We start from the raw sequence: 49,072 nt of genomic DNA, 5'->3' as shown, positions 1-49,072 counted from the left end.
CACTTCAAAGTAATAAAAAAACCGAAGAAAAAGCACTACCCACTCTTGAGTACCCGGTCCAATGGCCAGTAGTTCCAATCCACTCAGTCGTACCACTTCAAAGTAATGATAAAACCTAAAAACCCAAAGAAAAAGCACTAGCCACTCTTGATCACCCAGTCCAAAGATCAGCAGTTCGAATCCACACAATTGTTAAGCATATCAGGTAGCCTTATAAATTGTGGGTGTTCGTTTTATCAAAACTTTTAGGATTTAAGTTCTCCAGTTTACTATCAGTCAACAAACACTTCGCCTTAAAATTACTAGCACTAAGACGAAGCGAACCCCCTAATGTAAAATTAGATTAGAGATAGATATAATCATTGTGTTATTACGTTATAAGGGTAAATGTTTTCGCGGTTTTGGAATGCCAAAATAGCCGTATTTTTAATTATTCCTTGCTCAATGTTTATTGCACGTCGAATGGTTTCATCTTTTTGCCACTGTAAAGCACCTTTAAGTATCGTTTGTAAATAAACTATGAGCGCCGCAGAGATTGAACGCGTCGCGCTTTCCCATAAATAACTCGGTGTATGATCAACGCCATAATAATCCGTGTTGTTATATCGAAATAAAGGTTTTTTAAACGTTGTCGGCTTTGCGAAAAAGAATCCCATCCCCTCATCACAGCTAACATCAATAATTAAGCTGTTTGGTTTTAAGCAGTCGGCCTCTGATTCAATTACAAAGTTAACCGGATGAGCTGTTTCTTGATAAGTCCCGTTCACGATAATATCGGCTTCGCTAATAAGATCGCTAAGTGGTCGATTAGTCCCATCATGTTCAACAACCATCATGCGAGCTTCCCCTTCAACACCTTCTCGTACCTTAACATAGTGACAATCTAATATTTCTTCACGCACTTCGTGATCAGGGCGCTGAATACAAATTGTAATATCTCTAAAGCCATGCGCTTTAAGAGCGTAAATAGCGCCTCTACTCACTGCACCAAAACTAAATATAATCGTTTTACGTTGATCGCCATAATGACCATCAATACCCTTAAGTTGCAATGCATGTATTACAGCGCAATACCCTGCCATTTCATTGTTTTTATAAAAAGTATGGCGCCCTACATTTCCGTTTGGTGACCACACATACATATCTTCAAAAGCAATTAAGGTAAGTTTACGCTCTATCGCCGCTTGTGTTATTTCATGCTGTTGAACGCAGTGGGCATAGCCCCAAATAGTGCCTCCTTCGCGCATTTCTTCTAAGTCAGCAAGTACAGGCTTTGCAATAATGGCAGTGCTAATATGGGTAAGTATTTCGCTGCGCGATGCAATGCCACCCGTTAACGTTGCAATATATTCATCGCTAACATTAAAAGCGGTGCCATAGCCTTGTTCAAACACCATTTGTTTTCTAAGATTTTCGGGAATTCGTAATAAATGCTCTGGGTGAATAGGATACCGTCTTTCATCTGTCTTGCGGGATGTTCCGATAACGCCGATAGTTAATTCACTCATGCTAAGTCCTGTTTATAAAGTAAGTACGCTTGAGTTCACCAACGAATCATCATACTTCGCCAATAAACTTAGGCGGTGTTTTTTCTGTACGTTTTTGGCTCGGATGAACCAACTCTATTTTACAAAGGTGTAATTTTGACAATAAATAATGAAGAGCAGTGAGTTAACTTGCATTGAGTTGCAAGCTGAAGACTATTACCTTTTGAGTAAAAGTGCTGACTGAGTATATCAGAAATAAGTATTACTAACTTGGGTATCTCAAACTGAAATAAAGGGAGTACTCGATAATTACTGAAGTTTTACCTTAGTGATTTACTTTTTAGAGCAGATTTAATGAGCTTTGTATTGGGTTAGCTGAACGTTTGGCTTTTATATTAGCGTCGGGTATGTGCCATGAAGGGGCATTCATAACCCTTAATGTATGAAGTCAAGATTGGACCCCTTTGATTGATGCAAAGTTAAAGTTGTATATCAGTGAGCTATAACGATTGTAAAATACTCAAATAAATCTCACCGGCTAACAAACGCTCCCAGCACATATACAAGCGGCGCATTCCAATTAATTGCCACTTCGTTCGTTGAGTAACTACACCAGCTATCGCTGTATGATTTTGCAGGTTCGTTGGAATCATAGTTACACTCATCCTGCTGCCCAGCTTGGGGACCGCCAACTAACATACCTGGTACTGGAGCTGTAATGCCATCACTTTGTGAAATTCGATGATGCGGGTGTTGTGGTGTTTTATCACCAAAACCAGTAACAAACGAATACCCTGTTGGGTTGCGTCCTAAAATGTAATCAACAAGCCCTTGCGCAGCCTTTAAGTACTGCGAATTATTATTTAACTCAGCGGCTTGTAGCAAAACTATCGCTTTATTTAACGCTGCTGAATTACTTCCCCACACAAAGTCAGACTTTTCCATCGCAACAATATATGGGCTATTTTTATGTTGTTTTAAATACACATCAGCTAAGTGTTTTTGCTTTATTTTAAGATCTTCGTATTCTTGTTCACTCAATAAATCTTTTGCCTTAAACAGTAAACTGCTTAAAGAAAGATACGATACATTTCTCCATGAAGGAGCTGAATAATGAATATTTATCTCTTTGTAAGTATTATAAAAACCTTTATCTCTAGTTGTTATAAATAACTCTGCAGCGGCCCAAGCAAACTCATCTTTTAGCTGATTATCACCATACTCTCCACTTTTAATATCATCAGGTTGCTCATAATATTGGGTTTGATTTTCAAGCGAGTACTTCCATGCGTTAATTGCAGCCGCTAAATATTGCTTACTTTTATTGGGATAATAGGGAGCAATTACTCTACTGGCCACCGATAACGTCGCGGCAAAATCAAGGCTAGCCGCTGTGCTTTTTCCTATCATGTAGCGCGCTCTTTTATCTTCATGCGGCATTTCATAGCCTGGCCATTCACACGTTGTGAGTTTATGATAAACACCCCCATCATCGCTTTGCATAGTGATCAGCCATTCAAGGTTCCATAGTGCTTCGTTTATAATATCGGGGACGTCATCTGACGATTCAGGGATGTTTAATATTTGCTTTTGATACACTTCAGGGTAGTGCTCAAACGCCGCAAGTAATGTGTACGTGGTAATACCAGAATTAACAACATACTTGCCATAATCGCCCGCATCGTACCAGCCTTTTTGAGATTGCACCTCTTTCGCTTTAAAGTCATTGCCTTGCTCTGCTGATGAGTGATAAAGCACGTCGTCGTCTTTATGCCCTAAAGGCCGCGCATAAATACCTGCATACTTTTTCTCTATTACAATACTTGAACGATTTAAGTAATAGTATTTTAACGCCGCTGTATGAATCGAGTCATATACATGATTATTAATTGAGAATACGGCAGAATCTCTCACTCCTTTTACACGTAAAAGGTAATCTCCTGGTGTTACAATATCTTTAAATTCAGCGCGTTTAAAGGTGTCATTTCCTGAGTTGTCCCACATTTTAGCGTGTGATAACTGGCCGCTACGTATTATTTTATTAGTATTTACATCCACTAAATCATAAGTAGTCGCGGTTACATTTGGCACTATTGCTATTTTTTCGCTATTAACTAAATAACCAAGCTGATTAACTGCTATTTTTTGATTAGATGACTCTGTGCTCAGTTTACTAAAATCATCTTTTACTACCGCCGTGCATGCACTCAAGAAAAGCACAGCGATTAACGTTAATTTTAAAACAACATTTTTCATAATGCCCTTTCCGTATGCGCATAAATTCAAGCGAAAATACAACAAGGGTGCACTAATATGCACCCTTTGCCATTTATTCCCCGCATTTTATATTAGCTGTTTCCTTTGCTTTAGGTTCAAATTGAACATTAGCAACGCGTACTTTAGCTGCGCCTTCACTTGATAAAACAAATGGCGCACTAGAGCGTTCAAATTCAACCCCCTTATTAGCAAAACACAATAGGTCTATCGATACTTTGTGCCATGTACTTAATTTAAATTCTTTAATAATAGGCGCTATGTCAAACGAACCACACTTGCTTTTACCACAGCCCATTTGAACATTTAACGCTTTTTCTGGGTAAGCCTCTATACGTATATCAAATGTTAAAGCACTTTTATTGATTAAGTACTGCGATAAATCCTCTCTGTACCATGTTGAGCTAATTAATGCAGATGCATAATTACTGCCAGTCCAAGTGAATTCTTTTGCGTCTCCTTGAATTTCCTTGTCAGCTTCAATCATGCTTAAGCCTTGAATTTTACCAACCGGAGTTTGGATATCTTTTGTTTCTTGCTCAGTTTGCAATTGATAGTTCCAATCACCTTTTGCCCTACCTTGCATAATTACATAGGGTGTATTAGTGGGTACTTCAAATACAAAATCATTGTGAGTATTTAACTTACCAAGATTTATATTATCCTTGTAAGTTAAGCCAAATCCATAAGCAAATAATGGATCGTACGGTTTATCGAATCTATTTAATACAACTTGAGACGCGTATTTAGGCCATGAAAAAGAAAGCTTACCTTTGAAGTCATACTCGATATTTCCTTTTTTATTGGTAAATAACACGTCAGCTACACCTACGCCTTCACTACCTGGAAGCCAAGCAGCAACAAACGAATCAGATGCGTTTATTTCTCTATTAACCCAAAGTGGCCGGCCAGATAAAAATACAGATACCACTTTTATGCCCTTTGATTTTAATGACTCGATTAATTTAGCGTCACGATGAGAGTGAGCCTGGTACGCTATTGATTTCAAGTCACCAATCCACTCTGCGTATGGGTTTTCACCAAATACAACAATAGCTACATCGGGTTTTTCATCAAAGCTTCCATCAGGGCTCAATACCGCCTTACCACCTGCTTTGTTTACCGCCTGCTCAATACCATCAAAAATTGACGTTCCCCCAGGAAAATCAGACTTTACATTACCCTCACCAGTCCAATTAATTGTCCAACCACCCGTTTGCTTACTCATATTATCAGCGCCGTCGCCAGCAACTAAAACTTTACTATCTGGGCTAAGCGGTAACAAATTATTATTGTTTTTCAACAGCACTAAAGACTCTCGTACAGCTTGCCTTGCAATCGCTTTGTGTTCAGGAGCACCTAATAATTGTTTTTGGTTTGCGTATTTACGCTTTGATGGAAGTCCTTTATTGAATAGCCCCGAACGTATTTTTACTCGTAAAATACGCCTAACTGCATCGTCAATACGTTCAATGGGAATAATGCCATTTTCAACTTGCTCTATTGTATTACCTATAAAAGCTTTCCAGTCTTCGACTACCATAAACATATCAAGTCCAGCATTTACAGCCTGTGGGCAGCTGTCATTAGTACAACCAGGTATTTTACTATGCGAATTCCAATCACCTACTATAAAGCCATCAAAACCGAGTCGAGTTTTTAACACATCAGTAAGCAGATATTTACTGCCATGTAAACGCAGTCCATTCCACATATTATGCGAGGCCATAATACTTTGTACACCCGCTTTTAAAGCTGGAAAATAAGCTGCAGCATGATTTTTAATTAAATCTTTTTCTGTTTCTCGATTATCGCCTTGATCAATCCCTTGATAAGTACCACCATCGCCCACCCAATGCTTAGCGGTAGAATAGATATGGTCGTCATCTAAAAAGTTAGATGTATTTACTTGACCTTGTAGCCCTTCAATCATTTCTTTTGAATACAAAGCAACTATCTCTGAATCTTCAGAGTAGCTTTCATAGGTTCGCCCCCACCGATCATCTCTGGCAACTGCCAATGTAGGTGCAAAGGTCCAATCGATTCCTGCAAGGAGGACTTCTTTTGCTGTTGCTTCACCAATTTTATAAATTAACGCTGGGTTATGCGCTGCACCCAAACCAATATTATGAGGATATAAAGTAGCGCCAATAAATTTATTATTACCATGTACGGCATCAATACCATACGTAACAGGAATAGCTACACCACCAGCGGATGTATCCATTGAGGCTAAGTACAACTCATCCATAAACGACACCCAATCAGACACACTTGCATTGCGGTCATTATGCAAAAATGTACCTCCTCCATTTAAAACCGATCCTAAATGGTATTTTTTAACATCTTGTGGGGTGACCCATGTTATTTCTGCTTGAACCATTTGACCGACTTTTTGTTCAAGCGACATTTTATTTATTAAGCGTGTAATGTCAGCTTCTAGCGCTGCATTTTTTTCTATTGCGGGTTTTTGTTTTGGCCATAGCGTTATATCATTTTTAGCAAATGCAGCTGAGCATGAAATGCTCAAAAATGAGCCTAAAACAAATGAAGAATAAATATTTTTCATTAAATTGATAACCTGATACTTTGTTAGTGTGGCGAATAGTTTTATTACAAATACACTATAATGTCGTTCAAATAGAGGTTTTAGGCGTTCTAATACGTGTAATACACTTTATTTGAACGCTAAAACTGTTTTAAATATTTAAACTTGTTCGATAATACATACCCACACGAATGACATAGATGTGCCAAATAACAATTTTAATAAAAGGTGTATTAAATTGTGAAAGAAGTACTTTTTAACACTCACGATCTCGCTTTAATTTTTACCATGTTTATATGCTTATCGTTTAGCGTATTTTTAATCACATTAAAAAAAGGGAATAAATTAAGTAACTGCCTACTTGCCTGCTTTTTATTAGCTCAAGCTGCTATTCCTATGGATAATCTTATAAACTTTGGTGAAGCATTTAGACCTTTTGCATTAAATTTATCGCCAAATTTGTTTTATACATTCGGCTTAGCATTTTGGTTAGAAGTCCCGCTACTTTTGCTCTATATAAAATCGTTAGTTAATAAAAATTATGAAGTTAAAAAAGTTGACGCACTGTATTTTATTCCTTTTATACTTTATTCCATCTATTTCACACTAGATTGGCTTATGCTCGACAACAGCGTTAAATTAAATGCACTCCAAAACGGTACTATTGAAACTACACCTATCGTTGATCGTATAATTTATTTTTCTCGAGAATGTTTCCGGTTTTCTATCAGTGTTTTGTGCTTTTTAGAATTACAAAAATATCAAAAAAATATCAAAAATGAATTTGCAGAACTAGAAAGTGTCGATCTGACTTGGTTAAAAGTCTTAGTTATTGGCTTTTTAGTTGTTCATTTAAACGCGATATTTGTCTCGCTTGGTATTATTATGTCTTATGACATTGGAATAATTGTCGATCACGAACTATTGGGGCTTACCTCTAACTACGCGGTACTTTTATTAATAACAAGCCTAATATTTTTTAGTGCAGGTCATTCAAGAATATTCCAAGGTATTGACGACACACTCACTACCGAACAAAGTAAATTGCCAGAGGTCTTTGAACCCGAAAAAATACAAAAAATTGAAAGCTACTTGCTACAAAACAAGCCTTATTTAAACCATTTACTCACACTAGATAACCTAGCAAGCCAATTAGGAATGGGGTCAAGAAGCCTTTCATCAATAATTAATAGGCACTTTGGTAAAAACTTTTTTGAGTTTATAAATCACTACAGAATTGAAGAAAGTAAACGGCTGCTACTTTTAGAAGAAAATAAAACAGTGACCATGTTGGACATTATGGATAAAGCAGGGTTTAACAGCAAAGCGACTTTTAATACATTTTTTAAAAAACTAGTGGGTATAACACCCACTCAATTTAGAAAAGAGCATTGGGAACGCCAAGCAAAAGCTTAGATTGTCCACTTACAACTCTCTACAACAATGTATTATGGCGTATAATTTTTTAAAATATACGCCTGATGATCGGGCATTATATTTGCTGAGCGACTAATTACTGATTCAATATTTTTTAGTCTGCGTTTTATCTCATCACGGCTTAGCCTGTCAACTAATGGGTGGTAGCTTTTAGGTTTAATGCCTTGTCCGTGCATAACAGCAAGCCAAGATGTTTCGTTAAATAACTCGTTGTCATGTCTAAATATACGACCGTTTTCACTAAACATATCTATTTTTTGTTTTAATGAATCTGGCATTTCTATGTTTTTACAATAACGCCAAAACTCACTATCATCGCGATTTGTTAACTTATAATGCAAAATAATAAAATCTCGAATACGATGATACTCTGTTTCAGTTTGCTGATTAAACAAATCAATATCGCACTGCGTAAAAGCTTTACTTGGGAACAACGTCATCAGTTTTGCAATAGCCGACTGAATTAAATGTAACCCTGTAGATTCAAGTGGTTCAACAAAGCCTGCCGATAAACCAATAGCAATACAGTTTTTATTCCAACTTTTTTTACGCATACCTGTAACCCACTGTAAGCTATTTATATCATTTAAAGGGCTTGATTCCAGTGTGTTTAATAATAAACTCTGCGCTTTATCGTCATCCATAAACTCGCTTGAATACACAAACCCATTACCTACTCTGTTTTGTAGCGGTATTCGCCAAGTCCAGCCAACACTCTGCGCCGTAGACTGTGTATAAGGGTTTAGTGATTTTGTAGATAAACAAGGCGCTGCAACCGCTTTATTACAAGGAAGTAGATGTGTCCAATCTTCGTAGCCCGTTTTAAGTGCTTGCTCAATTAGCAGTCCTTTAAAACCTGAACAATCAATAAATAAATCACCGCTGAGTACCGTGTTATCGTTTAACACTAACGACTCTATCATTCCTGTTACAGGGTTGGTTTTTACTTCATCAACCTGACCTTCAATACGCTTAACACCTTTATTTATAGCGTATTTACTTAAAAATTTAGCATAAAGGGTTGCATCAAAGTGGTAGGCATAATTAATACCTGCTAGCGGTGTATTTTGCTGGGTAGACGGGTGCATAAATTTGTTGGCGTAAGCACCTACCGATGCCAGTGAGTAGTTAGATAAGTTGGAAGTTTTTTCAAATTTTGGTTCATCTTGCATTTTCAACCAAAAATGATGAAAAGGCAGCGCCTCCATATTAGTACCGTAGTTTCCAAAAGGATGAAAATAGCGATGCCCTTTTTCCTTCCAATCTATAAACTCAATACCTAGTTTAAACGTTGCATTTGTAGAGCGAATAAACTCAGATTCATCGATATCGAGTATTGTATTGAATAGCTGAATTTGCGGAATAGTAGCCTCACCTACCGACACAGTGCCTATCTCGCTAGATTCAACAAGTGTAATGCTACAATTATCACAGCCAATAACTTTAGCCAACGCCGAGGCACTCATCCAGCCTGCTGACCCCCCACCGACTATAACAATAGACTTAATTCTTGAATCACTCATTTTTCATTACCTTATATAACAAAACGCTATGACTGCTTAATAAGCAGTCATAGCGTTTATTTATGTACTAATGGTATTTATTAAAAGTTACCTTTTAAAATAATACTAAATCGACGTTCGCTGGCAAACCAAGAGCGTGATATACGATTATTATCGTTGTCTATTTGCATAGAAGTACGCGCCACTTCGTTTGTTAAATTGGTACCTTGTAAGCCAATTTGAAATGAGTCCGTTAGATTATAAAATACAGAACCATCAAGCTGGCCACCCGCCTCGTTATAGATAGGTAATTGAGTTATTACATCTTTACTGGTTAGCAAATATTCAGAGCGCCAGTTATAAGCTAAGCGTGCATTTATGCCATACTTCTCGTACATAGCTACAATGTTTATGTTGTCTTTAGAAAGCCCTTCAAGAGGCAATCCATCAAATGCAACATCGGCGCCTTCTGTTGAATCAGGCTTATCTGGTGATAATCCTGCATTTGGTGATCCTTCTTCTTCAATATAGGTATAGTTAAACTGCATCCCGATACCACTAAAGGCACCAGGTAAAAAGTCATAAAACTGCTGGTAAGCCAGCTCAAAACCTTGCACAGAACCTTCATCACCATTTGTAGCACCGTTTACTTGTACTACCTGAGTAGCACCATTATTAGCAAGCTCTCTATCTACTGAGCCATTAATAAAATAATTACTCATATCTTTATAAAAGAATGAACTCGTAAGCGAGCCAACACCTTCAGAAAAATACCACTCTAGTGCTAAATCGTAGTTGTATGACTCCATTGGTTTTAAAAATGGATTTCCCGAGTTAGCTGTATAGCGCGAATAGCGTGCGTCTTGAATTTGTCTTTCATCTGAGCTTTCATCGTAGGTGATCACTAAGTCTTCAGGCGTGATTTTTACAAAGTTTCTTAGGTTTCCTAGAGCCGGTAGTGCTATAGCTTCTGAAAAACCAAAGCGTAAAATTAAATCATCTTTTAAATTTAATTTTACATTTAAGCTAGGCAGTATATTTGTGTATTCGCTGTTTGCAGTTTGCTCTGTAAATCCTGCATTGCCAAAGGCCGCTTGATCCGAGGGTAAAAAATTATCGGGATCGGATGCATCGTTAATATCGCCAACGGTATCTGGGAATGTTAAAAAGCCATCTGTTTCATTTTTTATTTTTACATAGCGAAGACCCACATTGCCGCTATAAAACATGTCACCTAATTCACCTTCAAAATTACCTTTAATATAAAACGCATTATTTACTTCAGACGTTTCATTAATTTCATTATTTAAAAAATCTCCAACCGCGCCGTCTCTGCTCGACAAACGTTGCCAATTTGGTGATAAAGACGCAAAGGCAGATTCTGCATTATTGTAGTCTTTTACAAACGACTCTTTAGGAAACAAAAATGCTCCCTCTGAGGCAACATTTAATACCCCGCCTCTGGCGAAGTTATCAAAAGTTACCTCCTCATAGCTATCGCCTAAACTTGCACCTAGCTCGTCGCCTTGTGCATCAAACCATGCACTGCCATTACCTGCCCACGCCTCAGACAGCCATCCCCAATTAAAAGTAGACTGACGTGTAGTTTGCTCACGCTTAGCATAACGAGCACCAACTTTTACGCTAGTAAAAAAGCCACTATCAAATGTGTATTTTGTATCACCTGCAAAGGCAACTTCTTTACCATCATTATCAGATATGTGATCCATTGCACTGCGCCAAAAATAGTTATGAGGATCGGTAAAAAATCCTGCATCGCCGCTATTTGCAGGGTCAAGTAAAGTAATATCAGGTAACTCTGAGCCGTTTTGTTCAATACCAATTACAGCGCGAGTTGCGCCCATGACAGAAAAATCAAAAATCTCTGATGTAGACTCTACATATTGAGCGTCAAAATTAAACGACCATGTATCGTTAGGGCGATACTTAAGATTAAAGCCGTAATCGTCCACTACGTTATCTTGATCTCTAAAACGTGTGATCATCGCATGTTGTGCACCAAATTCACCTGATGGTTGACGCTGCGCATCATTACCACGCCAACCTGCATTTGATGTAATAAAACCCGATTCAAAAAGCCCTTGGTCAGTAATGTCAAATTCAGTACCTTCAAGAGCTACTAAATCATTAATAACAGCATCATCGGCCATTTCAATAGCGTGTTCGGTCCACGCTAGTGACGAATCCGAGCGAATAAATTGGGCTGTAGCTAAAAGCGTTTTACTTTCATTTTCAAACTGTAGTGCTCCTGCAAAACCTTCTCTGTCTCTGTCATCTTCTTTTCGGGTTAAACGCGTAGTACGAGGCACAAATACAGCTTGCCCATTAACAAATTCATTTTGCTCTTCGTAACGGCCTATTTGTGTACCGTCTGACTGCGCCTTTAGTTTAGAGTTTGAATAATTTACTAATACGCCAAGCCTGCCATTATCTAAATCAAATATATCGCTATATAGGCCAGAAAATGACGGTGTTGTTTCATCTGCAAATTCGCTATATGTTTCATCTAAAGTAAAAGCGATTACTCGGCCGTCGGCATCAAAAGGTTTACGTGTAACCAAATTGACAGTACCAGCTATACCGCCTTCAATCATATCTGCCGATTGGTTTTTAAATAATTCAACAGACCCCATTAATTCTGGCGGTACATCTTGAAAGCTTAACCCTCGCCCTGAATCTGCAGTAAAAGTGTCACGGCCGTTAAATTCACTGCGAGTATGTGTTAATCCACGAACAACAACACCGCTGCCTTCAACACCATAATGATCTGGATCGTTTGCAGCTGCAAAGCGTTCAATAGACACTCCTGGTAAACGGGTAATTGCCTCAAGTACACTTCGATCAGGTAAAGACCCAATATCTTTTGCTGAGATAGCATCGAGTACTGTTTCGCCTTCTCTCTTCATATTTTGGGCATTAATGAGATTTGAGCGTGTCCCTTCTACAATCACAATTTCTATATTATCTTCATCAGCTTTTGCTACGGCTTCTTCTTGTGCTGCAAATACATTACAAGAAAATGGTGATGCCATAATTGCAGAGGCAATTATCGACAACTTAAATTTACGGCTCTGTTTTATTTTCTTCATTCTTATTTCCCCAATCAGAATTTAAAGACTACTTACGTAGCACTTAAAATTCTTATCCTGTCTTTTTTGTGTATGTGGTTATCGTGCAGGTATAGGTTTAATAAAATTAAAGGAAAAAATCGCCTAACTAACCACACATACCGCTATTTGAACGCTTTATTAAGCCACTTTGGTTATATATACATACCTCGTTTTTATAAGTGGATTAATACATAGGGACTGAAAATCATACTGTTAAATAGTAATTAACACGTATTTGCAGCGTAATGCCCATTATTTAGGGAACTAAAGTATGAACTTACGTAAATACGTCCATTTAAACGTTCAAATTTATATTAATCTTACCCTTAGACGACTCTAATAATAACCTCTGTTAATTTATTTTTATCACACACCCATAAAGAGTTAGTAACAATGATTAACAAATATATAAAAGATTTTATTGCACTTACAGCAATCGCTACTTTAGTTAGTTGTGCGCCCCATAAACAATCAAATAAAGATACACCACTTTATCTAAATGAATCGGCAACAACTGACGAGCGCGTAAATGACTTAGTAAATCGCTTAACATTAGAGGAAAAAGTAGCTCAGCTATTTGATAAATCCCCCGCAATTGAGCGCTTAAATATACCAAAATATAATTGGTGGAACGAAGCGCTTCACGGTGTAGCAAGAGCCGGTAAAGCAACTGTTTTTCCTCAGGCGATTGGTCTTGCTGCTACATTTGATGAAGACTTAATGTTAAGAGTTGGTACGGCTATTTCTGACGAAGGCAGAGCAAAGCATCATGCCTTTTTAAATGAAAATAACCACTCAATGTATACAGGGCTGACGTATTGGTCGCCAAACATAAATATTTTTAGAGATCCACGCTGGGGCCGTGGCCAAGAAACCTACGGTGAAGACCCTTATTTAACAACCCGTATTGCGGTTAATTTTATTAACGGCTTACAAGGTGATAACTCTAAGTATTTAAAATCTGTAGCGACACTTAAGCATTATGCAGTACATAGCGGCCCGGAGGTTTCAAGGCACAGTGACGACTACACTGCTTCTAAAAAAGATTTAGCAGAAACCTATTTACCTGCATTTAAAGATGTAATAGCACAAACGGATGTAGCATCAGTGATGTGTGCATATAACAGCGTAAATGGCACGCCGGCTTGTGGTAACAACGAGTTAATTCAAAATAAATTACGCGATGAATTTAATTTTAAAGGTTACATCGTATCTGACTGTGGTGCTATAGCCGATTTTTACGACATAAAATCCCACAATATAGTCAGTACAGAAGCACAAGCTGCAGCTATGGCGCTTAGAACAGGAACCGATTTAAACTGCGGTGATCATCATGGTAATACCTATAGTTATTTAACTCAGGCAGTACAAGAAGGATTAGTTGAAGAAAATGATATAGATATAGCATTAAAACGCCTTATGTATGCGCGCTTTAAATTAGGAATGTTTGATGATGCTAACAATGTGCCTTTTTCTAAAAAACCGATGACGTTAGTTGGATCTGCAGAACATTTAAAACTCACCGAAGAAGCCGCTCAAAAATCATTAGTATTACTTAAAAATAAACAATTGCTGCCTTTAAAAGGTAACGAAAGAATAGCGTTAATTGGCCCGAATGCAAATAACACCGCTATTTTATTAGGAAATTACAACGGCACACCTATCACACCTATTACCCCTAAATACGCATTAGAAAAACGCCTAGGTAAAAATAACCTTACATATTCTGCAGGCTCAAGTATTACCGGTGAGGTTTATACACATTACCAACCTATTGAGGCAAAACATTTTTTTCATCTAGATCATAATAATCAAATGCAGCCAGGGTTAATTGCCCAGTATTACCCAGCGAGTAATTTTGACCGTCAACCAGCTAAACGACAAATAGATAAAAATATCGACTTTAGCTGGGAACGTTCCCCTATCGACAACTCTATTGAGCAAGAATTTGCTGTTAAATGGGACGGAATAATTAAACCGGAGCAAACAGCACAATACTATTTCAAAGCCACCAATATGAGTTTTACACTTAATGGTAAAACCGTTAATGGCGCTATAACACTTAATAAAAATGAAGAATATATATTAACTGCACAAGCTAAATTCAATCATTTTTGGCATAGCAACGTTATTAACCCAACAGCGAGTTTAGGCTGGTTAAAAAACCCTCAAAACCTTACTCAACAAGCGCTAGATAATGCCAATGAAGCGGATGTTATTGTATTTGTAGGCGGTATTAGTGCCAATCTTGAAGGTGAAGAAATGCCACTGCAAATTGAAGGGTTTTCTCACGGAGATCGAACCAATATTAATTTACCTAAAAGCCAACTTAATTTACTTAAAAAGCTAAAGCAGACCGGTAAACCTATCGTACTTGTAAATATGAGCGGTAGTGCAATGGCATTAAATTGGGAGAACGAAAATATAGATGCCATTGTTCAGGGCTTCTATCCAGGTGAGGCAGCAGGAAGCGCGCTAGCTGGTTTACTTTACGGCGACTTTAGCCCATCAGGTAAATTGCCTATCACCTTTTATAAATCAGTTTCAGATTTACCTGACTTTAAAAACTACTCAATGCAAAACCGTACATACAAATATTATGAAGGTGAAGTACTTTACCCATTTGGTTACGGCTTAAGTTACGCAGACTTTAAATACAAAAACACACGTCATTCAATAAACGCAGACACTGGCGATTTAAACCTAACAACAACAATCGCTAACCAAAGCAGTTTTACAGCTGACGATGTTGTTCAAGTTTATATTTCTATGCCCGACGCGCCAATTAAAACACCTAATAAACAATTAGTGAGTTTTAAACACGTTACCCTTAAAAACAAAACGCAAAACGAGGTTAAATTCACAGTTCCTAAAAACCAACTCACTTATATCAATGAGCAAGGTAATGCCGTGGCTTACAAAGGACGCTTAATTGTTACGGTGGGCTCTGGGCAAGGTATTAAAATACCAAAAGATAAATTTACGGTGTCTAACATTGTTTTATAAAAATAATAAAAATCTAGGAATTAAAAAATGGAAAATACAGCAACAGATCCCACGCTCAGTGGTACATCTATTCAATTAGAGAGTATCGAAAACGAGAACTTGCTACGTATATTTTTTATCGCGTGCGTAGCTGCGATTGGTGGATTCTTATTTGGTTTTGATAGCGGTGTAATTAATGGCACAGTTGATGGACTCAAAGGTGCCTTTAACTCAGACAGCGTAGTAACCGGCTTTAATGTAGCAAGTATGCTGCTAGGCTGCGCTATTGGTGCATTAATAGCAGGTAAAAGCGCCGATCACTTTGGTCGTAAAAAGGTATTACTTGCAACTGCTGTTCTTTTTATTATCAGTGCCTGGGGCTCAGGCATTGCAGGGTCGTCTGGGGAATTTATAATTTATCGCTTAATTGGCGGCTTGGCGGTAGGTGCAGCTTCAATACTAACGCCCGCTTATATAAGTGAAATAGCCCCGGCACGTTTACGTGGTACGCTTACTTCTATTCAGCAAATTGCTATTATTTTAGGATTATTTTGCTCTTTTTTAAGTAACTATTCATTAGTACAAATATCAGGGAACTCAACCGAAGTACTTTGGTCAGGCTTTGATACGTGGCGATGGATGTTTTGGATAGAATTAGTCCCTGCAACTATTTTTTTGGTCACTTTATTTTTTATTCCAGAAAGCCCGCGTTATTTAGCAATGAAAAATAAACAACAAGCAGGAATGAAAATTCTATCGCAGTTATTCGGTGCTAAAAACGCCGAATCAATGTGGGAAGAAATAAGGCAGTCATTAGGTAATAGCGAAAAAACAAAGATAAGTAACTTATTTCAAGCACACTCATTCAAGCTAAAACCAGTCGTTTATATTGCAATTGGGCTTGCAACATTACAGCAACTAGTCGGTATTAACGTGGTATTTTATTATGGCGCTATATTATGGCAGGCTGTTGGTTTTTCAGAATCAAATGCGCTTTTAATCAATATTATTAGTGGCGTAATTAGCTTAGTTGCCTGCTTTATTACTTTATCGCTTATTGATAAATTAGGCCGAAAGCCATTTTTATTAATCGGTTCAATAGGCATGACCTTCTCACTCATTGGTTTAGTTGTTGCATTTTCTAACGGCACTATAGACCCTCAAGGACAATTACAACTTGGCGACTGGGGCTTTACTGCACTCGTACAGGCCAACTTATATGTATTCTTTTTTAACCTTTCATGGGGTCCTGTAATGTGGGTAATGCTCGGCGAGATATTTCCAAATAACATGAGAGGATTAGGCTTAGGGGTTGCAGGGCTTGCTCAATGGCTGGCTAACTTTTTAGTTACTATGACCTTTCCAATATTGCTAGCCGGTGGAGGGCTTGCACTCGCGTATTCGCTCTATGCATTTTTCGCATTTATATCGGTACTTTTTGTTATTTACTTAGTAACTGAAACCAAAGGAACGAAACTAGAAAACGTGTAACTTTATCGTCCTAAATAGCTAAATTTAGGACGATAATTTTTTAGTGCCTACCCAACTAATCTATAACCTACCGCTGGCTCAGTTAAGATATGAATAGGGCTTGCAGGGTTTACCTCAAGCTTTTGTCTTAGTTGCGCTACATGTACACGAATATACTCAGGTCTATTAATGTATTGCTCCCCCCATACCTGACTTAAAATAGCATTATGAGTAAGCACTTTATCTTTATTTTGAAATAACATAAGCAAAATTTTATATTCTTTATTAGTGAGCTTTACATCGCTGCTGTTAAGCGTAACTGTGTGCTTATGCGGATCTATAATGATGTTACCGCATTGCAGTGCCAAACTGGGCTGTGTATTTACTCTTAGTAGCGCACGCATTCTTGCCAGAAGTTCGTTTGCACTAAAAGGTTTGGTTATATAATCGTTTGCCCCATTATCAAGGGCTGTAACCTTTTCCACCTCGCCATCGCGAGCCGAAAGCACTAATATTGGTATTTGGCTCCATTGTCGTACTTCAAGTAACCAAGCTTGTCCATCCATATCAAGCAATCCCAAATCAAGTAACACTAAGTCAAAGCTTTGCTCACTCATTAATGAAAAACCATCAAGCCCTTTCGCACTAATTGATACGTTATAGCCACTGGCACCTAGTAATGTTTTTAAAAAACTTTGCAATGCAGGTGAGTCTTCTAGCACCAATACATTAATCATTCTTTGCACTCCAGCTAAGTATTGCTGTCGCTACTTGGGTCAGCTCATCAATAGCTAATACAAATTCGCCTTGATGAAACTGAGCAACTACATCGCAAATTACGCTACCAAGACCAACTCCTTCATCCGAACTGCTTGGATGAGTAACTATGAGATTGCTTACGGCTATTTTATAGTGTGTTATATTAGCAATTCGTTCAGTATTAAAGTCCACTGTCGCCACTCCATCACCGTAACGTGCCGCGTTTTCGAATATATTCGCAAGCGCGATTTCTAAAAGTGTTATATCACCTATACAACAAGTGGCTTTATCAAAGACTAACGCTAAGTTAAAACCACTTAATTGCTGCTGCCTGCGTGCTTTAGCCTCAGTAATAAGTGTATGTACGTTGATAGCTTGCCATGCTAGCTGCTCTCCTATTTTATTTACCCGGCTAAGCTCCATCACTTTATTAAAATGCTGATTTAAGATTTCACTTTGCTCATAAATATTTTTTGCTTGTTCTGTAATTGATGCCTTACTCAGCTCAATATTTTCGTCAGCTAACATGCTTGATGAGCCCATAATAGTAGCCAAAGGCGTGCGTAGATCATGAGATAAACTACGCAGCAATGCGTTTTTAGCACGTTCTAACTCTGCTTGTACTTTCATCGATGCCGACTGGTTTCTAAGATTTGAGTTTTCGTGAACCTGAAACAGCAAGGACAGTGCCGTATCTATAAATGCACGGTTTTCAGGACTAAGTTCGGCATCTGAAATAAAGCCGCCCCATTGTGTGTTTTGTTCGATATTGAAGTACTCTCCATTATCCATTGTATTATTGTTCCAACGAAGCGTAATACCTAGATGGTTTTTAATCGATGTTGTAAATACTTGGCGCTGAGCGTTTATATCATCAAGCCCATTAAGCGCCTTAGCTAACTCATATAAACATCGTGTATTACTGGCATGTAACTGGGTATCACGAACGTTTTTACTTAGCTCGCCCGCCAATTTGCTTATCATCAAGCCAACTATAAGCATGACAGTAAAAGTGACTAAGTATTCAATTTTTTCGATATGAAATGTAAAGTACGGCAGTACAAAAAACCAGTCGGTACATGCCACACTAACTAACGTTGTAATCCCCGCTAAGGCGGCATTTTGACGCACCGCAACCCATGCCACCCAAAGTAATTGCAACATGACAATGTCGGTGGTTGTTAGCCACTCTCGAACTGGAAAAATAGCCAGCACAATAAAAATAGGCGCAATTGTTGTTAATAAAAGCGGCTTAAGCCATTTATTAATACCCATTTGTGCACTCCCATAAAATTCTCTTTTTATAGGTTACTGCTTTTTAATACGTTGTGTATAAAGTTTTTATAAAGATTTTTGGCTGTAGTGTTAAATGTTTATAAAGCTTAATTGATATGGGGTGACTCTTTTTTAAAATTCCATAGTCTTTGCTATGTAGTATTTTTTAAATAGGAACGCACATGGCACAGTTTGCAGTAATTGGATTAGGTAGTTTTGGTGTTACCGCCTCGCTTGAGCTTGCTAATCAGGGGCATCACGTTTGCGCAGCCGATATAAGCGAAAGCACCATTAACACGTTTGCTAATCAGTTAAATTACACTGTCATTTTAGATGCCAGTGATGAAACACAGCTTGCTCGACTCGACTTAACCAGCTGCCAAGCTGTATTAGTTGCAATTGGTGAAAACATAGAAGCGAGTATTTTATGCGTGCTGCATTTAAAAAACCTTGGTGTTAAACAAATATGGGTTAAGGCGTGCTCTAAAAGTCACCATCAAATTTTAAGTAAACTTGGCGTATCTCGTATTATTCACCCCGAGGAAGAAATGGGGATCAGAGTAGCACATGCACTTAACTACCCTATGGTTAACCAGTACTTTGCACTTACACAATCTACATTTATTGTTGAGCTTGCCATAGATTTACATTTATCAGGGCGCAATATTGGCTGGCTTTTAAAAGAGCGTAACTCAGATATAAAACCGCTCACCTTACGCCGAGATGATAATTTTAATACAGACCTAACACTCGACACCGAGTTACGCCATGGTGATAGCCTTGTATTACTGGGCTCTAAACATTACCTAACAAAACTCACCAAACGGTTTAAAGCTTTATGATCAACTGGCAAGCACACGTACTTCCAAAGCAATTTAATCGCCGTTTAAAAAATTTGAAAAGGCCTGTTAACCCCCCTTTAATTTTAACTGCTGGTTTTTTTGCTCTCATTATTTTAGGCACTTGCTTATTACTATTACCTTTTGCAAGTGTTGAATCGCTTAGCTTTATTCAAGCTTTTTTTACTGCATCCTCTGCGGTTACAGTTACAGGCTTAGTTGTTATTGATACAGGCACTGCGCTAACCACATTTGGGCAATGTGTTGTTATGGTACTTATTCAAATTGGAGGAATCGGCTTTATGACCGTAGCCGTTATTTCATTTTTAAGTATTGGTAAAAACTTAGGATTAAAACAACGTTTACTTGCAAGCCAAGCATTCGATACCAGCGATTTAAATGGAGTGATCCATGTAGCTAGATGTGTAATAACTTACTCGCTAATAATTCAAACTATAGCATTTTGCTTACTTTTTATGAGCTGGGTAGATGACTATGGTATTGCGGGTAGCGCCTATCAAAGTCTATTTTATACTATTTCGGCTTTTAACAATGCCGGGTTTGCACTCGACAGTAATAGCTTAATGGCTTTTAAAAGTGATGTATCTGTTAATCTTATTATCAGTGCATTATTTATAATCGGTGGCTTAGGGTTTACCGTTTTAATAGATATATATCAACAACGTCGCTGGCATAAATTAGCAACTAATACACGTATTGTATTAATTGCAAGTGCTGTAATTAATTGCTGTGCATTTTTGCTTATTTTTTTATTTGAATATTCAAATCCAGCCACACTTGCCAACCTACCTATTAACGAGCAAGTAATTGCTGCCTGGTTTCAAGCAGTTACACCACGTACTGCAGGCTTTAATACTTTACCTATTAGCCAGCTCAGTTCCGACTCGACATTGCTTACATTGTTATTAATGGTAATAGGTGGTGGTTCGGTAAGTACAGCAAGCGGCATTAAAATAGGAACTTTTGTTATTTTACTACTTGCTATGTATAGCTATTTACGCCAAAAACCACAGGTAACCATATTTAACAGAGAGCTAAGCGACAAACTTGTGATAAAAGCATTGAGTGTTGTAATTTTATACTTATTTACGGCTTTTTTAAGCATCATGATTATGAGTAAAATCGAGAAAACGTCTCTTTTAGATATTACTTTTGAAGTAATTTCGGCATTAAGCACTGTAGGGCTATCTCGTGATTTTACTAGTAATTTAAGTATGCCAAGCCAGCTAATAATAATTTTACTTATGCTGATTGGCAGAGTTGGTCCACTGACATTTGCTTATTGTTTTGCAAGACCTAAATTACAACCTCTTAAATTTGCTAAAACAACCATGCAAATAGGGTAACTATTATTAAGGCCACTTAGCCAGCATAATTTATGTAAGGTTTTTGGCAGTGTAAGCAAGGAAATTAGCGACTTCTAAATATGGCTTTATCAATTGAGAGACTTTTATAGAAAAAACAAAGGTAACTATAACCTCACTTTATTATTGCAGATATGAAAATTAATAAAATAAGCGCCAAAACCATTACAATAGTTTTGGCGCTTATTAAAGGGGTAATATTTACCCTTTCATTTGTTCAAGCTCTTTGCCTTTGGTTTCGTGTAAAAACTTAAATACAAATATGACTGAAACAAACGCACAAAATGCGTAAAAACCATAAGCCCCAGCTAAACCAATGCCTGTGAGCATAACAGGGAACGACCAGGTAATTAAAAAGTTAGCTATCCACTGGGCAAAGCCGGTAACTGCAAGGCCAGAGCCACGAATTTGGTTAGGGAACATTTCGCCTAACATAACCCACATTACAGGGCCCCACGATAAGTTAAAAAAGAACACATACGCATTAGCGGCTATTAAAGCAACTATGCCCTGCTCTCCTAATTCTAAGTTGCCTGTTGAGCCAATATCTGCATTTAAAAAGGCATAAACAATAACCGAAAGCGTCACCGTCATACCAATTGAGCCGGTTAACAAAAAAGGTTTTCTGCCAATTTTGTCTATAAAATACATGGTAATAAACACCGCTAAAATACTTACAAAGCCGCTTATTATATTAATAAGTAACGCGTCAGATTCAGTAAAGCCTGCTGCTTGCCAAAGTACCGCGCCGTAGTAAAAAACAACGTTAATGCCGACTAATTGCTGAAATGTAGCTAAGCCAATTCCTATCCAAACAATGGGGCGTAAACGTTTTTTAGGTTTATCAATAAGATCAGATAATTTAGGTTGGTGTTTATCGCCAGCAAGAGACTCTGCTATTTCATTTAATTTAAGAGCGGCAGTTTCAGCACCATATAATGACGATAAAACACGTGCAGCAGCGTCTTTTTTACCAGCCATAATTAAGTATCGTGGGCTTTCAGGGATAAAAAATAAAGCGATTAAAAACAAGCATGCAGGTAATAACTCAACCCAAAACATCCAACGCCATGTTTCAAAGTCGAGCCAAAATATAGCCGTAGAGCCGCCAGCCGTATTTGCTAAAAAATAGTTACTCACAAATGCGCTAAATAAACCAAATATAATAGCCACTTGTTGCAGTGTAGAGAGCGTGCCTCTGTATCGTGCGGGGGCAATTTCGCTAATATAAGCTGGGGTCATAACCGATGCAGCCCCTACAGCTAAGCCGCCTAAAATGCGATAAATCACAAATTCAAACGATGTGACTGACACACCCGAGCCCCAAGCACTTATAATAAATAAAGCAGCGGCAAAAAGTAAAATTGGACGCCGACCAAATTTATCAGCCAATCGACCTGCGCAAAACGCACCAATGGCACAACCAATTAGCATGCTCGATACGTTAAATCCCGTACCCGCACTACTGGAGCCAAACGCCGTTTGTAATCCATCAACAGTGCCGTTAATTACGCCGCTGTCAAAACCAAATAAAAAACCGCCAATGGTCGCAACAAAGCAAACCAGTACTATTAAAAGTACATTTTCTTTCTCGTTCATAAGTATCCATATTGTGTGTTGTTGTTATTTTATATAGATTTTGAAGCTCAAAAGTGTGTGCGTTGTTTAGTTATTTTTATTGGTTGAGCTTGATTCTCTTTCTATTAATTCAAAATCTAAAATATGTCTTAAGTCTAAGCTTTTTACATTGCTCAAATCGTTGTACTGACCCGATGCAAGTAAAGTAATCGCAAGCTCAGCCATTTCATTAATGGGCTGTTTTACCGTAGAAATATTTGGCCAAACTATAGTTGCAAGTTGCGTGTCATCAAAGCCAACAACCGACAGTTCGCTTGGAATATTAATACCTTGTTTTTGAGCTATTGAGATTACAGCGGCCGCCATATCATCGTTAGCTGCAAAAATAGCTGTTGGTTTATCATCAAGCGAAAGTAATTTTATTGCCGCTTCCATGCCCGATTGATAAGTAAAACTGCCCTGCTCTATATACTCAGGTGGCGTTATTATTTTATTAGAGCGCAGTGCATCTAAATAGCCTTGGTAACGCAAACGGCTAACACCTTGTTTAGTGTCGCCAATAATATGTGCAATTTTGCTATGCCCTTGATTTATTAAATGCTCTGTAACATCAAACGCCGCTTGATAATCGTCCATGCATATATAAGGGGAGCGATTTAATTTTGTATCTGGCGTTATTCTGACAAATGGCACTTGTGCTTTAGTAAGCACATCTAAAACCTGTTCGTTGTCGCACATAGGTGGCAGTAAAATCATGCCATCAACCTGTGTAACATCAATAAGTTGCTTTACCGATTCAATTGTTTTGTCAATATCGGTATGCGCTTCGTCAACAACAAGGTGGTAGCCCAATGCGCGGCATTTTTTAAGCGCTGCCAATAAAAATTGGCTTATGTAAGAGTCACTTGGGTTATCGTATAAAAGCCCTAAAAAGAATGACTTAGTACTAGCAAGGCGCCTAGCAGACACATTTGGCCTGTAATTTAATTGCTCAACAACAGCCATTACTTTTTCGCGGGTTTTGTCGCTTACTTTTTTGTCTTGGTTGAGCACACGCGAAACTGTCATCATCGATACACCAGCCTGCTCGGCTACATCTTGTATTCTTGCTCTTTTAGGATCGGCCATTACTGTTATTACCTACTCACAATCAGTGGATTGTTATAATTAACTTTCTTAAATTTCATTATACATAATTGTAAAGCTTGATATTGTTTACAGCGCGTTTTAAATGATTACTTATTGACAAAGTCTTATACTACACTGAAAATGTTAGCGCTAACAACAAATTTATAATATTCATACCCAATAATATAAAAAACTTAAAAAGGCCTATATTATGAGCATGCTGCAAAACCCAATTCTAAGAGGCTTTAATCCAGACCCAAACATTGTCAGAGTTAATAACGACTACTACATAGCCACTTCAACATTTGAATGGTTTGGCGGTGTGCAAATTCACCACTCTACCGATTTAGTAAATTGGCGAGTTATAGGCCAAGCACTTAACACCGTAGAGCAACTCGATATGCGAGGAGTGCCTGATTCTTGCGGCGTATGGGCTGCGCAACTTAGTTACAATAATGGCCGTTTTTATTTGGTATATACCAATGTAAAAAGCTTTGATGGCCCTTACAAAGACACGCCAAACTATTTTGTATCAACCACTGATATTACCGGTAACTGGTCACAAGCGACTTACTTAAACTCTAGCGGTTTTGATCCGTCTATTTTTCACGATGATGACGGTAAAAGCTATTTGCTAAACATGCTGGTTGATCACCGCAACAACGCACTATTTGGTGGCATAGTAATGCAAGAGCTTTGCCTAAAAACCAATAAATTAATAGGCGATGTTAAACCTATATTTTCAGGCACAAAACTTGGTTGCACTGAAGGCCCACATATTTTAAAACGCGGCGATTACTACTATTTAATTACCGCTGAAGGTGGTACTGGGTATGAACACTGCATTAGTGTAGCGCGTGCTAAAAACGTATTTGGCCCTTACCAAGTACACCCGCACAACCCCGTTATTACAGCAGCCCACGAGCCTAGTAATACGCTACAAAAATGTGGCCATGGAGATTTTTTTCAAACACAAACCGGTGATTGGTACACGGTATTTTTAACATCTAGACCACTGACTGAGCGTGGCCGCTGCATTACAGGGCGTGAAACAGGGATTGAGCAAATAATCTGGAAAGATGATGGCTGGCCTTATGCAAAACACACAAATAAAGCCCCCAGAATACACGTACCCGTTGAAGGTTTAACACTAAACCCACAGCCGCAACCCACAACACATATTGATTTTAGTAAAGATGATCTGACTGTTGATTTTCAGTCATTGCGTATGCCCATGTGCAAAAGCTGGGTGTATAAAAATACTCGAAAAGCATCGCTCACCCTAGTGGGAAAAGAGTCTTTAAGCTCATTGCATCAGCAAAGTTTTATTGCCAGGCGTGTACAGGCTCATCATACTGTTAGCAGCACATGCGTTGATTTTGCGCCGAGCAGTTTTCAGCAAATGGCGGGGCTAGTATGTTATTACAACACCGCTCATTACTACTATTTGCATATAAGCGGCGGCGATGTAGGCGATGAAACCACACCACGTTATTTAAATATAATAAGCTGCGATAAATACCAAACAAGCACGCCTGTTGCACCGCTTTTGCTTAAAACAAACAAACCTGTTTACTTAAAAGCTGATTTTAATGGCGCTCAGCTGCAGTTTTACTACGCCACCGAGAAAAACTGCTGGATAAAGTTTGGTCCAGTGCTCGATGGCAGCATTTTATCTGATGATTACGTGCAGCAATCACCCCAAGGGTATCGCCCGTGTTTTACCGGCGCTTTTGTTGGTATGGCCTGCCAAGACTTATCGGGACAAAATAAAGAAGCTCACTATTCATTTTTTAATTATGACGAACCTAGCGGCGAATAAATCGCCGCCTGTTAAGTTTATTAGTTGATTGAAAGCTTTTTGAAACTGCTTTAAAGCTCTATTAAAGCTCTATTAAAGCTCCTTTAAAACAGGGCTTTAATACGCTCCATTTGCGATTGTAAAAGTAAACTTTGAGAGTGGCTCATAATGTCACTCTCTCGTTTGTTTTCGCTCAGTAAGCGCCCTACTTCTTGCGCTTCAAAGCTATAACCTTGTGACTGCCTGCCATCTTCAAAATGCTCAATTAAGTCATCAAGCTCATACAAAGAGCACTCGTAAGCCCTAAATGCATCGGGTATTTTTATATAACCTTTGTCGCCAATAATATACGCGCCATTTCCCAATCGACATTGAAACGACGTTGCTAAGCTCACCATTACATCGCCACAATTAGCAGTAATAAGTACATCGTCTTCCACGCCTTTGTAGCGAATATTTGCTCTTACGTATAAGTTTTCAAGGTCGTTATTTAAAAAGTAATTGGCAATGGCAAGCGGATAAATTCCCATATCAAGTAAACAACCGCCCGCTAAATTTGGGTTATATTCACGCCCGTCAGGATTAAAAGGCACAGGATAGCCAAAGTCAGTTTTAACATGTTTAATAGTGCCAATTCGCCCTTGCTCTACCCATTGTTTTGCTTTTTGTATTGCAGGTAAAAAGTACGTCCACATGGCTTCCATTAAAAATACGTCGTGCTTTTTAGCAAGTAAAGACAACTGCTTACACTCTTCAGCCGAAACCGTAATGGGCTTTTCGCACAATACATGCTTACCAGCTTTAATAGCATCGCTGGCATTTTTAAAGTGAAAGTTATGCGGGGTCGCAATGTAAACTACATCAACGTTTTTATCATCAAATAATGCCTGATACCCTTCGTAAGCATTGGCTGCACCATACTTGCTCGCAAAAGCGGTTGCATCATCCCCATTTCTTGCTGCAACTGCGTACACAACACCATTATTTGTATGTGCTAAGTCTTCACAAAATTGTGCAGCAATTCGGCCACAACCAACAATACCCCAGTTTATTTTTTTCATAGTGTTTCCTTATGATCTTAAAAAGAAATTTAAGTGAACTCCAACAACCAAGCAATAAACTTGCAAATTAATTGTTAAACATAGTTTAAAACTAGCTTGACTTAACAATATCAAATCATTAATGTTAGCGCTAACACTAAAACAACATTAAGCATCACATTTATGTTCCTTGGTATCGATTTAGGCACTTCAGGTGTAAAAGTAATTATTTTAGACGAGCAAGACCAATTGCTTGCTCAAGCAAGTGGCTCTTTAAGCGTTTCACGCCCAGCCCCCCTTTTTTCTGAGCAAAACCCTTCAGATTGGTGGCTTGCTACCTGTAGTGCAATCGAGGATCTTAAAAAGACTCACCTTGCATTACTAAAATCGGTAAAGGCTGTGGGCCTTTCTGGGCAAATGCATGGCGCAACGCTGCTTGATAAAAACAATAATATTATTCGCCCAGCCATTTTATGGAACGACGGGCGCAGTGCTGCACAATGTGTAGAGCTTGAAAAACGCGAACCAAATTCTCGTAATATTACCGGCAACATAGCAATGCCTGGTTTTACTGCACCTAAATTGGTGTGGTTAAAAGAGTTTGAACCAGAAAACTTTGCAAAAGTAGCCAAAGTATTATTACCAAAAGACTACCTACGCTTTTTAATGACCGGTGATTTTGCATCAGACATGTCTGACTCAGCAGGCACACTGTGGCTAGACGTAGAAAAAAGAGCATGGTCGCAAAAAATGCTTAGCGCTTGCGACTTAACAGAGCAACACATGCCTACCCTTTTTGAGGGCACACAAATTACTGGCAAATTAACAGCCCAAGTTGCTGCTAAATGGGGTATGGAGCAAGTGCCTGTTGTTGCAGGTGGTGGCGATAATGCCGCAGGCGCTGCCGGTGTTGGCGTAGTAAGGCCTAAACAAGCGTTTTTGTCATTAGGTACTTCGGGCGTTTACTTTGTAGCTAACGATAAATACCTGCCTAACCCAGAAGGTGCTGTACATACTTTTTGTCATTGCATTGAAAACACCTGGCACCAAATGTCAGTGGTGTTAAGCGCAGCAAGCTGTTTAACCTGGGTAACTAAATTAACTGGTTTTAAAAACGAAGGCGCACTCCTTGAACAAGTAAGTAAATGCGACTTTAGCAAACCAAGCTCCGTGATATTTTTACCTTATTTAACTGGCGAGCGTACGCCGCATAATAACCCCGATGCCAAAGGCGTGTTTTTTGGTTTAGACAGCGACACCGATGCAGCAGCTCTTGGCCGCGCAGTACTCGAGGGCGTTGCTTTTGCCTTTGCCGATGGCCAACAAGTACTGCTTGATGCCGGCGCACAAATTGACGATGTAACAGTAATTGGTGGTGGCGCTAAAAGCCCACTGTGGGGAAAAATCATCGCAAGTGTACTTAACCGCCCCCTAATTTACCGAGAAGGCTCAGAAGTTGGCCCCGCATTTGGCGCAGCAAGACTTGCCCGAATAGCAGTAACACAACTCCCTGCACAACAAGTGTGTGTTAACGGCAAAGTAACGCAAACAATTGAGCCAGACCCAGTCATGCAAGACTTTTACGCACAGCAATACACAACATACAAAGCACTTTACCAAAGTGTAAAAACATACTTTTAATACACTATTATAAAATTAATGGAGCACATTATGAGCGAACAATTTTTTACAAACGTTGAAAAAATCAAATTTGAGGGTGAAAACTCTAAAAACCCATTTGCATTTCGTTACTACGACGAAAACCAAGTAGTGCTTGGCAAAACAATGAAAGAACATTTACGTTTTGCAGCCTGTTACTGGCATAACTTTTGTTCTACAGGGTTTGATATTTTTGGTGAAGGTACGTTTGACCGTCCTTGGATCCAACCTGTAGGCAATCAATTAGAACTTGCTGAACAAAAAGTAAAAGTAGCCTTTGAATTTTATGAAAAATTAGGCGTTCCTTACTTTTGTTTTCATGATGTTGATATTGCCCCTGAAGGCAAAACACTACAAGAAAGCCACGATAACGTAACGCACATAGCTAACATTATCGAAAAAGAAATGCAGCGCACAGGTGTAAAACTACTGTGGGGTACTGCTAACTTATTCTCAAATCAGCGTTTTTGTGCCGGTGGTGCAACAAACCCTAATCCTAATACGTATGCATATGCAGCAGCACAAGTTAAACATGCAATGGAAATTACGCATCGTTTAGGCGGCGAAAACTACGTACTTTGGGGTGGTCGTGAAGGTTACGACACACTACTAAATACAGACCTTGCACAAGAAAGCGAACAGTACGCACGCTTTTTGAAAATGGTTGTAGAACACAAGAAAAAAATTGGTTTTAAAGGCACATTATTAATTGAGCCAAAACCACAAGAGCCAACTAAGCACCAGTACGATTACGATACAGCAACGGTTGCAGGCTTTTTATACAAGCACGGCTTACAAGACGAAATTAAAGTAAACATTGAAGCAAACCACGCAACACTTGCGGGTCATAGCTTCCACCACGAAATTGCAGTTGCTTGCGCAGAAGGCATCATGGGTAGTATTGATGCTAACCGTGGCGACATGCAAAACGGTTGGGATACTGACCAATTTCCTAACGACGTAGCTGAGTGCACACTTGTTGTTTACGAAATTTTAAAAATGGGTGGTTTTACAACGGGCGGCTTTAACTTTGACACTAAACTTCGTCGTCAATCGTGTGAGCGTGATGACTTATTCATTGGTCACATTGGCGGTATGGATACAATGGCTAAAGCATTACTCAATGCAGCAGCAATGATTGAAGGTGGCGAGCTGACTGATTTTGTTGAAAAACGTTACGCTGGTTGGAAAGAAGACCTAGGTCAAAGCATTCTAAATGGTGAGCAATCACTTGAAAGCCTTTCAGCCTTAGTACACGAAAACAACATCGATCCTAAGCAAGTTTCTGGCCGACAAGAGCTGCTTGAGAATATTGTTAACCGCTACGTATAAGGACATCGCCTCGGTTTTAAAGCCGAGGCGTACATCATTATGAACTTGTTAGAACAACTCAAAAAAGTAACCACGGTCGTTGCCGACAGTGGCGATGTAGAGTCAATCAAAGCCCTACAACCGGTTGATGCAACAACCAATCCTTCGTTAATTTTACAAGCTGCAAAATTACCTCAATATAAACATTTAATTGAAGACGCTATAAATAAAGCTGGCAACAACGTTGACGCTATATGCGACCAACTTATTGTTAACTTTGGCTGTGAAATACTAAAAGTAATACCTGGGCGTATATCGAGCGAAGTAGATGCGCGTTTGTCGTTTGATACCCAAGCAAGTATTGCCAAAGGGCGTAAGCTTATTTCACTTTACGAGCAAGCGGGTATTTCAAAAGACCGCGTACTTATTAAACTTGCTTCAACATGGGAAGGCATTAAAGCCGCCGAGCAGTTAGAAAAAGAAGGCATTAAGTGTAACTTAACGCTGCTTTTTTCGATGGCTCAAGCCATTGCGTGCGCACAAGCTAACGTAACGCTTATATCTCCGTTTGTTGGTCGTATTCTTGATTGGTACAAAGCCCGCGATAATAAAGAATACACCCCAAGCGAAGATCCTGGTGTGCAGTCGGTTACAGGTATTTATCAGTACTATAAAAAGTACGATTATAAAACCGTGGTAATGGGCGCAAGCTTTAGAAATACCCAGGAAATAATCGAGCTTGCTGGCTGCGATTTACTGACTATCTCGCCATCATTACTCAATGATTTACAAAGCCAAGAAGGTGAACTGGTTACAAAGCTTGACGCTGCAAACATTGCCAAAGCACCGCAAAGCGACATAACCCAACTCACCCACGAGCAATTTTTATGGCAGCACAACGAAGATCCAATGGCCAGCGAAAAGCTCGGTGAAGGTATTCGTAACTTTGCCAAAGATCAGCGTATTTTGGCTAAATTGGTTGAAGACTTACTAAACTAATTTCCCTCAAGCCTGCCACATTACGTGCGGGCTTTTTTAATTTTATTTGAGGTAATACATGACTCAGCTTTCTTCTCGTGCGCCTTTTGCTAATGCCATTCGCGCACTCAGTATGGATGCGGTACAGCAAGCAAATTCAGGGCATCCGGGCGCACCTATGGGTATGGCCGATATAGCCGAAGTACTGTGGAACGATTTTTTAAACCACAATCCAACCGATCCAAATTGGCCAAACCGAGACCGCTTTGTACTCAGTAACGGTCACGGATCTATGCTTATTTATTCTTTATTGCATTTAAGCGGGTACGAACTACCACTTAGCGAGCTTAAACAATTTAGACAAATGCATTCAAAAACCCCAGGTCACCCTGAATACGGTTATACCCCAGGTGTTGAAACAACCACAGGTCCGCTTGGCGCTGGTTTATCAAATGCCGTAGGTATGGCTATTGCCGAAAAAGCCCTAGCAGCACAATTTAACAAAGAGAGTTTTGATATTGTTGATCATTACACTTACTGTTTTATGGGTGATGGCTGTTTAATGGAAGGCATATCGCACGAAGCATGTTCGCTTGCAGGCACATTAGGCCTGGGTAAACTTATTGCTTTTTGGGACGATAACGGCATATCTATCGACGGACACGTTGAGGGCTGGTTTACCGACGACACCGCTAAACGCTTTGACGCTTACGGCTGGCATGTAATAAAAGATATTGACGGTCACGACCCAGAACAAATTGCCAGCGCCATTGCACAAGCCAAACAAGTGAGCGATAAACCTACCCTACTTTGTTGTAAAACCGTGATTGGTTTTGGCTCGCCAAATAAATCAGGCTCGCACGACTGCCATGGCTCGCCATTAGGTAATGACGAAATAACTGCGGCGCGCAAATTTTTAAACCTACCAAATGAAGCATTTAGTATCAGTGATGATATTTACGCCCATTGGGACGCTAAACAAAGCGGTGATAAAAAACAAAAACAATGGCAGCAACTGTTTAGCGACTACACCAAAAGCCACCCAGAGCTTGCTAAAGAATTTGAGCGACGCGTAATTAAACGCACCCTTCCTGACAACTTCGAAGCTATTGCAAACAACTATATTGCACAGTGCAACAATGACGCCGCTAACATTGCCAGCCGAAAAGCCTCGCAAAACACCATTGAAGCCTTTGCCCCGCATTTACCAGAGTTACTGGGTGGCTCTGCCGATTTAGCCGGTTCTAACTTAACGCTGTGGTCTGGCTCTAAAGGCATAAGCGCAGATGACGCCAGCGGTAATTACCTGTTTTATGGCGTGCGCGAGTTTGGTATGAGCGGCATTATGAATGGCATATCACTGCACAGTGGTTTTATTAATTACGGTGCTACATTTTTAATGTTTATGGAATACGCCCGTAACGCAGTAAGAATGTCGGCACTTATGGGTATTCAAAATATATTTGTGTATACCCACGACTCTATTGGTCAAGGTGAAGACGGTCCAACTCACCAACCTATTGAGCAACTAGCCAACCTACGTATGACGCCAAACCTAGTCACATGGCGCCCATGTGACGCAGTAGAAACTGCAGTATCGTGGAAAAACGCGATACAAAATCAGCAGCAACCTACGGCGCTTATTTTTAGTCGCCAAGGGCTCAACCACCAGCCACGTACCGCTCAGCAAATTAGCGACATAGAAAAAGGCGGCTATATTCTTAGCGATAGCAATAAAGCGCCTGAGCTTATTTTAATTGCAACGGGGTCTGAAGTTGATTTAGCAATGCAAGCCGCAAAAGAGCTGACAACACAAGGTGTTGCAGTGCGTGTAGTATCAATGCCAAGCACCACATTGTTTGATCTACAATCAGACGATTACAAGCAAAGTGTATTGCCAAACTCGGTAGCAAACCGTATTGCAATTGAAACATCACACCAAGATTACTGGCTAAAATATGTAGGCTTACAAGGCAAAGTAATTGGTATGAGCACTTTTGGTGAGTCGGCGCCAGGTAACGTGTTATTAGAGCATTTTGGCTTTACCACCCAGAACGTAGTGAGCACCGCGCAGGCGTTAATTAAAGCCAACGCTTAATATATTTAGTACGCGTAATGCGCTAAATAATCCAAACTTTATCCAATTAATGCGCTAAGCCTTTCAAAGCTCGGCGCATTTTTATAATTAACTAACAAAGGTGAACTATGAAATATTTACTATTAATTATACTTTTTAGTGCAAGTACTAGCTTTAACGCATGGGCAAGTGACGAGCAAAATGATGAACTAATGCTAACGATTTTTTTAAAGCACGACCAATCAAAAAACCTCTCTGAAATAAAAGAAATACTCAACAACGCTAACTTTTACAAACACTTCCCACCAGAAGGCGCAACAGTAGAATCTTGGAAAGTAATGATGGGCATAGGGCAAGTTGTTACCTTGCGCTTTCCGGCAGCGTTATTACCAAAAGTAAATTTATCGATTGAGCGCTATGGCTGGAAAGCCTACAGCACTGAGTTTTATCCAACATACGATCTGTATCCAATCGTAAAAGAAGAAATTAAAAAAGCTAGAACGAACAATTAAAAGAGTAACCAACATGACAACTTCACTTGTTCAATACACACTAAGTAATGAGACAAACGACACTATTTCTATTATTAACTACGGTGCCCGGCTTACCAGCTGGGTTACCCATGTTGATAGTAAAAAACGAAATATTATACTTGGCTATTCTAATATTAATGACTATTTAAACGACACGTTTTACTTAGGCGCTGTAGCCGGTCCTTATGCAAACAGGCTAAGTAACGCCCAAATAAACATTGATGATAAAGCCTATGTACTTAATAAAAACGAAGGAGTAAACCAACTTCACGGCGGCCAAAAAGCATTAAGCGACTTATTTTGGCAGCTTGATTATCATCAAAAAAATGCGCTAAGTTTAAGTATTACTCTGCCCGATGGATATAACGGCTACCCCGGTAAAACTATATTTAACGTGCTGTATACCTTTACTACTAACAGTAAAAACCAAAGTAATCTTGATATTAAATTTACGATTACCAGTAATAAAAAAACCATTGCAGGGCCAACAGCGCACCCATATTTTAATTTAAATGGCATTACTAACAGCGCACAAGGGCATACATTAAAGCTGGCTGCCGCGCATTATACCCCTGTAGATACAAACGCCATTCCCACAGGTTTAATAGCCCCAGTAGCAAATACCACTTTTGACTACACAAATGCGCGGGTGCTTAATAAAACCGATAAACTCGATCATAACTTTGTAACCGAGCAAGTACTTAATCTGCAAGCCAATAAGCAACACGCAGAGCTTACAAGCGCCGATGAAAAAGTAATGCTGAGTGTGCTTTCTAACTACCCTGCTATTCAGGTTTATACTGGGCAGCATTTAAAAAATCCGTTTAACCAATTTGACGGTATTTGCCTAGAGCCGCAATTTTTCCCCGACAGCCCTAATAACCCACACTTCCCATTTAGCTATTTAACACCACAAGTACCTTTGCAAACGCATATTAGTTACTGCTTAACTAAAACCAATAAAAAATAGCTATTTTATAAACCAAAAAAGGATCGCTATTAAGCGATCCTTTGCGGGAGGTTAAATGTTTAGTGCGATTATAAATCGCTTACAAAGCTTTTAAGTTTTAACTCACGGTCAATTAATAATGGGTAATCGGTGCGCCCTTGCATTGGCCAATCGTTGCGCCAAGTACGTGCATCGCTTATACCCCAAAAAGTAACACGGCTTACTTTATCGTCATGTTTTTTAAGTATGTCAAACACGGCTTTGTAGCGCTCACCTAACTGGGTGTTTACTTCACTCGGTAAACCATCTGGGTATGGGTTAAATCGCTCTTGCAGCGCAATATCTAACGAAATATCAGCCCCTTGTTCTTCACCTTCAGGGAATGGTAATACCGAAATATCAAGCTCGGTTATCATCACATCAATACCCGTTGCAGCGTATGCCACAATAGAGTCTTCCATTAACGAAAGCTCTGGGTTATCAAGCGAATAATGCGCTTGCATACCAATACCATCTATTTCAATGCCTTTGCTTTGTAAATTTTTAATAAGCGCAATTGCACCGGCTCTTTTTTCTGGCTTATACAAGTTATAGTCGTTGTAATATAACTTGGCATTAGGCGCTGCCTGCTTAGCGTATTTAAACGCGTATTCTATAAAGTCGTCACCAATAATGGTGCTCCATTTAGATTCACGCAGTGTGCCGTCTTCGTTAAGTGCTTCGTTTACAACGTCCCACGCAAAAATTCGGTTTTTATAACGCCCTGCAACAGCATTAATATGGTTTTGCATGCGCTTAAGTAATGCATCGCGTGTTAGCGGCTCGCCTTGTTCGTCTTCAAAAACCCAGTCAGGAGTTTGCGAATGCCACACTAATGTGTGCCCAACTAATTCTTGGTTGTTCTCTTGTGCGTACTGAACTAACGCATCAGCGGCTTCAAAATCATAGGTTTCTAGCTCTGGGTGTATACGCTCCCACTTCATTGAGTTCTCTGGCGTAAAGGTATTAAATTGCGCTTTAGCCATATTTAAATCTTCAGGCAAAGCCCCTAATATTTGGTCGCGGCTAATCGCTGTACCTATTTTAAAGTGGTCTTTAAATTGCGCTTTAAGCGTTAATTGCTCCGGCGCTTTTAATGTTGGTTTACTTTGCTCTGCTGAGCCATTACAGCCAAGTGCAAGGCTCGACATTCCTAATAAAATAGCAATAGTAAGTTTATTTTTATGCATGATGTACCTGTTGTGTGTTTTTTAGTGTGCAACGTAAACTTAACACCATATAGTCTTTTTGACAACAACGTTTTATTGAAATAGACTGAACAAAAATAACACAGTACACATTCCTTAATCACACACTTTACTAGCAACAAAATTAGCAAGGACACACATGAAAAAAATAACAATAAAACGGCTTCTTTTAATTAGCGCATTTTTCGCCTCATTTATATTCAGCGCCCTAATTCGAGCAGATCAAACCAGCACTCACGTGCCTATTTGGCATAAATTAAGCTTAACCCTTGAAGGCCCGCACACCAGCGAGCTTGCCACGCCTAACCCTTTTACCGATTACCGCTTAGACGCCACATTTACCAGCCCCACTAATAAGCAATATACAGTACCTGGATATTATGCAGCCGATGCAAACACTGCTCAAACACATGCAACAGCAGGCAACAAATGGCAGGTTTTGTTTTCGCCCAACGAGCTTGGCAAATGGCGCTATACACTCTCATTTGTTGAAGGTAGTAATATCGCAAGCGTGCCATTAAATACTGTTACAAATGAGCAATCAGCCGGATTTTTTGATAAACAAACAGGCGAGTTTAATGTTACCGCCGCCACTAAATCATCCAGCAGTAAAGACTTTAAAAGCAAAGGTAAGCTTGAATACGTTAATAAACCTTATTTGCAGTTTAATGGCTCAAAAGAGTACTTTTTAAAAGCAGGGGCTAACAGCCCCGAAGTGCTGCTTGGCTTTTCAGGGTTTGATGCCACTCCCACAAAGCGTAACTACCAAGCGCATATAAAGCATTGGCAAAATAGTGACCCTACATGGCAAACAACCAATACAGAGACTGATAACAGTACTCATCAATCTTCTAAAGGCATTATTGGGCTAATAAATTATTTAGCGTCGCTTAACATTAACGCGTATTACTTTTTAACTATGAACGCCTACGGCGATGGCGACCAAGTTTGGCCATGGCTTAGCAAAACCCAAACCACACGCTACGATGTATCTAAATTAGCTCAGTGGGATATTGTATTTAGCCACATGCAGCAAAAAGGCATAATGACTCACTTTGTAATGAGCGAAACCGAAAACGAATCACTGTTTGAATGGAACGAAAGCCAGCTTAAAAACGACTTTGCTGTTAGTCGTAAAATTTACTATCGCGAGTTATTTGCCCGCTTTGGCTATCATTTAGCAACCACGTGGAATATAGGCGAAGAAAACGGCTGGCAAGATCCAAGCGGCGACGATAAACAACAAAAAGCTAATACCACAAAACAAAGAAAGCAATTTGCCGATTACTTTCAATCACTCACCTACTATCCTGAGCATATTGTGATACATAACGGCCCGTCGCTCGACTACCACATTTACGATAAACCAAACGACAACATTTTGGGCTACCCCGCATACACAGGGGCAAGCTTACAAGGTGAACTTAAAACTAACACCACTTACGGCGATGTTTTAAAGTACCGCCAGCTTACTCAAAGCAACCCTCACCCGTGGGTGATCACCATGGACGAAGCCTATATTTACGAGTATGCAAACAATGTTGATACGTGGCGTAACAGCAATGTGTGGGCCACATTTATGGCAGGTGGCGCAGGTATTGAGTTTTATTTAGGCGGTGGCGGCGACCTTGTTGAACAAGATTTAACGCCATACAAAGATTACTATTTAGCGATGACCAACGCTGTTGCGTTTTTTCAAAAATACGTGCCTTTTACAAAGCTTAAACCAACCCCAGAGCTTACAAAAACAGGCTGGGCGTTAAGTGATAACTCAACGTTTTACTTATTTTATTTTAGTAACGCAAGCCAAGCTCAGGTCACATTACCAAACGCGTGTTATACCCTCAACTGGTTTAACCCACGAACTAACGACTACATAAACGGCAAACGCTTTTGTGTAAATACCTCAACGAGTACACAACTGGCAACACCACCCAACACACATAATAACGACTGGGTTTATTTAATTAACCTAAGCGCTAAATAATAAGGATAACAACCATGAATCATTTAACAGTTAAACATTGTGTAACCGGCGTATTACTTACAACCGCAGCCACCATTGCATTGCCTGTAAACGCAGCAGATAAACCCACACAACTTACATCAGCTATTGTGAGTCAAAAAGACGCGCACATTACTCACTACGAAGGCGGCGATTTTCATACTTACTTTTATGGCGATACACCACTCACCAAAGGCGCTATTACGGGCGTTGCGGTTATTAAACCTAATAACGAAATACACCCTGCCCACCAGCACCCTGATGAAGAATATTTAATGATTATCGAGGGTTCAGGAACGTGGACGCTTAATGGCAAAAGCCAGCCAGCTCATACTGGGGATATTTTATTTGCAGCCCCTAATGACGTACACGGCATTTATAACAACGGCGATGTGCCGCTTAAATTTGTAGTAGTGAGGTATCAGGCTAAGTAGTTTTTTAGTGAAATAGACTAAGTGAATTATGCACAAAGAGGTTAAGAGACGCTTCGCTTTTAGAGGAAAACAAAACAGCCTGTTTAAGAACAGGCTGTGTTTTATTATAATTACTTGAATAATATTTACCGTTTAATTCTCGAACATATATGAAGCAACCATCTTTAGATTTTAGTCAATATAGATAGCAGTATTTGCAAACTCTTTTAAGTGCTCTTTTGCTTCTTCAAAACTAGCTTTAGCAATAAGATCATTGCTGTTAGTTTTTAAATATTCCTCTAAAAATTTGACTTCAATATGAACTAGATCAATTCTAAGTCGTTGCAACCAATTTGTTGAACCTAGATTATGATATTCCCAATTTCGATTTATAAAAGGATTCTCGTAATACGGTATCTCTTCTAATAATTCTTTGTCCATCCCAACTTTTATTAAAAGAGATTCAAATTCGCTTTGAAGATTTTCATCACTATCATGAAAATGTTTGAGCAAATTCCTAATCTCGTCTACTGCATCATAAACCCGACTGATAATTTGAGAAAAATTATTATCCCCATCAACTGCAATTGCTAAACCAGTATCAGCATATATGTGATCAATATTATTTAATCGCTTTACATTTTTCCAATACGTTTCCATATCATGAGCAAGTTTTACAAGCTCAGCTTCGTCAATTTTGAAATTATCTTTTTCAAATATCTGTTCATGTTCATTTTTTATTTGAATGAGTCTTTCAACTGGATATAAGTCTACATCGTCTGTTTCAATATGGTGCGGGTAACATAGAATTAGTAGATTCTCATAACTTCGGCGAAATTCATCATCGCTCTCGACATTAAAACGTTCACCACCCATCATTGCAGCTTGAATGTGGCAAACTTGACCAATAAATTTATTTTTATTATTCATCATTGGCTGTGTACAGCCAGGGAAAGCACATTGATTCCCCGATCTTGCGAAGAGTGCTCTCAAAACATTTGTCTGAGGTGTTAAACGAGCCATATAAATCCTTTTAACTTATAATCTATAAATAAATTTTTTGTTTACTCTTAAAAATATATTCTTTTAATGATTTCCTACATTAGTAACAAATATTATAACGTATTGCTAGTTATAAACTTTGAGCTCTTTTTTCTTATCATGATGCTTTAAAGTCATGGGGCACTTCTCATTTTCTTCTCATTCTTTTCTCTTTGTGAAAATTCCCCAAAAAAAAGCCGAGTATTTAAAAATACTCGGCTTTGACTACACAATTCAGTTTACTGAACTACTTCAGCAATGGTTTTAATAACTGGCTTAGGGTTTAAATTACGATCCCATAGTAATGGGTAGTTTGTTCTGTTTGGGATTGGGTAGTCGTTTTTCCACGACATACCATCGTGTAATCCCCAAAAGGTTACGCGGTCTATCTTGTCGCGCTTTGCGTAAAACAGTTCAAACAAGGCTTTATAACGGGCGTTTAGTTGCGCTTCTACGTCGCTTGGCAAGCCATTTTTGTATGGGTCGAGGTAGGTTTCAAACTCTTCTAACTGAAACTGTGGTTTCATCATATCGGTGCCGGTAATCTGCCCTTCTTTTGTTAAAGGCAGCACGTCTATATCAAGCTCAGTGATCATCACTTTTATACCCAGCGCAGCGTAGGCGTCAATAGCTTGTTCAATATATTGCATTTTAGGAAAGTTAAGCCCCCAGTGCGCTTGTATGCCAATGCCGTCGATTCGAATACCTTCTTTTTGCAGCATTTTGATCATACGTATAATGCCGTCTCTTTTTTCTGGTCGCCATGCATTAAAGTCATTGTAGTAAAGCTCGGTATTAGGTGAATACTGCTGGGCGTATTTAAATGCGGCTTTTACCATGGTATCGCCATCACCTACGCGGTTAACCCACACAGTTGGGCGATAAGAGCCGTCATCAGCAATCACTTCGTTAACTACGTCCCATGCATCTACTTTGTTTTTATAGCGCCCTGCTACAAGCTCTATGTGTTTGCGCATTTGCTCTAACTGCTCTGCTGGGGTATTTGGCTCATTTTTGCTATTTGTAAAAAACCAGTCAGGCGTTTGGTTATGCCACACTAAGGTGTGGGCTACGGTAAACATATTATTTTGCTTGGCAAAATCTATAAACGCATCTGCACCACTAAAATCGACCTTACCTTGCTGTGGGTAAATTACTTCTGCTTTCATGGCGTTTTCTAGGGTGACTGTATTAAATTGCTTAGCAATAATTGACTGCGCGGCTGCGTTTTTGCCTGTCACTATATCTTGATTTACAGCAACCCCCATTTTAAATGAGTCTGCAAAGGTGTTTTTAAGGGCTTGGGCTTGTGCAGCGCTTACGCTTAATGACCCTGCAAGTAAAAGCAGGTTGAGTGTGTGTTTTTTATGCATGTGTGTGCTCCGTTGAATCGTTATTATTTTCGATAAATATCATACAACGAAAAAAATAAATGATATAGTCAAAATGACCATTAATTATAAATTAAACAAACCTGAGTAAACGTCTATGCTAAAAACACACAAAAAAACGCTAAGCTTAGTTGTATTAATGCTCTGTTTTAATAAAGCAGCGCTGGCACAACAACCTGAAAATACACCTTTGTTAAACGCTGTAAACAGCCAAAGCAATGAGCAGTCGCCATTAATAAAGGGCGTAACACCCACACTTGTTAGTGACAATTTATTATTTTTAGAAGGCCCAACGTGGTCAAGCCAAGACAATGCGTTTTATTTTTCAGAAATGAACTTTGCTAGCTCGCAAGCACTTGGCCCTGATTCGACCATTTATAAATTAGTGCTGCCCAATACCCTCACCACTTATTTAAAACACAGTGGTACAAACGGCTTGTATGCCAAAGGGCAGAACCTCTATACGCTTAACCATAGTACGCAGTCGCTTTCTAAAATTAATATAAAAAGTAAGACCAATACCGTAATAGTCAATAAATTTGATGGGCTAAGCTTTAGCTCGCCAAACGATATGACTATGCATAAAAATGGCGATATATTTTTTACCGATCCTAATTGGCAACTAGGCGAACGCACTCAGCAAATGTCTTATACCGGTGTGTATAAGTTAAGCAATACAGGCGTACTTAGTTTAATTGACGCTACTCTTGAAAAGCCCAATGGTGTTGCGCTCTCGCCCGATCAACGTACCCTTTATGTTGGCGACTTTAGTAACCGCGTCAGCAAATACACTATTGATGAGAACGGTGATATTTTACCGCGCGAAGACTTTATTAAAGTAACCTCGCCCGATGGCATAAAAGTAGACTCTGCTGGCAATATTTACGTAAGCAGCCACAAAAAAGGCGTTATTAATATTTATACGCCAGAAGGTGCATTTATCGATAAAATTGAACTTGGCCCTAATGTAACTAACCTTGCGTTTGGTGGTAAAAATCGCAAAACGTTATTAATAACCACCGCTAAGGGCTTGTTTACGCTTGATGTAAAAGTAGCGGGTTTGGCTAATTAGCTAAATTAGTTAAGCAACGTATTAAAGAGAAAGTTAAGCTCACTCGTTAAGCACAAAAACCGGTGTAACTTGGTTACACCGGTTTTTTATTATTTAAGTTTTTGCTGCCTAAGCTTTTGCCGCTTAGGTTTTTGCTACTTAGGTAGTGTTATTTTAATTAAACGTGTTGTTATAAAACTTAAAATTGCCCGATACATGCAGCATAGCTAACATATATAACGAACCATTATAGTAACGGTAATCACCCGTTGGTTGCGATAAAGACCAAAATTCGTTAAAAAACTCATTTGCTTGCCCAGCGTTTGTTGAAGCAAGTAACGCTACTGCATTCGCGGCTTTTTGACCTTCGCCTGCACAGCCTTTGTTTTGCGCTCCACCGTATGAATACACTTGCTCGTAACAGTTTTTACTGTTGTTTGTTTTTGCATAACTTAAAAAGCCCAGTGCTTTATTTACTGCGCTTTTATGCCATGCTTGAGCACCCATTAAATGCGCGTCTAAACCCACATTCATAATTACGCGCCATGCATCAAATTCATACCATTGACCTGGGTTTGCTTGGTCGTTAAAAATGTAGCCAATAACAGGGCTGCCATCTAAGCGCGATAAAAATGTAGGTAAGTTCCAATGCGGGCTACCACTTACTTTTGTAAAATGGTTTTTAAGTAAGGTTCTACTTTTTGTGGCTACTTGTCGCCAGTAAGTTTTGTCTGCTTGGTTAGTTACGTTATTTGCAAAGTAGTCATAAAACGCAGGTATGTGATAAGAAGGGTCTGTTAGGTTATCAATGTAAGGTGAAAAGCGGATTATTTGGTTTTCCATCAGCTTATTTTTAATTGTGTTTAACATGGTAATGGCATCGTTGTAGTAGTTAAACTCACCAGAATTCCCCCAACGAGCAGAGGCATTAAGTAGTGCAAACGCAAAGTACTCTTCACCATCGGGAGCGGGGCCCTCATCCACTTTATAAACAAAGCCGTTTTGATTAAGCTTTAGTTTCCACGCGTAAACGCCTTGTTTTTTAGCATCAGGGTGATTGTCTGGATTTTTTTGATACGCTTTTGCAAAGCGCCATAGGTTATCAAATTCTTCTTGTTTATTAAGCATGACAGCGGCGGTCATTCCCCACGACTGCCCTTCTGTCCTTATATCGTCGCCTTCGTCTGGGTTAATTGCTTTTATGTAGTGTGCTTTATAAACACCGTTTTCGGTGTACGGGTAGTAAAGTTGTTGTGTGTTGTTATAGCCAAACATATTGTCAAAAGTACTATTCACTTTTTGCTGTATATTTGTTTTACCCATTTCTTGTGCGAGGTTACGGTATGTCCCTGAACTGTCGGCGCCTACACTCGATGGGTTATTATTAAATGCAGCAAGTGATTGATAGCTTATTAGCGTTAACAATAAAGTTGTTATTTTAAAAAATACTTTCATGTTTATCCTCTTTATTTGAATTATATCAGCGTGCAAATTAAATATAGTCTTTTTGACCATTTGATCAAGAGGTTCTCAAAACTATTTGTTTATTTTATAAACTAAATGAAATGTGTGAGGTGTTTAAGAAGTGTTTAAAATATAAAAGGCCGCTTAAAAAAGCAGCCTAAATCGACACAAATAGTGTTAAAAGCGTATTTATTGGTTATTTATTAATTGCTACTTTTTTAACCCTTTACCCGTTGCAGCCCAATAAATTCCGCCATAAATATGCTCGGTTAAAAACTCACTTTTATACACCGCATTAGTATGTCCAAGGGCTGTATAAAATGATCGACCACCATCGTAATTGTGATACCACGAAATAGGATGAAACGCCCCCATACCTGAGCCTGTTTTGTTATTACCCCAATCGGCAGTTGGATTGTAACTTTGCTCATCAACTGTGAGTAAGTAGTTTAACTTAGTTAGCTCAGGCCCAAATTCGTACCACTCGTCTGTCCAAAGCATTTCCTGCGGCATATGGTTTAAGCCAATAAAGCGAGTATTAGGTACTTTACTTAGTACGCCAGTTTGAATAACAGGATGAATGTTAAAGGTGCGCCCCACCAGCTTTTGATACCACGCCCAGTCGTATTCGGTATCTGATGCGCTATGAATACCAACAAAGCCTTTACCTGCTTTTACAAATCGCTCAAGCGCGGCTTGCTCTTTTGGGTTTAAAATATCGCCTGTGGTTGATAAAAACACTACTACATCAACATTTTTTAAGTAATCGTCGTTAAAATAATGGCTTTCTTCGTGCCAAATTAAGTTGAAAAAGTGCTTATCGGCTAAGCCTTCTAGCGCTTTAACGCCTTCGGTTTGCGACTTATGGTGCCACCCTGCGGTTTTTGTAAATAGCAGCACATTAAATTGCTTTTTAGGGAGGGTATCAAACCCTGTAGCATTACTTTTTTGCACTGTTGCCATACTCAGTGCCAATACAACAAAGCTTAATAGCCAACCTTTATATGCGAATCTAGATAAAGAAAAAGACATAGTATTCCTATTTAAAATGAACAAACATATTAGCCGTTAGCCGCCCTGTTCGTGGACACGGTGAAATATCGGTAGGCGTATTAAGTAAACTGGTGTGCAGCAAATACCCAGGAAACACAATAAGCCTATTTGGCTTATAGTCTATGTGCTTGTAGCACTCAAACTCACTGTGCTGCGTGGTGCAATAACTAGGCTTTGTATTATCTAATTCAAGGTATTGCTGAGCATGTGTTACATACGTGTTTTTGCGCTTTGTGCTGATTGTTTCAAACCCTGTTTTTTTATGCCTAAAAAATCCAGTGCCGCCATGCTCGCCTTCGCCAAGGTAATGAATAATGGCAATTAAGTTAGGATCGTTGGTATCAAAGTGTGGCAAGGTTTGTATTGGTGATAGCTGCTGCTCCGTTTTAGTAATTAACGATAAGGTATTATCTTTTGGGTATGGGGTAAGTGTTTGCCCAATATTAAATACGTTATAAAACCCCTGTATAAGCGGCTTTAGGTAATCAACCACACATTGCTTTGGCAGCGGCATGCGTAAACCTGGGTATTGAGTGAGTTCGTCGGGTTTAAACTCTCCCTGATTTTGCGCATGATTTTCATCACTTAGGGCAGCACTTTCATCAGCACTTTGCGCTAAGTTTATAAGTTTTTGCGGCTCACTCAGGTAGTTGTCAATTATAATAATTGGCGTTTGCTCTTGCCCTATAAACTCATACTGCGGCTGTAAATTATTGCCAAGTGTTAGCATAGTGCTTACTTAGCCTTGCAATAATGATTAATGAAATCAATGTGACTCGGTAAGCTATTTGCTTTTTTAGCCACATGATTTTTTATTGATTCTAAAAATCGCTTTAACTCATCATCGCTCATGCTATCAACAATTGGGTGATAATTTTGCGGCACTAGCCCTTGCCCTAACATCACTTGTAACCACGAGGCTTCACCAAATAGCTCTTGCTCTGCTTTATAAACATGCCCACTTTGCTTAAATAGCTCAATGCGTTTGGCAAGCGACTCTGGAATTGGCATGTTTTTACAGTAACGCCAAAAGTCGCTGTCGGTGCGCTGTGTTACATGGTAATGCAGCACAATAAAGTCGCGAATGTTTTCGGCTTCAAAGCGCATTTTGTTATTAAAGTCATCTTGATAGCACGACTCGATTGCTTTGGTTGGCATGTTTTGCATTAATCTTATAATGCTTTGCTGAATTAAATGAATACTGGTTGATTCAAGCGGCTCAATAAAACCACTTGCTAAGCCAATAGCTACACAGTTTTTGTTCCAATGTTTACGCCGTGTACCGGTGCGGTATTTAATAACGCGCGGCTCATTAATCGGTTTGCCTTCTACGTTATTGAGTAGCGCTGTTTTGGCCTCATCATCGCTCATGTATTTACTACAAAACACTAAGCCATTACCACGACGGCTTTGCAGCGGTATTTGCCACTGCCAACCACATTTATGTGCCATTGCACGCGTATATGGCACTATTGGGCTTACTAATTCGGTTTGTACTGCCACTGCGCTGTCGCACGGGAGCCAATGGCTCCAATCTTCGTATCCGGTGTGTAGCGCTTGCTCTATTAATAAACCTTTAAAGCCGGTGCAATCTATAAATAAATCGCCCTCAATAATTTGCCCGTCACCTAAAGTAAGCGATTTTATAAAGCCATTAGTGGGCTCTAAGTTAACTTTGCTTATCATACCTTCTATACGTTTAGCGCCGTTTTGCTGTGCAAAATTTCGTAAAAATTTAGCGTACAAACCGGCATCTAACTGATAAGCATGGTTACGATCTTGATTCGGTACTACAGCAAATTTACCCAAGCGACTTGCTACGTGCTCTGTGCAATAATCGCCAATATCAGCTGCTACACCTTGTTGCATCCCTTTTAGCCAAAAGTGCTGAAAACCTGCAGCCCAGCAGCCTTGCCCCACATAACCAAATGAGTGAAAGTAGCTTTGCTGGTTTTGTTTCCAGCCCTCAAACGATATGCCTAATTTAAACGTGGCATTAGTGGCTGCCATAAATTCTGATTCGCTAATTTTTAGTAAATCATGAAATATATGCAGCGTAGGAATAGTTGACTCCCCGACCCCTACAGTAGGTATTAAATCGGATTCAACCAAGCATATTTCAATATTTTTACCTAGCAGCTTTGCCATTGCTGCGCTGCACATCCAACCAGCGGTGCCGCCACCTGCTATTACGATTTTTTTAATTGCATTTTGATTCATAATTCAAACCTTACTAGTACGCTTAGCGTCTTAATTTATTTTGTAATTGGGCTCTTAATTTACGCGCTGTAAGCTCATCCATTGGCTTTGTTAAAATAGCCTGTGCGGGCTCTGGTATATGTGTAAATTTGTTGTCGTTAAATACATAGTAATTAAACAAACGTTGCCATGCGGCGCGCTCATGCTTTGGTAAATTACGTATATTTAAAATAGCAAGGTGAAGTGCATTAGTAGGTTGTCCATACACCGCAGGGGTATTTTTAAACCAATAATTAAACAGTATATTTAGACTGCCAAGCCCCTGTACTTGGTGCCACCACATGCTGGGTAAAATAAGCGCATCGCCCGCTTCCAAATCAACAGTTATTGCTGCTTTTATAGCTTGTTTAAATTTAGGGTATTTTGTGAAATTAGGCGCTGTAGTAGTGGTTAAACTTATTGGCTGGCCACCGGGTGCTTTATCAAGCGGGCCTATATATAAATTATCTATTTGATCGGGGGCAAATAAAGTAAAACGCCTTTTACCTGCAACGCAACATGCTAAATTTTGCGCTACGTCGTAATGTGCTGGTACGGTAACCTTTCCGCCTGCCCATACATTAAATAAACAGCCTTCGTTTAATGCGTTAACGAGGCAGTGTTTAACCAAACCAGGTAAGCACTGTGCAATACTAGTAGAGCCAATGTATAAGGTGTCTGCTTGTGGGTTATTAGCAGTTTGCGTTATTTGCTCAAGCGTATTGATAAATTCCGCTTGCTGATTAGTAAAATTAAAACCGCTCATATCGGGGTTATACCCTACAACCCCGCTTTGACTGGCGGGTATTGTGCAAGTATTAACTAAAAAACCTTCGTAAAACGGCGCTAAATAATCAATCGCTGCACTGTCTGACTTTTTAGCAGCAATAACGAGGGGCCAATCGCTCACAAACCCTTTTAGTACAATAGGCACAGGTGAGTTTAAAAGCTCCTTGGGTAACGTGCTGGGAGTTAAGCCACTTAGCGTTTGAATATTATTTGATAAATTTCCCATTGTTAAGCACTTATACCGCGTGCTTTTGTAGCTTAAGTTGCTCGTTTTTAAGCGCCACTAAATCACGCACATGTACTTGCGATGCAATGATCATGTATATACACGCTAAATACCCTTGTGAATGCAGCTCTGCAATTGCATCGCTACTTAGCTGGTTAAGTGAGTCTTCGTTGATGGTATAAAAACCAAGTAAGTTATGTTTAAGCCCGTTTACTAAATCAAGCTCTAGCGATACTGATTCAAGCAAACCATGTTTAATCAAAGTTTTAATAAATGGCTGATTTTCTTGTAAACCATGATGCAAGTTGTCGAGCACATTTATTATGTTTTCGAGGTAATCGCTATTCCCGCCGTGTTCTAAAAATAAGTTAATACCCTGCTTTGTTGACACTTTTGGCGAGTCTAAATCAATGCTAAGCATGCGCTCTTGCGTTGCCACACCGTTTTGCATTGTATTTTGAGTCGCGATAGCAAAAGGCAGTCGCTGCATACTTAGTGGAATATAGTGTGCTTGCCATTGCTGGTTTACTAAAAATAAGTTTTCGTCTTTATTTATGCCGTACAAACACACCGGCGAAAATGTATTTGTTGTATCGTCTTTGGTAAAAAATATTGGGTAATGTGCTTGAGCGACTCTAAATTCGCTCACAAATGTTTCGCTATACCAAACCCCATCACCTAGGTGTGTGCTGCGTGCAGGGTTTATTTTTAAATGCTGATGTTCAACATTATTTAATAATGCATGATTGGCCATGGATTGTGTGCTCCAATTGTTGTTGTATGCCTTTACCTATTGCTACATATTAAATGTAACTAATAAGTTAAATTCATATTGACTATAACAGCTGGATATTATTATTACTAGGTTAATTTAGGCAAATAAAAAAGCCGCAAAATGCGGCTTTTATAAGGTTGCTACAAGAGTAATTTATTAAAAATTATAACGAACACCTAAACCGTAACGAGAGCCTGTTTGAGTGATGTTATAAATCAGCTCTTGCTTACGCCCGTACGATGTTACGTACTCGTCAGTAATGTTTATACCTTCAATAAATACGGTAAGTCCCTCTACTGCGGGTACTTCGTAACTTACGTTAAAGTCTATTTGGTAATACTCATCAGTGTAAATTGGTGCGGTTAAATCGCCGTTTACACGACGCTCATTTAAAAAGGAGTCGCGCCAGTTATACGCAATACGTGCTTGTAAGCCTTCTTTATCGTAAAAGAACACTACGTTTGCAGTATCACTTAACCCTACAAGTGCTTCTGTATCCTCTAATGAGTCGTTGTCGTATTCAAGACCCGAGTCAACCATGGTGTAGTTAAAAATACCGCCAAAGCCTGACTCACCAAATAAGTGCTGAATATTAAATTCAAAACCATCAATGGTGTATTCTTGGTCGCCATTTACAGGCACGTTTATTCTAAAGTTAATTGGATCATCTGAGTCTGGGTCACCAACAATTGTGCCGCCGTCTAACTCGCCATCGTCATCAAATTTAGGTTGTACATTTGGATCATCAGCAAAGTTTTCAAATATATAGGTTCTGATATCTTCGTTAGATGCATTAGCGCCAAGTGCCGCTGTAGCAGCCCTAAATTTTTCACCATTTAATGGATCAGCTAAGTTAAATATATTTGAGTCGATAGTACCTGTAGTGATCCAATTTGTTACGTCTTTTTTAAAGTAACCAAACGAAATATAGCTACCTTCGCCGTAATACCATTCACTAGATAAGTCGTAGTTAATTGATTCAAGCGGTTTAAGTCCTGGGTTACCAGAGCCACCCGAATAACCACTTAAGCTACCACCGGTATTAATCGTTGTACCGCCTTGTAGTTGGCCATAACCCGCTCTTGAAATAGTTTTGCTCGCTGCTGCGCGAATCATTACATCTTCAACAACTTCAATATTAAAGTTAATATTTGGCAGGAACTGGCTGTAATCTGCAGATTGGCTTAGCGTTTCAATACCGGTAACACCGGTTACTGATGTAGCTGTATCTTC

Annotated in this window: 35 protein-coding genes (1 of these 35 running past the window's edge); 15 read left to right on the top strand and 20 right to left on the bottom strand. The window is 39.2% G+C overall.

The window, feature by feature from the left end; all coding sequences use genetic code 11:
* Window positions 1–359: 359 nt before the first annotated feature.
* The 3 genes from QMA08_RS00420 to QMA08_RS00410 all read right to left on the bottom strand — a co-directional run bounded on the left by QMA08_RS00420 (window position 360) and on the right by QMA08_RS00410 (window position 6,330).
* Window positions 360–1,508, bottom strand: a complete 1,149-nt coding sequence (locus QMA08_RS00420; protein WP_290173327.1) for a N(5)-(carboxyethyl)ornithine synthase — start codon at window positions 1,506–1,508, stop codon at window positions 360–362.
* Between the two features lie 510 nt (window positions 1,509–2,018).
* A complete protein-coding gene (locus QMA08_RS00415) occupies window positions 2,019–3,743 on the bottom strand; it encodes a glycoside hydrolase family 9 protein (protein ID WP_290173326.1) in 1,725 nt (574 codons plus the stop codon).
* A 73-nt stretch (window positions 3,744–3,816) separates the two neighbouring features.
* Window positions 3,817–6,330: a glycoside hydrolase family 3 N-terminal domain-containing protein gene (locus QMA08_RS00410; RefSeq protein WP_290173325.1), complete on the bottom strand. Its 2,514-nt coding sequence runs from the start codon at window positions 6,328–6,330 to the stop codon at window positions 3,817–3,819.
* Window positions 6,331–6,549: 219 nt separating this feature from the next.
* On the opposite strand from QMA08_RS00410, the gene QMA08_RS00405 reads away from it, so the two are divergent.
* Window positions 6,550–7,725 carry an AraC family transcriptional regulator gene (locus tag QMA08_RS00405; RefSeq protein ID WP_290173324.1) on the top strand — a complete coding sequence of 392 codons (1,176 nt, stop codon included), beginning with the start codon at window positions 6,550–6,552 and terminating at the stop codon, window positions 7,723–7,725.
* A gap of 32 nt (window positions 7,726–7,757) precedes the next feature.
* On the opposite strand, the gene QMA08_RS00400 is transcribed toward QMA08_RS00405, so the two are convergent.
* Window positions 7,758–9,269, bottom strand: a complete 1,512-nt coding sequence (locus QMA08_RS00400) for a tryptophan halogenase family protein (RefSeq protein WP_290173323.1) — start codon at window positions 9,267–9,269, stop codon at window positions 7,758–7,760.
* Window positions 9,270–9,349: 80 nt separating this feature from the next.
* Window positions 9,350–12,358, bottom strand: coding sequence for a TonB-dependent receptor (locus tag QMA08_RS00395; protein ID WP_290173322.1), 3,009 nt, complete (start codon window positions 12,356–12,358; stop codon window positions 9,350–9,352).
* Window positions 12,359–12,772: 414 nt separating this feature from the next.
* Here QMA08_RS00395 and QMA08_RS00390 point away from each other — a divergent pair, with 414 nt between their 5' ends.
* Window positions 12,773–15,385 carry a glycoside hydrolase family 3 C-terminal domain-containing protein gene (locus tag QMA08_RS00390; RefSeq protein ID WP_290173321.1) on the top strand — a complete coding sequence of 871 codons (2,613 nt, stop codon included), beginning with the start codon at window positions 12,773–12,775 and terminating at the stop codon, window positions 15,383–15,385.
* Window positions 15,386–15,412: 27 nt separating this feature from the next.
* Window positions 15,413–16,855, top strand: a complete 1,443-nt coding sequence (locus QMA08_RS00385; RefSeq protein ID WP_290173320.1) for a sugar porter family MFS transporter — start codon at window positions 15,413–15,415, stop codon at window positions 16,853–16,855.
* A gap of 47 nt (window positions 16,856–16,902) precedes the next feature.
* Here the strand turns inward: QMA08_RS00385 and QMA08_RS00380 are convergent, their stop codons facing one another.
* Window positions 16,903–17,571: a response regulator transcription factor gene (locus QMA08_RS00380; RefSeq protein WP_165723641.1), complete on the bottom strand. Its 669-nt coding sequence runs from the start codon at window positions 17,569–17,571 to the stop codon at window positions 16,903–16,905.
* On the bottom strand, window positions 17,564–18,868 hold the full coding sequence (locus QMA08_RS00375; protein WP_165723642.1) for a DUF4118 domain-containing protein: 1,305 nt from the start codon (window positions 18,866–18,868) through the stop codon (window positions 17,564–17,566). Before QMA08_RS00375 ends, QMA08_RS00380 begins: the two co-directional genes overlap by 8 nt.
* Before the next feature lie 182 nt (window positions 18,869–19,050).
* On the opposite strand from QMA08_RS00375, the gene QMA08_RS00370 reads away from it, so the two are divergent.
* Together QMA08_RS00370 and QMA08_RS00365 are read left to right on the top strand one after the other, a co-directional pair.
* Window positions 19,051–19,710, top strand: coding sequence for a TrkA family potassium uptake protein (locus QMA08_RS00370; RefSeq protein WP_024596486.1), 660 nt, complete (start codon window positions 19,051–19,053; stop codon window positions 19,708–19,710).
* Window positions 19,707–21,074, top strand: coding sequence for a TrkH family potassium uptake protein (locus QMA08_RS00365; protein WP_290173319.1), 1,368 nt, complete (start codon window positions 19,707–19,709; stop codon window positions 21,072–21,074). Before QMA08_RS00370 ends, QMA08_RS00365 begins: the two co-directional genes overlap by 4 nt.
* Window positions 21,075–21,293: 219 nt before the next feature.
* On the opposite strand, the gene QMA08_RS00360 is transcribed toward QMA08_RS00365, so the two are convergent.
* The gene (locus QMA08_RS00360; RefSeq protein ID WP_267908513.1) at window positions 21,294–22,703 is read right to left on the bottom strand and encodes a sugar porter family MFS transporter; all 1,410 of its coding nucleotides are present in this window, start codon (window positions 22,701–22,703) and stop codon (window positions 21,294–21,296) included.
* 54 nt (window positions 22,704–22,757) lie between these two features.
* The gene (locus QMA08_RS00355; protein WP_007585144.1) at window positions 22,758–23,798 is read right to left on the bottom strand and encodes a LacI family DNA-binding transcriptional regulator; all 1,041 of its coding nucleotides are present in this window, start codon (window positions 23,796–23,798) and stop codon (window positions 22,758–22,760) included.
* A 211-nt stretch (window positions 23,799–24,009) separates the two neighbouring features.
* Between QMA08_RS00355 and QMA08_RS00350 the strand changes: the two genes are divergently transcribed.
* Complete coding sequence (locus QMA08_RS00350) at window positions 24,010–25,620, top strand: glycoside hydrolase family 43 protein (RefSeq protein ID WP_290173318.1); 1,611 nt, start codon at window positions 24,010–24,012, stop codon at window positions 25,618–25,620.
* A gap of 83 nt (window positions 25,621–25,703) precedes the next feature.
* On the opposite strand, the gene QMA08_RS00345 is transcribed toward QMA08_RS00350, so the two are convergent.
* The gene (locus QMA08_RS00345; RefSeq protein ID WP_290173317.1) at window positions 25,704–26,660 is read right to left on the bottom strand and encodes a Gfo/Idh/MocA family oxidoreductase; all 957 of its coding nucleotides are present in this window, start codon (window positions 26,658–26,660) and stop codon (window positions 25,704–25,706) included.
* A gap of 162 nt (window positions 26,661–26,822) precedes the next feature.
* Here QMA08_RS00345 and xylB point away from each other — a divergent pair, with 162 nt between their 5' ends.
* The 6 genes from xylB to QMA08_RS00315 all read left to right on the top strand — a co-directional run bounded on the left by xylB (window position 26,823) and on the right by QMA08_RS00315 (window position 34,167).
* Window positions 26,823–28,280 (top strand): xylulokinase, encoded by a 1,458-nt coding sequence (gene xylB / locus QMA08_RS00340; protein WP_290173316.1) that lies wholly within the window; start codon window positions 26,823–26,825, stop codon window positions 28,278–28,280.
* 30 nt (window positions 28,281–28,310) lie between these two features.
* Window positions 28,311–29,630, top strand: coding sequence for a xylose isomerase (xylA, locus tag QMA08_RS00335; RefSeq protein ID WP_007375167.1), 1,320 nt, complete (start codon window positions 28,311–28,313; stop codon window positions 29,628–29,630).
* 36 nt (window positions 29,631–29,666) lie between these two features.
* Window positions 29,667–30,608 (top strand): transaldolase, encoded by a 942-nt coding sequence (gene tal, locus QMA08_RS00330; RefSeq protein WP_356782423.1) that lies wholly within the window; start codon window positions 29,667–29,669, stop codon window positions 30,606–30,608.
* 58 nt (window positions 30,609–30,666) lie between these two features.
* Entirely contained in the window at window positions 30,667–32,685 is a 2,019-nt protein-coding gene (tkt, locus tag QMA08_RS00325; protein ID WP_290173314.1) for a transketolase, read from the top strand.
* 107 nt (window positions 32,686–32,792) lie between these two features.
* Entirely contained in the window at window positions 32,793–33,176 is a 384-nt protein-coding gene (locus QMA08_RS00320) for a hypothetical protein (RefSeq protein ID WP_149602527.1), read from the top strand.
* A gap of 13 nt (window positions 33,177–33,189) precedes the next feature.
* Window positions 33,190–34,167: an aldose epimerase family protein gene (locus tag QMA08_RS00315; RefSeq protein WP_290173313.1), complete on the top strand. Its 978-nt coding sequence runs from the start codon at window positions 33,190–33,192 to the stop codon at window positions 34,165–34,167.
* Window positions 34,168–34,235: 68 nt separating this feature from the next.
* On the opposite strand, the gene QMA08_RS00310 is transcribed toward QMA08_RS00315, so the two are convergent.
* Window positions 34,236–35,375, bottom strand: coding sequence for an endo-1,4-beta-xylanase (locus QMA08_RS00310; protein ID WP_290173312.1), 1,140 nt, complete (start codon window positions 35,373–35,375; stop codon window positions 34,236–34,238).
* Window positions 35,376–35,532: 157 nt separating this feature from the next.
* Between QMA08_RS00310 and QMA08_RS00305 the strand changes: the two genes are divergently transcribed.
* Both QMA08_RS00305 and QMA08_RS00300 read left to right on the top strand, forming a co-directional pair.
* Window positions 35,533–37,380, top strand: coding sequence for a DUF5060 domain-containing protein (locus QMA08_RS00305; RefSeq protein WP_290173311.1), 1,848 nt, complete (start codon window positions 35,533–35,535; stop codon window positions 37,378–37,380).
* 14 nt (window positions 37,381–37,394) lie between these two features.
* Window positions 37,395–37,832: a cupin domain-containing protein gene (locus tag QMA08_RS00300; protein ID WP_290173310.1), complete on the top strand. Its 438-nt coding sequence runs from the start codon at window positions 37,395–37,397 to the stop codon at window positions 37,830–37,832.
* A gap of 171 nt (window positions 37,833–38,003) precedes the next feature.
* On the opposite strand, the gene QMA08_RS00295 is transcribed toward QMA08_RS00300, so the two are convergent.
* The gene (locus QMA08_RS00295; RefSeq protein ID WP_101163895.1) at window positions 38,004–38,834 is read right to left on the bottom strand and encodes a hypothetical protein; all 831 of its coding nucleotides are present in this window, start codon (window positions 38,832–38,834) and stop codon (window positions 38,004–38,006) included.
* Between the two features lie 257 nt (window positions 38,835–39,091).
* Window positions 39,092–40,225: an endo-1,4-beta-xylanase gene (locus tag QMA08_RS00290; protein WP_290173309.1), complete on the bottom strand. Its 1,134-nt coding sequence runs from the start codon at window positions 40,223–40,225 to the stop codon at window positions 39,092–39,094.
* A 115-nt stretch (window positions 40,226–40,340) separates the two neighbouring features.
* On the opposite strand from QMA08_RS00290, the gene QMA08_RS00285 reads away from it, so the two are divergent.
* Window positions 40,341–41,315, top strand: a complete 975-nt coding sequence (locus QMA08_RS00285) for an SMP-30/gluconolactonase/LRE family protein (protein WP_290173308.1) — start codon at window positions 40,341–40,343, stop codon at window positions 41,313–41,315.
* Between the two features lie 153 nt (window positions 41,316–41,468).
* Here QMA08_RS00285 and QMA08_RS00280 read toward each other — a convergent pair whose 3' ends face one another.
* The 7 genes from QMA08_RS00280 to QMA08_RS00250 all read right to left on the bottom strand — a co-directional run.
* Complete coding sequence (locus QMA08_RS00280; protein WP_290173307.1) at window positions 41,469–42,749, bottom strand: glycosyl hydrolase family 8; 1,281 nt, start codon at window positions 42,747–42,749, stop codon at window positions 41,469–41,471.
* A 219-nt stretch (window positions 42,750–42,968) separates the two neighbouring features.
* Window positions 42,969–43,790, bottom strand: a complete 822-nt coding sequence (locus QMA08_RS00275) for a ThuA domain-containing protein (RefSeq protein ID WP_182672185.1) — start codon at window positions 43,788–43,790, stop codon at window positions 42,969–42,971.
* Window positions 43,791–43,797: 7 nt separating this feature from the next.
* A complete protein-coding gene (locus tag QMA08_RS00270) occupies window positions 43,798–44,541 on the bottom strand; it encodes a DUF6445 family protein (protein ID WP_290173306.1) in 744 nt (247 codons plus the stop codon).
* Window positions 44,542–44,546: 5 nt separating this feature from the next.
* Window positions 44,547–46,031 (bottom strand): tryptophan halogenase family protein, encoded by a 1,485-nt coding sequence (locus QMA08_RS00265; RefSeq protein ID WP_290173305.1) that lies wholly within the window; start codon window positions 46,029–46,031, stop codon window positions 44,547–44,549.
* 22 nt (window positions 46,032–46,053) lie between these two features.
* Entirely contained in the window at window positions 46,054–47,064 is a 1,011-nt protein-coding gene (locus tag QMA08_RS00260; RefSeq protein ID WP_290173304.1) for a cupin-like domain-containing protein, read from the bottom strand.
* A gap of 10 nt (window positions 47,065–47,074) precedes the next feature.
* The gene (locus QMA08_RS00255) at window positions 47,075–47,818 is read right to left on the bottom strand and encodes a SapC family protein (RefSeq protein WP_290173303.1); all 744 of its coding nucleotides are present in this window, start codon (window positions 47,816–47,818) and stop codon (window positions 47,075–47,077) included.
* A 177-nt stretch (window positions 47,819–47,995) separates the two neighbouring features.
* On the bottom strand, window positions 47,996–49,072 hold the end of the coding sequence (locus tag QMA08_RS00250) for a TonB-dependent receptor (protein WP_290173302.1). Its footprint extends 1,953 nt past the window's final position; the window shows 1,077 of its 3,030 coding nt (coding positions 1,954–3,030); its start codon lies off the right edge, out of view; it ends in the stop codon at window positions 47,996–47,998.

It is taken from the genome of Pseudoalteromonas sp. APC 3355 (genome assembly GCF_030407615.1).
Lineage (GTDB): Bacteria > Pseudomonadota > Gammaproteobacteria > Enterobacterales > Alteromonadaceae > Pseudoalteromonas > Pseudoalteromonas distincta.
This window is presented reverse-complemented; position numbering and strand designations above follow the sequence as displayed.

Bases quoted from the DNA above. Each gene is read 5' to 3' on its own strand.
- QMA08_RS00420 (WP_290173327.1), bottom strand. From the start codon at position 1,508: ATGAGTGAATTAACTATCGGCGTTATCGGAACATCCCGCAAGACAGAT.
- QMA08_RS00415 (WP_290173326.1), bottom strand. From the start codon at position 3,743: ATGAAAAATGTTGTTTTAAAATTAACGTTAATCGCTGTGCTTTTCTTG.
- QMA08_RS00410 (WP_290173325.1), bottom strand. From the start codon at position 6,330: ATGAAAAATATTTATTCTTCATTTGTTTTAGGCTCATTTTTGAGCATT.
- QMA08_RS00400 (WP_290173323.1), bottom strand. From the start codon at position 9,269: ATGAGTGATTCAAGAATTAAGTCTATTGTTATAGTCGGTGGGGGGTCA.
- QMA08_RS00395 (WP_290173322.1), bottom strand. From the start codon at position 12,358: ATGAAGAAAATAAAACAGAGCCGTAAATTTAAGTTGTCGATAATTGCC.
- QMA08_RS00390 (WP_290173321.1), top strand. From the start codon at position 12,773: ATGATTAACAAATATATAAAAGATTTTATTGCACTTACAGCAATCGCT.
- QMA08_RS00385 (WP_290173320.1), top strand. From the start codon at position 15,413: ATGGAAAATACAGCAACAGATCCCACGCTCAGTGGTACATCTATTCAA.
- QMA08_RS00380 (WP_165723641.1), bottom strand. From the start codon at position 17,571: ATGATTAATGTATTGGTGCTAGAAGACTCACCTGCATTGCAAAGTTTT.
- QMA08_RS00375 (WP_165723642.1), bottom strand. From the start codon at position 18,868: ATGGGTATTAATAAATGGCTTAAGCCGCTTTTATTAACAACAATTGCG.
- QMA08_RS00370 (WP_024596486.1), top strand. From the start codon at position 19,051: ATGGCACAGTTTGCAGTAATTGGATTAGGTAGTTTTGGTGTTACCGCC.
- QMA08_RS00365 (WP_290173319.1), top strand. From the start codon at position 19,707: ATGATCAACTGGCAAGCACACGTACTTCCAAAGCAATTTAATCGCCGT.
- QMA08_RS00355 (WP_007585144.1), bottom strand. From the start codon at position 23,798: ATGGCCGATCCTAAAAGAGCAAGAATACAAGATGTAGCCGAGCAGGCT.
- QMA08_RS00350 (WP_290173318.1), top strand. From the start codon at position 24,010: ATGAGCATGCTGCAAAACCCAATTCTAAGAGGCTTTAATCCAGACCCA.
- QMA08_RS00345 (WP_290173317.1), bottom strand. From the start codon at position 26,660: ATGAAAAAAATAAACTGGGGTATTGTTGGTTGTGGCCGAATTGCTGCA.
- xylB (WP_290173316.1), top strand. From the start codon at position 26,823: ATGTTCCTTGGTATCGATTTAGGCACTTCAGGTGTAAAAGTAATTATT.
- xylA (WP_007375167.1), top strand. From the start codon at position 28,311: ATGAGCGAACAATTTTTTACAAACGTTGAAAAAATCAAATTTGAGGGT.
- tkt (WP_290173314.1), top strand. From the start codon at position 30,667: ATGACTCAGCTTTCTTCTCGTGCGCCTTTTGCTAATGCCATTCGCGCA.
- QMA08_RS00320 (WP_149602527.1), top strand. From the start codon at position 32,793: ATGAAATATTTACTATTAATTATACTTTTTAGTGCAAGTACTAGCTTT.
- QMA08_RS00315 (WP_290173313.1), top strand. From the start codon at position 33,190: ATGACAACTTCACTTGTTCAATACACACTAAGTAATGAGACAAACGAC.
- QMA08_RS00310 (WP_290173312.1), bottom strand. From the start codon at position 35,375: ATGCATAAAAATAAACTTACTATTGCTATTTTATTAGGAATGTCGAGC.
- QMA08_RS00305 (WP_290173311.1), top strand. From the start codon at position 35,533: ATGAAAAAAATAACAATAAAACGGCTTCTTTTAATTAGCGCATTTTTC.
- QMA08_RS00300 (WP_290173310.1), top strand. From the start codon at position 37,395: ATGAATCATTTAACAGTTAAACATTGTGTAACCGGCGTATTACTTACA.
- QMA08_RS00295 (WP_101163895.1), bottom strand. From the start codon at position 38,834: ATGGCTCGTTTAACACCTCAGACAAATGTTTTGAGAGCACTCTTCGCA.
- QMA08_RS00290 (WP_290173309.1), bottom strand. From the start codon at position 40,225: ATGCATAAAAAACACACACTCAACCTGCTTTTACTTGCAGGGTCATTA.
- QMA08_RS00285 (WP_290173308.1), top strand. From the start codon at position 40,341: ATGCTAAAAACACACAAAAAAACGCTAAGCTTAGTTGTATTAATGCTC.
- QMA08_RS00280 (WP_290173307.1), bottom strand. From the start codon at position 42,749: ATGAAAGTATTTTTTAAAATAACAACTTTATTGTTAACGCTAATAAGC.
- QMA08_RS00275 (WP_182672185.1), bottom strand. From the start codon at position 43,790: ATGTCTTTTTCTTTATCTAGATTCGCATATAAAGGTTGGCTATTAAGC.
- QMA08_RS00270 (WP_290173306.1), bottom strand. From the start codon at position 44,541: ATGCTAACACTTGGCAATAATTTACAGCCGCAGTATGAGTTTATAGGG.
- QMA08_RS00265 (WP_290173305.1), bottom strand. From the start codon at position 46,031: ATGAATCAAAATGCAATTAAAAAAATCGTAATAGCAGGTGGCGGCACC.
- QMA08_RS00260 (WP_290173304.1), bottom strand. From the start codon at position 47,064: ATGGGAAATTTATCAAATAATATTCAAACGCTAAGTGGCTTAACTCCC.
- QMA08_RS00255 (WP_290173303.1), bottom strand. From the start codon at position 47,818: ATGGCCAATCATGCATTATTAAATAATGTTGAACATCAGCATTTAAAA.